A 55,274-nucleotide genomic window follows, 5' to 3' on the forward strand; every position below is an offset into this window, starting at 1 on the left:
TTCTTCATGGAGATGGGCTGGTGAACCGACGTGAGAGCGTGATCGAAGCCCGCGGCATCTGTAACCGCTTTGGCCGGCAAGTGGTGCATGAAAACCTCGACCTGGACCTGTACCGCGGCGAAATCCTTGCCGTGGTGGGCGGCTCTGGCAGCGGCAAGTCCGTGCTGCTGCGCAGTATCATCGGCCTGCGCCGCCCCAACGAAGGGCAGATCAAGGTGTTCGGCCAGGACCTGGCCGGCCTGCGCGAAACGCAGCGCTCATTGGTCGAACGGCGTTTTGGCGTACTGTTCCAGAAGGGCGCGCTGTTCTCTTCCCTGACTGTGACCGAGAACGTTGCCCTGCCACTGATCGAGCATGCCGGGTTATCCCGCGCCGATGCCGAGCACCTGGCCGGGGTAAAGCTGGCATTGGCCGGGCTGCCGATCTCGGCGGCCGACAAGTACCCTGCTTCTTTGTCGGGGGGCATGATCAAGCGCGCAGCGCTGGCCCGGGCCCTGGCCCTGGACCCGGACATACTGTTCCTCGACGAGCCGACCGCAGGCCTGGACCCGATCGGCGCTGCGGCCTTCGACCAGTTGATCCTCACCCTGCGCGATGCGCTCGGCCTGTCGGTGTTCCTGATCACCCACGACCTTGACACCCTGTACACCATCACCGACCGCATCGCCGTACTGTCGCAGAAAAAGGTCCTGGTGGCCGGCCCATTGGCCGAGGTCGAACAGACCAACGACGCCTGGATCCAAGAATACTTTCACGGCCCACGCGGGCGCGCAGCCGAGCAGGCCGCCACCCACACTGGCCAGGAGCGCTGAGCAATGGAAACCCGAGCCCATCACGTTCTTATCGGCCTGGTCACCGTCCTGGTGGTAGCCGGTGCCATGCTGTTCGGCCTGTGGCTGACCAAGTCCAGCGTCGACGATGCGTTCAAGGACTACGAAGTCGTGTTCAACGAGGCAGTTTCCGGCCTGTCTCGTGGCAGCCCGGTGCAGTACAACGGGATCAAGGTGGGTGACGTTTCCACCCTGCGCCTGGACCCTAAAGACCCGCGTCGGGTATTGGCACGGGTGCGCCTTAGCGGCGACACCCCAGTCAAAGAAGATACCCAGGCCAAGCTGACCCTGGCCGGGGTGACCGGCAACTCGTTCATCCAGCTCAGCGGCGGTACCCCACAGAGCCCCGAGCTGAAAGGCAAAGACGGCAAGCTGCCGGTGATCATCGCCTCGCCATCGCCCATCTCGCGCCTGCTCAATGACAGCAGCGACCTGGTGACCAACATCAACTTGCTGCTGCACAACGCCAACCAGATGTTCTCCGAGGGCAACATCGACCACCTCAGCAATACCTTGGCCAACCTCGACAAGACCACCGGCGCCTTCGCCGGGGAGCATGGCAGCATAAGCCAGGCTATCGAGCAACTGGTCCAGGTAGGCAAGCAGGCCAGCGCGACCCTGGCCGAAACCCAGGTGCTGATGCGCAATGCCAATGGCTTGCTGGGCACCGAGGGCAAGCAGGCCATCGGCAGCGCCGAGCAAGCCATGCAGTCGTTGGCGCAGAGCACTGCCACCATCAATAGCCTGCTGAAGGACAACAGCGAAGCCATCGGCGACGGCGCCCAGGGCCTGAACCAGCTGACCCCGGCCATCCGCGAACTGCGCGAAACCCTCAACGCACTCAAAGGCATTTCCCGGCAACTGGAAGCAGACCCCAGCGGCTACCTGCTCGGCCGCGACAACAACAAGGAGTTCCAGCCATGAAATCGTCGCTTCGCTTAGTGGCTTTGGCGGTCACGATTGGGCTGGCCAGCGCCTGCTCGATCCTGCCCACGAGCGAGCCTGTGGACCTGTATCGCTTGCCGGTCAACCAGGTCAGCCGCAGCGCGCCGCCGCTGGATTGGTCATTGCGCCTGAACAAACCGCTGGCCAGCGAGGTATTGGCCGGGCCACGGATTGCGGTCATCCCGCAGGGCAATGTAGTCAGCAGCTACAAGGGCGCGCGCTGGAGCGATCCGGCCCCGATGCTGCTGCGCAACCGGCTGCTCGACGGCTTTCAGCGCGACGGCCAGGTGCAGCGCCTGAGCGCCGACGACAGCAATTTGCAGGCTGACTACGAGCTGGCTGGCGAGTTGCAGGCGTTCCAGAGCGAATACCGCGCGGACGGCACCGTGGAGGTGGTTATCCGCTATGACGCACGGCTGGTGCAAGGCCGCACTCAGCGCATTCTCGCCAGCCAGCGCTTCGAAGTCCGCCAGCCGCTGGCAGACAAGCAAGTAGCCGGGGTAGTGGCCGGGTTTGGCCAAGCGTGCGACCTACTCACCGGGCAGGTGGTCGACTGGGCGATTGCCCAGGCTGGCAGCAGCTCAACCCGCTAGGGTTTACCCGCTGTTGCCGCCAAGCCACAAGGCCGCCGGCAGATCCGCCGACATGTGGCCATCACCGTGTAGGAGCGGGTTTACCCGCGAATACGGTGGCACATGCGACGGCGAATGCCCAAGAGACAGCGGCCAACAGGCCCGGCCTATTCGCGGGTGAACCCGCTCCTACGACGGGCAGTGTCGAGACGCCGATACGCGTTTACCCCCGGCGCCCTTGCAGCCTGATGCGGTGCAGGCCTGCAGATCGTTCAGGCAAAGAACCAGTAACACACGCAGATGGCTGCCACCACACCAGAGAACTCGGCCAGCAGCGCACACCCCACCGCATGCCGCACGCGCTGGATGCCCACCGCGCCGAAATACACCGCTAGCACATAGAAAGTCGTCTCGGTACTGCCCTGGATGGTTGCCGCCACCAGGGCAGGGAAGCTGTCCACCCCTTGGCTCTGCATGGTCTCGATCAGCATTGCCCGCGCCGCGCTCCCGGAGAACGGCTTGACCAACGCTGTCGGCAGGCCTTCGACGAAGCGCGTGTCCAGGCCCAGCCAGTTGACCGCATGGCGAATACCGTCCAACGCCAATTCCAGCGCGCCCGAGGCTCTCAGCACGCCCACAGCCACCAGCATGGCCACCAGGTAGGGCAGCAGGTTCTTGGCGACGTCAAAGCCCTCTTTGGCGCCCTCGACAAAGGCTTCGTACACCTTCACCTGCCGCAACGCACCGATCACCACGAACAGCAGGATCACGCCAAACAGCGTCAAGTTACCCAGGATCGACGACAAGCTGGCCAGTGCCGCTGCCGACAATGTGCCCAGGAAGGCCATGAAGCCACCCAGCAGCAGCGCACCGGGGATGAAGTAGGCAAGTACGACCGGGTCCCACAAACGCAGGCGTTGCATGACGGCCACCGACAACAGCCCGACCAGGGTCGAGACACTGGTGGCCAGCAGGATCGGCAGGAACACCATGGTCGGGTCGGGCGCGCCTTGCTGGGCGCGGTACATGAAGATGGTCACAGGCAGTAGGGTCAACGAAGAGGCGTTGAGCACCAGGAACAGGATCTGCGCGTTGCTCGCCGTGGTGCTGCTGGGGTTCAGCTCCTGCAACGCGCGCATGGCTTTGAGGCCAATCGGTGTGGCGGCGTTGTCCAGCCCCAGGCCGTTGGCCGCGAAGTTCATGGTGATCAGGCCCAGTGCCGGGTGGCCGGGTGGTACTTCCGGCATCAAGCGCGCAAACAACGGGCCCAGTACCTTGGCCAGCCACTCGACGATGCCGGCCTTTTCGGCAATTTTGAGAAAGCCCAGCCACAGGGTCAGAGTGCCAAACAGCAGCACCATCACCTCGACCGAGAGCTTGGCCATGGCAAAGATGCTCTCGACCATGGCCGCAAAAATGCCCGCGTTGCCGCCTATCAGCCATTGGGCCAGGGCGGACACCGCCGCCACCAGGAAAAAGCCGAGCCAAAGGCCATTGAGCATCCGTGTGTTCCCCCAGAAAAGTGCCCGAATGATAGCGTATCGGGGCGCAAGGCTGCAGACCGCGGCCGCGCAACATCACAGACAACAAAAAGCCCCGAGGGGTCGGGGCTTTTTGTCCAGCGGGGTATGAACTCAGCGCTTGGCCGCTTCGCCAACCACCGCAGTTTGCTGTTTGTCAGCCATGAGCGAGGCGTAGTACTGCTCGCCCTTGGCCGCATCGTACATGCCTTCCCAGCGCGAGATGACCAATGCCGCCAGGGCGTTGCCGATCACGTTCAGCGCGGTGCGGGCCATGTCCATGATGCGGTCGACGCCGGCGATGAAGGCCAGGCCTTCCAGCGGAATGCCCACGCTGCCGAGGGTGGCCAGCAGTACCACGAACGAAACGCCTGGCACACCAGCAATACCTTTGGACGTGACCATCAGGGTCAGCACCAGCAGCAGCTGCTGGCTCCACGACAGGTCGATACCGTACAGCTGGGCAATGAAGATCGCCGCAATGCTCTGGTACAGGGTAGAACCGTCGAGGTTGAAGGAGTAGCCGGTCGGTACCACGAACGAGCAGATCGACTTCGGTGCACCGTACTTCTCCATTTTCTCGATCACCCGTGGCAGCACGGTTTCCGAACTGGAAGTGGAGTAGGCCAGGATCAGCTCATCTTTCATGATGCGCATGATCTTGATCACCGAGAAGCCAAACAGGCGAGCCACCAGGCCCAGTACCATGAAGGCGAAGAAGGCAATGGCGAAGTATACCAGCAGCACCAGCTTGGCCAGCGGCAGCAGCGAGCTGAAGCCGAAGTTGGCGACAGTCACGGCGATCAGGGCGAACACACCGATCGGCGCGTAGTTCATGATCATGTGGGTGACCTTGAACATGGTTTCCGATACGGCCTGGAAGGTACGTACCAGCGGGTCGCGCAGCTCTGCCTGCAGGCTCGACAGCCCCAGCCCGAACATGACCGAGAAGAAGATGATCGGCAGCATTTCGCCGCGCATCAGCGCTGCGAAGATGTTCGACGGGATCAGGTTGAGCAGGGTCTCGATGAAGGCGTGCTCATGCTGCACTTCGGCCGCGGTCGCCTGATACTTGGAAATATCCACGGTACCCAGCGTGCTCATGTCGATACCGGCACCGGGGTGGAACAGGTTTGCCAGCACCAGGCCGACGACGATGGCGATCGTGGTCACCACCTCGAAGTAGATGATGGTCTTCAGGCCAATGCTGCCCAGTTTCTTCGCATCGCCAACCCCGGCGATACCCACGATCAGCGACGAAATCACGATCGGGACGACGATCATCTTGATCAGGCGAATGAAGATGTCACCGGCGGGCTGGAGGACGTTACTGATCCACCAGGCCTTTTCTGCACTGAAGTGGTTCAGCAGCGCGCCGATTGCAACACCCAGCACCAGACCGATGACGATCTGCCAGGCGAGGCTCAGTTTTGCCTTCTTCATGTCTTTACCCTTTGTTCTAGTGGTCATGACACCGGGTGGAAACAGGCGTGACAGAGCCCTTGGCCAAGTCACACGCAATAACGGTTTCCGTCCGGCGACGTTATGTAAGGACACCGCAGGCGAGCGACAGGGCGCCCTGGCCAGCGAAAAAGGCGGCAACTATTGCGATGGCAGGGGGGGAAATCTAATGCCGGAAACGCATACCCCATGCAGGTTATGCATACCGTTTTCGACCGACGAGGTAGGTTTGCAAGTCATTGATTTATAACGTTCGGAATCCCGAACAAGACGAGACAGCCATATTCAGGCGGATCTAGCACTCTCAAAAGAAGCGACAAATATGTCGTGTTCGACAATCCGAATGGCCGAAATGCCACTTGTGAGGGAGTCGATGCGGAGGGAAAAAATTTGATGTACGGTCGAGACAAAATGTGTCTCGGGGAAGGAAACGCGCAAGGAAAGAGGCGTTTCCTACGTGGCTCCTCGGAAGTCAGGTCGGCTTGGGTATCCCAGCGATACCGCCGACCTGAAGCTTCCGATTCCGCCGTTCCTGACCCGGCCCAACGCTGGAGGCACTCCCTGTACCCCTAGGCCACTCCGATCATGTCTCAACCAGAACAGCCCGGCCCCTTGGTCATGTGCAACCCCTCCTCGGGGCGGCGCATCATAGAAGGCTGAACGCTAGAAAGGTTCAGCTTCTATTTCGTGTCAGTGGGTGACCACTCACCAGCACTGGCAACCACGGCTCAGTACCAATTCGGGTCACGCTTGAGCTGCTCCTGCAGCATCGTCTTCATGCCGTCATCCGGCTTGCCCAGCCAGCGGTACTGCGCATGCCGGGTTGGCGACTTGTCCTTGGGCAAGCCTTCAGGCACCTCCACGAGCATGCCGTAGGCATCATCCTTGTCCCAGCTGAACGCAACGATCAGGCGCTTGTAGGTGCACTTGTCCTGGGCCTCGCACAGGGGGCCGACCAAGTACTTGTCGCCATCTTCCGTAACAGCAGACATTTGCTGCTCCGAGCTGCCAGTGAGGTTGACCACCCAATCGGGCAGGCGCTCCTCACCTTTGATCGTGTCCTGCCAGGTTTCCCGGTATTCCGGGTCCGAACCCAGCAGCTGGTTGGCACGGACCTGGCCATCATTGGCAGCCAGTGCCGCTGCACTGCTACCCATCAGCAGGGCAGCAGCCAGGGCAGTGTGTAGCTTCCTGCTCATTGTCAACCTCGACCGCGTCCAAAGAAGAAGGAGGCTACAAACAGGACCAGGAAGACAATGAACAAGATCTTCGCAATACCTGTAGCAGCGCCGGCGATACCACCGAAGCCCAAAACGGCAGCGACAATGGCGATGATGAGGAAAGTGATAGCCCAGCTCAGCATGGTGTTTCTCCTTTCTTTTTCAGAACTTCAAACGGTCCGCCTTAGAACACCCAGCGGTCTTGAGGCACGACATGTTCCAGAGTGGCCGGCGAAGCCGCCTTGCCCTGGGAGGGCAACGGGTCCGCCGCCTTGACGAAACTGTTGGCCCGGGTCGACTGGATCTGGCTCAGCAGCGCGGTCTGTGCAGCCACCTGGTCGGCCAGACGCGCTGTTTGCCAGCTGTAGTAGAAGAGGCCGGCAGCCAAGGTCAAAACCAGTGCGATCCCTACCGACACCAGGTGGCGCAGTGACAGGGTGGCGACTTGCGAGTGGTTGACGGACTGGCGATTCATGCCGGCTCCTCCTGCTGTAATTTTTGTTCAAACCTGAACAGGTAATTGCAGCCTGCATGCCAGCCTCATTAATAAATAAAAATCCTTTAAAAACAATAAGTTAACCATTTGGCCACAGGCGTGTCAGGACGTATCCTGCACGATGGCCATGCTGGGGTCGTGCGAATTGCACGATCAGCCTTCGACCTTGGTCGCGACCTTCAGCAGATCGGCATCCACCCCCCGCACGCCAATGATCTGCCGGGCTATTTCCACTGCGATGGTTTTTTGCTCCGCACTGACCACTTCACCGGACAACCGCACCATGCCCTCTTCACTGGCCACTTTAAGGTTCAGCCCATCAAGGTTGCGGCTGTAGCGGTAGCTACCCTGGATCTTGTCGATGATCCAGGGGTCACTTGGCTGCGGGCCGCTTGGTGTTCCCACAGCGGTTTCCCGCGCTTTGGCCATGGCAGCGCTGTCGAGGCTGACAAGATTGTTCACCAGATGCACGCCATCGGTTGTGCGCGCCACCACGCCCGCCAGCTCCTTGGCCTCGGCGCTGTCGACTTTACCCCGCAAGGTCACCACGCCCTCGCTGCTTTGCACTTCGATTGCAGCCTTCTCGGTGGTACGGCTCCACAGCAACCGCGCACGGATCACCGCTGCCAGGGTGGCGTCCTCCAGGCGCTGGGCATAGGCCCGCAGCTCGAGCGGGCGCTCGACCAGTTCAGCGTTGACCTGCAGCTGGTTATCGACCTGCTCGACACCTCGGGTAGCCAAGGCCACGTCTTCGGCCAACCGGCGCTCCACCTCGTTTTCTACCTCGCCGGAAAGCCGCGCCTGTTTGCCGTCTACCTCGACTTTGATACGGAACGGGTTGAGCATGCGGTTCAGCGACAACGCCGTTTGCAGCGCCCCTTCAAGCCGGGCGTCATGCACGGGGTCCGCGAGAGCGGGGGTGAACACGGGAAGCAAAGCGGCTGCTAACACAGCGCTGCGTAGGGCAAAGGTCATGGCGTTACCTCCTTCTGTAGGCAAAAGCTGAAAATCATCGCAACCAATGTGCCACCCTATGCCTCTAAGCAAGGCACCGGGAAATGGGGCCTGAAGGCGTCGTTTAGCCATTGGCTAGCATGCAAAGGACAGAATCCTTCAGAATTGACCATGCAACTTGCCCGATTTTTCCCACACTAAATAAAGATCTACCCTTAAGGAGCGCAGGAAATGGAATCAGCCCAGGACAACCAAGGCCGCATTCTGCTGGTGGATGACGAGTCCGCGATCCTGCGCACTTTCCGCTATTGCCTGGAGGACGAGGGCTACAGCGTGGCCACCGCCAATAGCGCCGCCCAGGCGGAGAGCCTGCTGCAGCGCCAGGTGTTCGACCTGTGCTTCCTCGATTTGCGCCTGGGTGAGGACAACGGGCTTGATGTACTGGCGCAGATGCGCATTCAGGCGCCCTGGATGCGCGTGGTGATCGTTACCGCGCACTCGGCAATCGACACGGCAGTGGACGCCATCCAGGCGGGTGCCGCCGACTATCTGGTCAAGCCTTGCAGCCCAGACCAACTGCGCCTGGCCACCGCCAAGCAACTGGAAGTGCGGCAACTCTCGGCTCGCCTCGAAGCGCTGGAAGGTGAGGTGCGCAAACCCAAGGACGGCCTCGACTCGCACAGCCCGGCGATGATGGCCGTGCTGGAAACCGCCCGCCAGGTCGCTACCACTGACGCCAACATCCTCATCCTCGGCGAGTCCGGCACCGGTAAAGGCGAGCTGGCCCGCGCCATTCATGGCTGGAGCAAGCGTGCACGCAAAGCCTGTGTGACCATCAACTGCCCGTCGCTGAATGCGGAGCTGATGGAGAGCGAGCTGTTCGGCCATACCCGCGGCGCCTTCACCGGCGCCAGTGAAAGCACGCTTGGGCGGGTGAGCCAGGCTGACGGCGGCACGCTGTTCCTCGACGAGATCGGCGACTTCCCACTGACCTTGCAGCCCAAGCTGCTGCGTTTCATTCAGGACAAGGAATACGAGCGCGTGGGTGACCCGGTTACCCGCCGGGCGGACGTGCGCATCCTGGCTGCCACCAACCTCAACCTAGAAGAGATGGTGCGCGAAAGCCGCTTCCGCGAAGACCTGCTCTACCGCCTGAACGTCATCACCCTGCACCTGCCGCCCCTGCGCGAGCGCAGCGAGGACATTCTGACCCTCGCCGACCGCTTCCTTGCCCGTTTCGTCAAGGAGTATTCCCGGCCAGCACGCGGCTTCAGTGAAGAAGCCCGCGCGGCGCTGCTCAACTACCGCTGGCCCGGCAACATTCGCGAATTGCGCAACGTAGTGGAAAGAGCCAGCATCATATGCCCGCAAGAGCGGGTAGAAATCAGCCACCTGGGCATGGGTGAGCAGCCGGCTGGCAACGCCCCACGCGTTGGCGCCGCGCTTAGCCTCGACGAGTTGGAGCGTGCGCACATAGGTGCCGTACTGGCCGCCAGCGACACCCTGGACCAGGCCGCGAAGACCTTGGGCATCGACGCCTCCACCCTGTACCGCAAACGCAAGCAATACAACTTATGAAATGGCCACCCATGAAGCTGCGCACGCGGCTTTTCCTCAGTATCTCGGCACTGGTCACCGTGGCGCTGCTCGGTCTGCTGCTGGGCCTGGTCAGTGTTCTGCAGATGGCCACGATGCAACAGCAACTGGTGCGCGACACCACCCACTCATTGGAGGTGGGGCTCAAGCTGCGGCAGAACCTTGGCGAGCAGTTGAACCTGATTCTGGATGACGACACCGCCCCGGAAAACCTGCGATCGCTGCAGGACAACTTCCAGTCCCTTCTGGCCAAGGGGCTGGAGCAAGGCGGCGAGCGCACCGGTTTCAGCAAAGCCAACAGCAACTATCAGGCCTTCCTCCAGGCTTACCGCGACAGCCCGGCCCCTGCCCGCAGCATGGGTGTGGACCAGCCGCTGGGCGCCGCATTCAATCAGGTCCGCACCGACCTGATCGACTCCCACAGGCAGGCCCTGGACCTGATTACCCGCAGCGAGGAGCGCAGCCGTGACCGCGCCTTGCTGGTCAGCGGTGTGCTGGGCTTGATGGGCCTGGTGGTGCTGGTACTCGGCTTTATCAGTGCGCACAACATCGCGCGGCGCTTCGGCCAGCCGATCGAGGCGCTGGCCACGGCCGCCGACCAGTTGGGCAAGGGCAATTTCGATGTCACCCTGCCAGTCACCCAGGCGGCCGAACTCAACCAGCTCACCCGCCGCTTCGGCTTGATGGCCGATGCCTTGCGCAAGCACCAGGCCACCAACGTCGACGAGCTGCTGGCCGGCCAGCAACGCTTGCAGGCGGTGCTGGACAGCATCGACGATGGCCTGTTGATCATCGACCGCCAGGGCCGGCTGGAACACCTCAACCCGGTAGCCCAGCGCCAGCTGGGCTGGAATGACAGCCGGGTAGGCAGCAGCCTTGCCGAAGCGTTGCAACGGCCAGAGCTGGAACAGCAGCTGCGCCAAGTGCTGCGGGGCGGCAGCCTGGACCGGCCACCAGACGATCTGAACATGGAGGTGGATGAAGAATCGCGCCTGCTTACCTACAGCCTGACCCCGGTCAGCCACCCGCAGGGGCCGATTCTTGGCGCAGTGATGGTGCTGCACGACGTAACCGAGCAGCGCGCCTTCGAACGTGTGCGCAGTGAATTCGTGCTGCGCGCCTCCCATGAGTTGCGTACGCCCGTTACCGGCATGCACATGGCCTTCGGCCTGTTGCGCGAGCGCGTCAAGTTCCCGCCAGAAGCGCGGGAGAATGACTTGCTGGAAACCATCGGCGAAGAAATGCAGCGCCTTACCCAACTGATCAACGACCTGCTCAACTTCTCGCGCTATCAAAGCGGGCTACAGAAACTGGAGCTGGCTCCCTGTGCCATCGACGAGCTGGTGGAGCGGGCACAACTGCGGGTTGCCGACCAGGCTGCGCACAAGCAGATCGAGTTGGTCAGCGACCTGGAGCAGCCACTGCCGCGCATCCAGGCCGACCCCGCGCAACTCGATCGGGTGCTGGACAACCTGCTGCACAACGCCATCCGCCATACCCCCAAGGGCGGGCGCATCCGCTTGCACGCCCGCCGCCATGCGGAGCGGGTGATCATCAGTGTCGAGGATAACGGCGAAGGCATCGCCTACGGCCAGCAAGGGCGCATTTTCGAGCCCTTCGTGCAGGTTGGCCGCAAAAAAGGTGGGGCGGGGCTGGGCCTGGCGCTGTGCAAGGAGATCGTGCAACTGCATGGCGGGCGCATGGGCGTGTTTTCGCGGCCGGGGCAGGGCACGCAGTTCTATATGGCATTGCCAGTCTGACGCACGCGCGCCTACACCCTACGCGGGTCGTCGCGGCTGATGCCCGCGTGTGACCATCTGGGCAAACTGCCTGGCCGTCAACGGCCGGGCAAATAGCCAGCCCTGGCCGTAGTTGACCCCTTCACCGCTCAACAGCGCCGCTTGGTCCTCACTCTCGATACCTTCGGCAATCACCCGCAGGTGGAGGTCGTGGGCCATGCGAATGATGTGGGGGGCAACGCCACTGCTGGCGGCATCATGGCCAAGAGCGTCTATGAACGCCTTGTCGATCTTCAGGCAGTCCACCGGCAACGTCTGCAGGTAAGCCAGGCTGCAATAGCCAGTACCAAAATCGTCGATCAGGACCTGATGCCCTGCGGCGCGCAGTGCCTGCAGATTTTCGCGGGCCACTACCACGTCGATCAAACCCCGCTCGGTCACCTCGAAGGCAATCTGGCTGGGCGCCACCCGGTGCAACGCCAGCAGGCGCGCCGATACTCGGCCGATGCGCGGCTCCATCACATCGCAAGCCGCCAGGTTGATCGAGATATAAAGGTTGGGGTGCGAGCGCAGCAACGGCCCCAGTTGTTCAAGCACACGTTGCAGCACGAAGTCCGTGATCTGGCGGATCTGCCCGGTGTCTTCCGCCAGCGGTATGAACAGGTCGGGGCTGGTCAAGGTACCGTCCGGGCGGCGCCAGCGCACCAGGGCCTCGGCGCCCACGCAACGCCGGCTGCCAAGCTCGATGATCGGTTGGTAGAGCACCTGCAGCTCGCCACGGCGCAGCGCACCCTGCAGCTCTGAGCTCATCGAGCGCCGCTGCAAGATCAGCTGCAACACCAGCCAGCCGATGAAGCAGGCGGCCAATACGCTACCCGGGAACAACAGCCAGAGCATGCCGTTCATGCGCAGGGGCAAGCTGACACGCGGGGCGATCAGCACCAGTTGGTAGTCAGGCGACTTGGTTGGCATGCGGTAGATCAGGCGGTCACTGAGTTCGAGCAGCGACTTGTGGCTATTCGACCAGGCCGAGGGCGGCGGCCATACCGGTGGCGGGCCCAGGACCGGAATGGCGCGGGCACCGTTGTCGAGTACTACCACCAGGCTGCCACCCGGTGGCAGGTCGACCACATCGGTCAGGTGCCCACGTGAGGTCGAGACCAGGAACCTGCCCCGGCCGAGCATCAGCGCGGCGAGGTTCTCGTTCGGCTCGGTGGTGGTGTTGAGCCAGTAGCTGTAGACCGGCCCCTTGATGTCCGGCGGCCGCAAGGGCACGAACGCGCGCTCGTTACCCCGGTTCGAGCAGGCGACATTGCCGTCCACGTAGGCCGCTTCGTAAATGAAGCGCGAACTCAAGCCCACCTGCTGCAAGGCCGCCAACATGGCCGGGCTGCATCCACGCAGCGGCTGTGCCTGCAACAGGTCGACACCCTCGCGCAGCTGGCCGAATACCTGCTCCAGGCGCTCGAGAAAACGCTCGCCCTGGGCGTTCATCTGCTCGGTTTCGCTCTGTTTCAGCTGCTGCAGGGCGATGCCGATGCTGGCAGAAAGCAACAGGGCGGCGCTGGCCAGTGCTGCCAGCGTGGCGAGCATCCAGGGACGGTAGAAAATTTGACGCAGCAAGCCAATGGCAGACGACATGGACGGCATCCAGTTGATAACTAAGGTATAGCAACTGAATCAATAATCACCTGCGCCGTTTAGCGCTTCGCTTGCCCATGCCAGGCCCCAGCCAGCACGGGCAACGCCCCTGTCACCGCGCGCGGCCTGGTGACAGTCAACGGGTCCGGTTGAGCACCTGCAGCATGGCCGCCGTCTGCGCATCGGGCATGCCGTCGAAACGTTGCGGGCGGAAGCGCATCTGGAAGGCAGCGATGACATGCCGGGTGGCTACATCGAGCACGCCTGTTTGCTCGATCTGATAACCAAACCGCGCCAGCTCCTGCTGATACCAGCCAACGCTGGGCGGGTTGACGTTGAAGTACGCTTGTTGCTGCGCCACGGCGTTGGCATCTGGCCAGACCCCCAACCCAGCATCGGCCAGGCGTTTCCACGGGAACAAAGGGCCCGGGTCAAGCTTGCGCAATGGGGCGATATCGCTGTGGCCAATGATATGCCGGGGCTCGATATTGTTACGTTTGACGATGTCCTTGAGCAACGCGATCAGCGCCTGGATCTGCGCCTCGCTATAGGGGTACCAGACCCGCCCGTTGGGTGTATCGGCAAAGCCTGGGTTGACGATTTCGATGCCGATGGACGACGAATTCAGCCATGTGCGCCCCTGCCACTGGCTGTCACCGGCATGCCAGGCGCGACGGCTCTCGTCCACCAACTGGTACACCGTCGCCGGGCCATCACCAATCAGGTAATGGCTACTGACCTCACCGTGGGTGAGCAATGCCAGCGAGCGTTCCAGCGAGGCATTGGTGTAATGCAAAACAACGAACTGGATACGGTTGTCCTGGTTCGCCGAAGGGTGGCTGCGGTCGATGCGCAGGCCCGTGGAGCAACCGGCGACGGTGAACAGCAGAAAGGTGATCAGGGTTTTTTTCAGCGTGGAAAGCACGTCGGAGGCCTCGGCGTAAGAGCGCTACAGTATAACGTGCTCGCCAGCAGCAATGTTTGCCGCGAGTCAGCGGCTGCCCATCAGTTTTGTTCCACGCGATTGCGCCCGAGTTCCTTGGCCCGGTACAACGCGGTGTCGGCGCGCTTGAGCACCTGGTCTGCGCGCTCGCCAGCGCGGAACGCCGCCAACCCGATGGAGGTGGTGATCACCACCCGTTCACCCTTGAAGTGGAACGGGCAGGCTTCGATGGTCGCCCGCAGCAGTTCAGCGGCTTGCGCAGCCGCCGGCGGGGCCGTCTGCGGCAGCAACAGGACAAACTCTTCGCCACCGAACCGGGCTATGAAGTCACGGCCGCGCAAGCACTTGCGCAACTGGTCGGCAACGATCTTCAGCACTTTGTCCCCGGCCAGGTGCCCATAGCTGTCATTGATGCGCTTGAAATGGTCCAGGTCGAGGATCGCCATTGCCAGATGGCCGCCCTGGGCCTGCCATTCGAGCATTTCCCGTTCCACACGCTCGCTCCAGGCCGCCCGGTTGGGCAGACCGGTGAGCGGGTCGAGCAGGGCCTTTTGCCGCTGCTCTTCCAGGTGTTCACGGTAACCGAGTGCCTCGTGCTCCATGCTTGCCACACGCTCCGACAAGCCCTGCAGGCGGTTGGCCAGTTCCTGCTCGCGGCGATCACGCTCGTGCTTGTGCTCGTCCATGGTCACTAACAAGCCTTCCAGGCGGTTCTCCAGGATATGCTTGAGGCTGTCGACATCGGCGGCACCTTGCACGCTGCTCTGCAACCCGTCTACGTGCTCGCGCAACTGGGTGTCCAGCGCGCGGGCGGCACTGCTGTTGTCGGCATGGCCGGCGCTGGCTTCATGCAGATGGCTCTGGAACCCTTCCAGGCGCTCGTTGAGCTGCTGCAAGTAGGTTTCAAATTCATGCTGCCCACTGTCGGTGATCGCCAGCATCAGCACTGCAAGGTCGTCCAGTACCGGGATCAGCTCATACCAGTTCAGGCCGCGGGCCACCCGCGCACGCATTTCCAGTGCCTGGGCCTTGTGCCGCTCGGGCAGGCTGAGGTCGTCGAGCAGGCCGAGCAAGGTTTGCTCGATGTGTGCAGCGACCTGACTGTACGGCGGCTCCACCGCGTCGGGGAGGGCATAAGGGCCGTCTTCGCCGAACGTTGGTTCAAGCTCCGCTAAGGGTGCAGGCGCCGGCAGCGGCTGGCTGACCCCGTGTTCGGCGGCCGGCCCTTCACCTGGCTGCGGCACTGGCGATGCGGGTACTTCGGCCGCTTCGATCAGCGCCGGGCCAGCTGCATCTGGCGCTGGCTCTGGCTCGGGCGCTGCGGGCAGCTCGGCGGCCGGTGCAGCAGGTGCTGGCAACGGTTGCAACGCATCGATATCAACATGCGGGTAGGCGTCGGGGCTGGGTGGCGCGGCGTGCGGTGGAGCCTGGGCATCCGGCACCGCTTCGGGCACAAGCGCCGGCTCCCCTTGGGCATCGTCATCGCGGCTGCCGAACAACCGCTGCAGAAAACCAGGGCGGGTTTCTTCACCCGGCTTGCCCAAGGCGGCCAGCGCACGCCCCTGCAAACCGCTCAGCTCACCCAGCAATGGCGGCAGGTCGCGTGACTGGGTAACGCCCCCATCGAGCTTCTTCGCCAGCTTTTTCAGCGGCCGGGCAATATCACCAGGCAGCGGCAGGTTCTGTAATTGGCCCACCAGTGCAGCCAGAGCATCGCCGACCTGATTCATGCGGTTTTCGCGGCGCTGTTCCGAATCCAGCACCGCCTTCTCCAGGCGCGGAATCAGCCCGGCAAGGCCAGCATCCATGTTGTCGCTGCGAATGACCTCGCGCATCTCTTTCATGCACGCGTCGACCACCTTGTCACTGCCTTCCGCAGCCAGGGTACTGCGCACCAGGCCACGGCGCAGCAAGTCGAGACGGGCGTCCCAACGACGTTCGAGCTTTTCTTGCTGCTCGATGGCTTTGAGGTATTTTTCTTTCCAGCGCTCGGCTTCTTCGGTCATGCCTGGATCCGCGACGGGTGATACATCTGGGGCTGTCTGATTACACGCTGTCGGCGCGCACGCCCAACACTTGAGGGCGTGCGACGCCTTGGCTGATTCAGCTCAAGGCCGGCAGCGTATCCACAGTCAATGCATCAGGCAATCGGATCTCTACCGCCACCGGAAGGTGGTCGGAAATAGGCTGGGCCAACACCTCGACACGCTCCAGTGTAAGGCTGGAACTGAGCAGAATGTGGTCCAGGCAACGCTGGGGTCGCCAACTGGGGAAGGTAGCTTCGACCTGCGGGGCCACCAGGCCCAGGTCACGCAGGGGCGAGTGCTCGAGCAGGTCGGTGGCGTGGGTGTTCATGTCGCCCATCAGCACCTGGTGGCGGTAGCCGCCAATCAGCTCGCGGATATAGCCCAACTGCAGGGCGCGGGTCTTGGCGCCGAGGGCCAGGTGCATCATCACCACGATCAGCGCATCCTCGCCTTCGCCGAACCGCACCAGAATTGCCCCGCGCCCGGCGGGGCCCGGTAACGGGTGGTCTTCGAGCAATTGCGGCTTCAGGCGGCTGAGCACGCCGTTGCTGTGCTGGGCAAAACGCCCAAGGTTGCGGTTGAGCTGTTGGTACCAGTAGGGGAAGGCACCCAACTGGGCCAGATGCTCGACCTGGTTCACGAACCCGGAACGCAGGCTGCCACCATCGGCCTCCTGCAGGGCCACCAGGTCGAAGTCGCTCAACAGCTTGCCGATCTTCTGCAAGTTGCCGGCGCGCCCATTATGCGGCAGCAGATGCTGCCAGCTACGGGTCAGGTAATGCCGATAACGTTCGGTGCTGATGCCGACCTGAATGTTGAAGCTGAGCAGCCGCAGGCGACCATCGTCCGGCAGGCCGGGTGCCTGCAGGTGATGCTCGTTGACCTGCGGCTGGTGCAGGCCAATGCCACGCGTAGCTCTGAAGCGGGGCATGGGATACGCCGCTTACTTAGCGGCGCGCTCCTTGGCGATCAGTTGGTCGGCGACCTCCAGCACGCCTTCGGGCCCACCTGCGGTACCCAGGTCGAAGCGGTACTTGCCGTCGACGACCATGCTCGGTACGCCAGTGATTTCGTACTTCTTCGCCAGTTCCTTGGCCTGGTTGATCTGGCCCTTGATGGCAAACGAGTTGAAGGTGGCGAGGAACTTGTCCTTGTCCACGCCCTGGGTGGCGAGGAAGTCCGCCATGTCTTGCGGGTCAGTCAGGCGCTTGCGCTGGTTCTGGATAGCATCGAACACCGCCGCGTGCACCTTCTGCTCAACGCCCATGGCTTCGAGGGTCAGGAACATCTGGCCGTGGGCATCCCATGGGCCACCGAACATGGCCGGTACGCGCTTGAAGTTGACATCCTTGGGCAGTTTTTCGACCCAGGGGTTGAGCGTCGGCTCGAAATGGTAGCAGTGAGGGCAGCCGTACCAGAACAGCTCAACCACTTCGATCTTGCCAGGCACGGAAACCGGAACAGGGTTGCTCAGCTCGATATATTGCTTGCCGGCAGTGGCGGGCTCTGCGGCCTGCACCGCAGTCATACCGAATACGCTGGCGGCGACCAGCGCAGCGCTGAGAATCAGTTTACGCATGCTTTACTCCTGAGCAATCATGGGTCGCCACTACGCGACCTGCCTTGAGACAGGCCGGGAAGGGCTTGAGTTCTGTAGTGTACCGGCTACGCACTGAAAAAAGGGTAGCCCAGCCACCCTTTCATCATTGGCCTGCAACATTAACTGAAAGTTAATGCGAAGCCCCTGAAGGCATGTGCAGCACCTGCAGGACCGCGCCGCCAGTCAGTGCAGGCCCTGGATATAGCTGGCCAATGCCTCGATATCGTGGTTGCTCAGCTTGCCGGCAATGGTGCGCATGGTCATGGCATCGCCGTCGTTGGTGCGGTTGCCTTCACGGAAGTCGGTCAACTGCTTGGTCACGTACTGGGCATGCTGCCCACTCAAGTGCGGGAAACCGGCCAGGGCGATACCCGCGCCATTGGGCGAGTGGCAGCCGGTGCAGGCGGGCATGCCTTTTTCCAGGTCGCCGCCGTTGAACAGCGCGCGGCCGCGCTCGACCAGTTTGGGGTCGGCAGCCCCCACGCTGCCTTTCTGGCTGGCGAAGTAGGCGGCGATATCGGCCAGGTCCTGGTCATTGAAAGCAGCCAGCATGCCGGTCATTTCCAGCACGGTACGTTTGCCCGACTTGATATCGTGCAGTTGTTTTTCCAGGTAGCGCTGGCCCTGGCCAGCCAGTTTCGGGAAGTTGGGTGCCAGGCTGTTGCCGTCGGGGTTGTGGCAGGCGCCACAGACGGCCGTCTTGGCCTGGCCGGCAGCGGCATCGCCTTTGATAGGTTGCGCAGCAGTGGCCGCACCTGCGACACCCAGGGTCAACAGCAGACTCACGACTAGTTTGTTCATCAGCTAATCCAACACGGCTAAGGGTGAAATGTTATGTATCGGGACTGCCACTCATCCAAAGGATGACCAAACGGTAGTCCTCGGCACTGCAGTCCATGCACAATCCACGCGGCGGCATAGCCTTGAAACCCTGGGTCACATGCCGGACGAGTACATCCATACCTTGCGCCAGCCTTGGCTCCCAGGCTGCCCGGTCACCCTGCCTGGGTGCCTGGGGCAATTGCCCGGTGTGGCAAGCCGCACACGTGCGGTTGTACAACACCTCGGCATCCTGTGTAGCCTGTGCGCTGAAATACGGCAGGAACATACCGACAGCTAGCAGCCATTTCGCCAGGCGAAACGACCTGACAGGGTTGGGGGACGCGCTGCGTTCTGATGCGCAAGCTATAGTTCGGCACCCCATGCCCGTTCCCCTTCGCTGGGAGAATGGGCACACAAAAACTGGGGCATTATATACTTCTGTCAGCCAAACGGAAACGACACCGCTTGCCGGCCTAGGCTTTGGCAACACCCACATCGGATATCCCATGCAAGTCAAGAACCCCATCCTCGGCCTCTGCCAGAAAGCCAAATTCGCCCTCAGCGCAGCCAAGGTCGAACAATGCCCGGACGATCAGGGCTACGAGGTGGCCTTTGCGGGCCGTTCCAACGCCGGCAAATCCAGCGCCCTCAACACCCTGACTCACGCCAGCCTGGCGCGCACCTCGAAAACCCCGGGGCGCACCCAGCTGTTGAATTTCTTCAGTCTGGACGATGAACGGCGTTTGGTCGACCTGCCAGGTTACGGTTATGCCAAGGTGCCGATTCCGCTCAAGCAGCACTGGCAGAAGCACCTGGAAGCTTATCTGGGCAGCCGTGAGTGCCTGCGCGGCATCATCCTGATGATGGACGTGCGCCACCCCATGACCGATTTCGACAAGATGATGCTCGACTGGGCCAAGGCCAGCGGCATGCCGATGCACATCCTGCTGACCAAGGCCGACAAGCTGACCCACGGCGCGGGCAAGAACACCTTGTTGAAGGTGCAATCGGAAATTCGCAAGGGCTGGGGCGACGGTGTCACCATCCAGCTGTTCTCGGCGCCCAAGCGCCTGGGCGTGGAAGAGGCCTATCGGGTGCTGGCGGGCTGGATGGAGCTGGAAGACAAGCCCGTGGCCTGAGGCCTGCAGCGCGGAGCATGGCCTGGGCTTCGCCCAGGCTCAGGCCAAATTGCGGGCAAAAAAAACCCCGGACTTCGTATGGGGAGGGGGAAGTTCGGGGTCCAAGTCCGGACCGCTAGGGCGGGGTCCAGATATCTGCCAACACTTAACACAACATAGGAGCATCGAAAGGCTTCAACAGCCATTCAGTTACTCTGAGTTCCGCTTCACTGGTTTAGTTCCGAAGCCCTGAAAACTATTTGCGATAGTTTCATGAAAGCCCAGCCCCGCGCGCGCCAGCGCTGCCAGGATCCGCGTCACCACGTCGCAGATCCTACACAGCTTTTACGGCTCAATCAGTGAGCTTCGTCCCAGTTCGCACCAATTCCTGCTTCTACCAGCAGCGGCACATCCAGCTGCGCCGCCTTGCTCATGTGCTGGCGAATTTCATCTTTGACCTGTTCAACCAGATCCTCGCGCACCTCAAGCACCAGTTCGTCGTGAACCTGCAGGATCACCCGCGCGTCCAGGCCGCTCTCGCTCAGCCAGTTATCCACGTTGACCATGGCGCGCTTGATGATGTCGGCGGCGGTACCCTGCATAGGCGCGTTGATGGCCGTACGCTCGGCGCCTTTGCGCAGGGCCGGGTTCTTGGCATTGATGTCTGGCAGGTAGAGGCGGCGGCCAAACAGGGTTTCGACGAAACCTTGCTCGGCAGCCTGGGTACGGGTGCGCTCCATGTAGGCCAGCACCCCGGGGTAGCGGGCGAAGTAGCGGTCGATATAGTCCTGCGACTGCTTGCGGTCGACGCCGATCTGCTTGGCCAGGCCAAATGCGCTCATGCCGTAGATCAGGCCGAAGTTGATGGCCTTGGCTTTGCGACGCTGATCGACGGTGACGTTTTCCAGGGCTACACCAAAGACCTCCGCCGCCGTGGCACGGTGCACGTCCAGGTCGTTGCGGAAGGCGTGCAGCAAGCCTTCGTCCTTGGCCAGGTGGGCCATGATGCGCAACTCGATCTGCGAGTAGTCGGCCGCCAGCAGCTTGTAGCCTGGGCTGGCGATGAACGCTTGGCGGATTCGGCGGCCCTCGGCGGTACGGATCGGGATGTTCTGCAGGTTCGGGTCGCTGGACGACAGCCGGCCAGTCGCCGCCACCGCTTGCTGGTAAGAGGTGTGAATACGCCCGGTACGCGGGTTGATCTGCCCCGGCAGCTTGTCGGTGTAAGTGCTCTTGAGCTTGCTCAGGCTGCGGTACTGCATCAGTACTTCAGGCAGTGGGTAACCCAGCTCCGCCAGCTCGTCGAGCACCGCTTCGGCCGTAGACGGCTGGCCTTTGGCGGTCTTGCTCAGCACCGGCATGCCCAGCTTGTCGTACAGGATCGCCCCCAGTTGCTTGGGCGAGCCCAGGTTGAACTCCTCGCCCGCCAGCTCGTAGGCGCGCCGTTCCAGTTCGGCCATTTTCTCACCCAGCTCACCGCTCTGGACGTGCAGCAGGGCTGCATCGACCAGTGCGCCCTGGCGTTCGATCTTGGCCAGTACCGGCACCAGCGGCATCTCGATGTCCATCAGCACCGGCTGCAGGCTTGGGGTCTGGGCCAGGCGGGCCTGCAACGCATGGTGCAGGCGCAGGGTGATGTCGGCGTCTTCGGCAGCGTAGGGGCCGGCCTTGTCCAGGTCGATCTGGTTGAACGTCAGCTGCTTGGCGCCCTTGCCGGCGATATCCTCGAAGGCGATGGTAGTGTGGTCCAGGTACCTTTGCGCCAGGCTGTCCATGTCATGCCGGGTGGCCGTGGAGTTCAGCACGTAGGACTCGAGCATGGTGTCATAGGCAACACCGCGCATGGCGATGGCGGGCGAGCCGTTGGCGAGGATGTTGATATCGTATTTGGCATTCTGCCCGACCTTGGCCTTGGCCGGGTCTTCCAGCAGGGGCTTCAAGGCCAGCAGCACGGCGTCGCGGTCCAGCTGGGCCGGCGCGCCCTCGTAGTCGTGGGCCAGCGGAACGTAGGCCGCTTCATGGGGCGCCACCGCGAACGACAGGCCGACCAATTGGGCCTTCTGGGCGTCCAGGCCGGTGGTTTCGGTGTCGAACGCGAACAGCGGCGCCTGGCGCAGCTTCTCCAGCCAGGCATCGAAGCGTGCCTGGTCGAGGATGGTTTCGTACTTCGGCTCGACCTTGGCCACCGGCTCCGCGACCGGCGCAACGTCATCACCCACCCTGGCAGCCTCCCGCTGCACGTCGGCAACCCAGCTCTTGAACTCCATCTCGGTGTACAGCGCCAGCAGCGCATCGCGGTCAGGCTCGCCGCATACCAGCGCCTCGACCTCGACATCCAGCGGCACGTCGACCTTGATGGTAGCCAGCTCATACGACAGGAAGGCCGCGTCGCGGTGCTCTTCCAGCTTGGCCGGCAGGGTCTTGGCACCGCGAATGGCCAGTGCCGGCACCTTGTCGAGGTTGGCGTACAGGTCGCTGAGGCCGCCACCAATACCGGTCAGCAGGCCCACGGCGGTTTTCTCGCCCACACCGGGCACACCGGGGATGTTGTCGACCTTGTCGCCCATCAGGGCCAGGAAGTCGATGATGTGCTCCGGGCCGACGCCAAACTTCTCATGCACGCCCGCCACGTCCAGCACGCTACCGGTCATGGTGTTGACCAAGGTAATGTGGCCATCCACCAGCTGCGCCATGTCCTTGTCACCGGTCGAAATGATGACCGGGCGGCCCAACGCGGCGCTGCTGCGCGCCAGGGTGCCGATCACGTCGTCGGCCTCGACCCCTTCGACGCACAGCAGCGGGTAGCCAAGGGCCTTGACGCTGGCGTGCAGCGGCTCGATCTGCACCCGCAGGTCGTCGGGCATGCTCGGCCGGTTGGCCTTGTATTCGGCGAACATGGCGTCACGGAACGTGCCACCCTTGGCGTCGAACACCACGGCAAAGAGGCTGTCCGGGTATTGCTTGCGCAGGCTCTTGAGCATGTTCAGCACACCCTTCACCGCACCGGTCGGCATGCCCTTGGACGTGGTCAGCGGCGGCAGCGCGTGAAAGGCGCGGTACAGGTAGGAGGAACCGTCCACCAGGACGAGGGGCGCTTGGCTCATGAGCAGAATCAACCTTTTCGACGGGTCCGGCGCTAGAATAGCCAGAATCATTGACGACAAAGGGACTAGGTTATCATGCGTACACTCAATCGCCTGTTACTGCTCGGCCTGTTGGCAACCACGCCGGTCGTCACCCTGGCGGCGGAAGACGCCCCCTCGGCCGATCCCGAGGTGACCATTCGCACGGAAGGCGACAAGACCATCCAGGAATACCGGCAGAACGGCTTCCTGTATGCGATCAAGATCACACCGAAAAACGGCAAGCCTTATTTCCTGGTACGCGCCGATGGCACCGATGCCAACTTCATTCGATCCGACCAGCCGGACATGCTGATTCCGTCCTGGAAGATCTTCGAGTGGTAATCTGACGCGCACCGTTCACATCAACCCGGCACTTCCCGGCGGAAGTGCCCGTATGGGCAATTTTTCATCATGTCAGTCTTCACCCCCGTGACCCGGCCTGAGCTGGAAACCTTTCTGGCACCGTACGCGCTGGGCCGCCTGCTCGACTTCCAGGGCATAGCCGCCGGCACCGAGAACAGCAATTTCTTCGTCAGCCTCGAACAGGGGGAGTTCGTGCTGACGTTGATCGAACGCGGGCCCAGCGAGGACATGCCGTTCTTCATCGAGCTGCTCGACACCCTGCACGCTGCCGACATGCCGGTGCCCTATGCCGTTCGTGACCGCGACGGCAACGGCCTGCGCGAGCTGTGCGGCAAGCCGGCGCTGCTGCAGCCAAGGCTGTCAGGCAAGCACATCAAGGCGCCCAACGCGCAGCACTGCGCCCAGGTGGGTGAGCTGCTGGCGCATATACACCTGGCTACCCGCGGCCGCATCATCGAGCGCCGCACCGACCGTGGCCTGGACTGGATGCTGGCTTCAGGCGCCGAGCTGCTGCCACGCCTGACTGCCGAGCAAGCCGCGCTGCTGCAACCGGCCCTGAACGAAATCAACGCGCACAAGGCGCAGATCCTGGCGCTGCCGCGGGCCAACCTGCATGCCGACCTGTTCCGCGACAACGTGATGTTCGAGGGCACCCACCTGACTGGCGTGATCGACTTCTACAACGCCTGCTCCGGGCCGATGCTGTATGACATCGCCATCACCGTGAACGATTGGTGCCTGGATGAGCAGGGCGCAATCGACATGCCGCGTGCCCAGGCGCTGCTGGCGGCCTATGCCGCACTGCGGCCGTTCACCGCTGCCGAGGCCGAGCTGTGGCCTGAGATGTTGCGGGTAGGCTGCGTGCGCTTCTGGCTGTCGCGGCTGATTGCGGCAGAATCGTTTGCCGGGATGGATGTGATGATCCATGACCCGAGCGAGTTCGAAGTGCGTTTGGCACAGCGCCAGCAGGTGGCTTTGCACCTGCCATTTGCCCTCTAGCCCTTTTCAGCCTCTTCGCGGGCACCTGTGGGAGCGGGCGTGCCCGCGAAGAGGCCGGAACAGGCTTACAACTGCTCCAGGCACCCAGCCAAGTCGGCACCCAGCTTCTCCAGCAAGCGCTCATAGCCCTTGCCATCCACAGGGTCAGTACCACCCAGCGCATCCAGCTCGGCCAGACGCACCGGCAGGCCGGCAGTCAGGGTCTCGGCCAGGCGCGGGCGCAGTGGCGGTTCGCTGAACACGCAGGTCTTGCCCACTTCCTGCAGGCGCTTGCGCATCGCCGCAACGTGCTGCGCTCCCGGCTGCACCTCCGAGGCCACGCTGAACACGCCAGTGTGCTTCAGGCCATATTCCGCCTCGAAGTAGTCGAACGCCTCGTGGAACACGAAGTACGGCTTGCCAGCGATACCCGCCACCCGCGCTTTGATTCGCTCATCCAGCGCATCCATACGGTCTGAAAAGACCTTCAGGTTGTGCTGGTAGCGCGCCGCGTTGGCGGGATCGGCCTGGGCCAGGTCCGCAGCCATTTTCCCCGCGATTACCCGCGCGTTGACCGACGATAGCCACAGGTGCGCATCCAGGCTACCTGGGCGGTGGTCATGGTCATGCTCATCGTGGTCCGCTTCCTCATGGGAATGGCTGTCTTCGCCAAAATGGCGCAGCTTCATGCCTGGCAGCGACTGCACGGCCACGGTTGCCTTGCTGCGACTGCCCAATACGCGTGGCAGGAAGCTCTCCATGTCCGGGCCGATCCAGTACAGCAGGTCGGCATCGCCCACCCGCCGTACGTCGGATGGGCGCAGGGCATAGTGGTGCGGCGAAGCACCTGGCGGCAGCAATACCTCAGGGCTGCCAACACCCTCCTGCACGGCAGCGGCAATCTGTTGCAGCGGCTTGATGCTGGTCAGCACACGGACATCGGCCTGGGCCGAACAGGCGATGAATGCGACAAAAAGGACTAGAAATCTGGACACGGTGAATACTCGAGTCGTGAGAAACGGGTAACATAATAACGTCTCCATACAGAATCGTCGCTGCCCATGTCCATCACGCCGCTGGCCAACCGTCCCCATGATCACTCCCATTGCGTGCATAGCGCACTGGCTGAAGCTGATGCCTTGTGCACCCGCCAGGGCCTGCGCCTGACCGCGCTGCGCCGCCGGGTGCTGGAGCTGGTATGGCAAAGCCACAAGCCGCTGGGTGCCTACGACATCCTTGCCGTGCTCAGCGAGCAGGACGGCCGCCGCGCTGCACCGCCCACGGTGTACCGCGCACTGGACTTCCTGCTGGAAAACGGCCTGGTGCACCGCATTGCCTCGCTCAACGCGTTCATCGGCTGCAGCCACCCCGAGCACGTGCATCAAGGCCAGTTCCTGATCTGCCGTGCATGCCACGTCGCCATCGAGTTGGAGCAACACAGCATCAGCGAGGCCATCATCGACAGCGCCAAGGGCGTGGGCTTCACGGTCGAGACCCAAACCGTGGAAGTGGTCGGCCTGTGCGGCAATTGCCGGAGCGCGGCATGAGCGATGCCCTGATCCGCCTGGAACAGGTGGGCGTCAGCTATGGCGGCGAGGCGGTGCTCGACAGCATCGACCTGTCGGTGGCGCCCCGCCAGATCGTCACCCTGATAGGCCCCAATGGCGCGGGCAAGACCACCTTGGTGCGCGCCGTGCTCGGGCTGCTCAAGCCGCACCGCGGCACGGTATGGCGCAAGCCCAGGCTGCGTATCGGCTACATGCCGCAAAAAATCCAGGTCGATGCCACCCTGCCGCTTTCCGTGCTGCGTTTCCTGCGCCTGGTGCCGGGGGTAGACCGGGCAGCAGCCGTATCGGCCCTTCAGGAAGTGGGCGCCGAACAGGTTATCGACAGCCCGATCCAGACCATCTCCGGTGGCGAGATGCAGCGTGTCCTGCTGGCGCGTGCCTTGTTGCGTGCGCCGCAGTTGCTGGTACTCGACGAGCCGGTGCAAGGGGTGGATGTGGTCGGCCAGACCGAGCTGTACAACCTCATCACCCGGCTGCGCGACCGCCATGGTTGCGGCGTGTTGATGGTGTCGCACGACCTGCACCTGGTCATGAGCGCCACCGACCAGGTGGTGTGCCTGAACCGCCATGTCTGCTGCTCGGGTCACCCGGAACAGGTCAGCAACGACCCAGCCTTTGTCGAACTGTTCGGGCAGAACGCACCTAGCCTGGCTGTTTATCACCACCATCACGACCACAGCCACGACCTGCATGGCTCGGTGGTCGCCCCCGGCCCCCACGTTCACGGAGAGCACTGCAAGCATGGCTGATTTTCTTCTTTACGCCTTGCTTGCAGGCCTGTCCCTGGCCGTTGTCGCGGGCCCGCTCGGCTCTTTCGTGGTATGGCGGCGCATGGCGTATTTCGGCGACACCCTGTCCCATGCCGCATTGCTGGGCGTGGCCATGGGTTTCGCCCTGGATGTAAGCCCGGCCCTGGCCGTCACCGTTGGCTGCCTGTTGCTGGCGGTGCTGCTGGTGACCTTGCAGCAACGCCAGCCGCTGGCCTCCGACACCCTGCTCGGCATCCTCGCCCCCAGCACCTTGTCACTGGGCCTGGTGGTGCTCAGCTTCATGCACGATGTGCGTATCGACCTGATGGCCTACCTGTTCGGCGACCTGCTGGCCATCAGCACCACCGACCTGGCCTGGATCCTCGGCGGCAGTGCGCTGGTGCTGCTGTTGCTGGGCGTGCTCTGGCGGCCGCTGTTGGCGGTTACCGTGCATGAGGAACTGGCCATGGTCGAAGGCCTCCCCGTAGCCGGCCTGCGCCTGGCGCTGATGCTGCTGATCGCAGTGGTGATCGCCGTGGCCATGAAGATCGTCGGCGTGCTGCTGATCACCTCGCTGTTGATCATCCCCGCTGCGGCGGCGCAGCGCCACGCCCGCTCGCCCGAGCAGATGGCGCTGGGTGCCAGCCTGCTGGGCATCACCGCGGTCTGCGGTGGCCTGGCCATGTCCTGGTTCAAGGACACCCCCGCCGGGCCGTCGATCGTGGTCTGTGCAGCGGTGCTATTCTTGCTGAGCCTGGCCCTGCCAAAGCGCTGATTACAAGGCGTGCTCAGGCACGCCTTGCAACCTTTTCCCGGGTAAAGGGTCTGTAAGACCTGTTTTCGAGCGTGCGCACCTGGGTGTAGACTTGCTCGCTTTTTGCGCAAATAGAGAATCGCAGGAATGAAGCCGTTCGCCTCCCGTTATCTGCTTGTTGCCGCGTTTTCACTGTTCCTGGCTGCCTGTTCCAGTGCGCCGGTGGAACAGGCCACCGCACCTGCCCAAGCCGATGCCTGGCAGCAGTTGCAACAAAACATCGCCAGCAACGAGCTGGCCACCGCCGAAGACCAGCTGGCTGCCCTGCAGGCCCAGGCGCCCGACGACGCACGCCTGGAGCAATACCAGCGCCAACTGGCCGAAGCCTACCTGCAGCGTAGCCAGATCGTGCTGCAAAAAGGCGACGTGAATGCCGCTGCAACGGCCTTGGCCCGTGCCCGGGCGCTGATGCCGCAAGCCCCTGCGGTGACCGGGGGCGACGCCGTGAGCCAGGCGCGCAAGGCCGAGCTGGCCAAAGCCGAAGCGGCGCTGAAGGCCGCCGAGGCCAAGCCCAAGGCGCTGATCATCGACCCGACCGCACCCAGCACCGTGGTGGCCCTGAAAACCACCGACAGCCGCGCCATGCGCCGCCAACTGGATGACATTGCGGCAGACGTGGTGAGCTACGACTGTGAAGTGGTGTTCCAGGTGCCGCGCACCCACGACGCGCCCTGGCTGAAAACCTTGCTGGAGAAGCGCGTGCGCAAGATCGACAGCGGGTTTGAGCTGAAGCAGAAGCATGAAATTCAGCGCTCGCTGCCGGCGCAGGTGGTTCTGGTGCCGCATCAGCGCTGAAAACGCTGGGGCGCTGGGGCTGCTTTGCAGCCCTTCGCGGGCACGCCCGCTCCCACAGGGGATCGCGCATTTCTTGAGTTCAGCGCCAAACGTGTGGGAGCGGGCGTGCCCGCGAAGGGCCGCAAAGCGGCCCCAAATTACTTAATGGGCTGGTATTAGGCCGGCACAGCCTCCGCAGCAGCCTCCCGCTCCCAAACCCGATGCCCTTCTACCGCCTTGACGAAGGCATCCATCACTTTCTGGTCATCCCCCACCAGCAGGCCCTTGTCCTCTTTAAGCCCCAGGCCGCTAACCAGGTCTTTGGTAAGCACCATAGCCTTGAGGTGCTTATAGCCTTCCAGCAGGAAGTGCTTGGCCAAGCCGCTGGCCGCCAGCGCATCGGTAGAGGCCTTGCCCGCCGGCACCACAACCCCGTCGAACATGACCGACGGCATACCTTCCATCGACGCATCCACCGGTAGCTGTTTGCCGTCGGCCGCCTTCACCGGCGCCGACGTCGGCCCCAGCAGCATGGGCCGTGCACTGTGGGCCTCCAGCGCTTTCACCAGCTTGTCGACACTGGCCGCGTCCACGCCATCGGCCACCAGCACTGCAATCTTGCGGCCTTTGATGCCTACCGAACCAGGGTGGTTCATTTGGCTCAACGCCTTGGATTGCGCCAGCTTGCTGCCTTTCACCTGGACCGTACCCTGCTTGGGTGCGGGCAGCCCCAGATTAGCCGCGACAGCCGCCGCCAGTTTCAGGTCGATATTGGCAAGAATCTCATTCACTTCCCGCTGGCGAATGCTTTCACGCTCCACCTTGCCCAGCTCGAAGCTGTAGGCCTTGATGATGTGCTGTTGCTCGGTAGGGCTCATGCTCTGGAAGAACAGCCGCGCCTGCGAGAAGTGGTCGCCAAACGAATCGCTGCGCTGGCGGATCTTGTGCGCATCGATGCGCTCTTGGTAGCTCTCGAAGCCGCCATCCTGCGCAGCAGGTGGGGTTTCCTTCGGCCAGCCGCCATCGATGGAGTTGGGCTCATACGAAGCACGGCCCTTGTCGATGGTCATGCGGTGCATGGCGTCGCGCTGGCCACTGTGATTGGGCGCCACCGGCCGGTTGATCGGGATTTCATGGAAATTCGGCCCACCCAGGCGGCTGATCTGCGTATCGGTGTACGAGAACAGCCGGCCCTGCAGCAGCGGATCGTTGGTGAAGTCGATACCGGGCACGATATGGCCCGGGCAGAACGCCACCTGCTCGGTTTCGGCGAAGAAGTTGTCCGGGTTGCGGTTGAGCACCATCTTGCCCAGCAGCGTCACGGGCACCAACTCTTCAGGGATGAGCTTGGTAGGGTCGAGCAGGTCGAAGTCGAACTTGTGCTCGTCTGCCTCGGGCACGATCTGCACGCCCAACTCCCACTCTGGGTAGTCACCGGTCTCGATAGCTTCCCACAGGTCGCGGCGGTGGTAGTCGGTGTCTTTGCCGGCCAGTTTCTGCGCTTCGTCCCACAGCACCGAATGCACGCCCTGGCGCGGTTTCCAGTGGAACTTGACGAAGCTGGCCACGCCTTCGGCGTTGATCAGGCGGAAGGTGTGTACACCAAAGCCTTCCATCATGCGCAGGCTACGGGGGATGGCGCGGTCGGACATCGCCCAGATCACCATGTGCGCCGATTCGGGCACCAGCGAAACGAAATCCCAGAACGTGTCATGGGCCGAGCCACCGGTCGGCATTTCGTTGTGCGGCTCAGGCTTCACGGCATGCACGAAATCCGGGAACTTGATCGCGTCCTGGATGAAGAAAACCGGCATGTTGTTGCCAACCAAGTCGAAATTGCCTTCATCGGTGTAGAACTTCACGGCAAAGCCGCGCACATCACGCACCGTGTCACCCGAGCCGCGTGGCCCCTGCACAGTGGAAAAGCGCACGAACACCGGGGTGATCTTTTCCGGGTCCTGCAGGAAACCCGCCTTGGTCAGTTCGGCATGGCAGCCATAGCTCTGAAAATACCCGTGCGCCCCGGTACCGCGGGCGTGCACGATACGCTCCGGGATACGCTCATGGTCGAAATGGGTGATCTTCTCGCGCATGATGAAGTCTTCAAGCAGCGAAGGCCCGCGGGCACCCGCCTTCAGGCTGTTCTGGTTGTCGGCGATCTTCACCCCTTGGTTGGTGCGCAACGCCTGGCCGGTAGCATCGCTACGGAACGGCTCCAGGCTCTGCAGCTTGGCATTGGTGTTGGCCCGGTCGGGGGTCTGGGTGCCGGCGGCCTCACTGTGCTTGGGCGCGTCCGTTTTCTTGCTGGGCATGGGTCGGCTCTCCTCGTCAGTCTTCAGGCATGCCCGTTCGGGCTTGTTCTGGTAGTGACTGGAGGGGAGCGGCGAGCGTTCAATCAGGTTTACCGATTGTCGCCATATACCCGAAGGATTGGTGCCTGACGAAATAAATGCTAAGAACAGCCAGGGGAAAAGGCTAAAATGCGCCACCCCAGCTAACCGCTGACCCAAATTCCATGCGCCCCACAAGGTTCGCTACGTGATCGAGTTCCAACAGGTACACAAGACCTACCGCGTTGCCGGTAGGGAAATCCCCGCATTGAATCCGACCAGCCTGACCATCGAAGATGGCCAGGTGTTCGGCCTTATCGGCCACTCCGGCGCCGGCAAGAGCACCATGCTGCGTTTGATCAACCGCCTTGAAGAGCCTTCCGGCGGCAAGATCATCGTCGATGGCGAAGACGTTACCGCGTTCAACGCCAGCCAGCTGCGCGGCTTCCGCCAGCAGGTCGGGATGATTTTCCAGCACTTCAACCTGCTGGCTTCCAAAACCGTCGCCGACAACGTGGCACTGCCACTGACCCTGGCCGGCGAGCTGTCGCGCAGCGAAATCGACAAGCGCGTCACCGAACTGCTGGCCCGCGTCGGGCTCTCGGACCACGCCAAAAAGTACCCGGCGCAGTTGTCGGGTGGCCAGAAGCAGCGCGTCGGTATCGCCCGCGCCCTGTCTACCAACCCCAAGATCCTGCTGTGCGACGAGGCCACCAGCGCCCTCGACCCGCAAACCACGGCTTCGGTCCTGCAATTGCTCGCCGAAATCAACCGTGAGCTGAAGCTGACCATCGTGCTGATCACCCACGAAATGGACGTGATCCGCCGGGTCTGCGACCGCGTGGCGGTGATGGATGCAGGGCAGATCGTCGAGCAGGGCTCGGTGGCCGAGGTATTCCTGCACCCGCAGCACGCCACCACCAAGCGCTTCGTCCAGGAAGACGAGCAGGTCGACGAAGGCGAGCAACGCGACGATTTCGCCCACGTCCCGGGCCGCATCGTGCGCCTGACCTTCCAGGGCGATGCCACCTACGCACCGCTGCTGGGCACCGTGGCCCGTGAAACCGGTGTGGACTACAGCATCCTTGCCGGGCGTATCGACCGCATCAAGGATATCCCCTATGGCCAGCTCACCCTCGCCCTGATCGGCGGTGACATGGAAGCGGCGTTCGCCCACTTCAAGGCAGCTGACGTACATATGGAGGTACTGCGTTGATGGACGCCCTGAATTTCTTTGCCAACGTCGACTGGGCCGAAATCTGGCTGGCCACCGTCGATACCATGATCATGCTGTTCGGCTCGCTGTTCTTCACCGTGCTGCTCGGCTTGCCCTTGGGCGTGCTGCTGTTCCTCTGCGGCCCGAAGCAGATGTTCGAACAGAAGGGCGTGTATGCGCTGCTGTCGCTGGTGGTGAACATTCTGCGCTCGCTGCCGTTCATCATCCTGCTGATCGTGATGATCCCGATCACGGTGCTGATCACCGGCACCTCGCTGGGTGTCGCCGGCGCCATTCCACCGTTGGTGGTGGGTGCCACGCCGTTCTTCGCGCGGCTGGTGGAAACTGCCCTGCGGGAAGTGGACCGCGGCATCATCGAGGCGACCCAGTCGATGGGCGCCACCACCCGCCAGATCATCACCAGCGCGCTGCTGCCTGAGGCCCGTCCGGGTATCTTCGCGGCCATCACCGTCACCGCCATCACCCTGGTTTCGTACACCGCCATGGCCGGTGTAGTCGGTGCCGGTGGCCTCGGCGACCTGGCGATCCGCTTCGGTTACCAGCGTTTCCAGACCGACGTGATGGTGGTCACCGTGGTACTGCTGCTGGTGCTGGTGCAAGTGCTGCAAAGCGTGGGCGACAAACTGGTCGTACATTTTTCCCGTAAGTAACCCCAATGGGGTCGGCCTGGCCGACCCGTTCGGGGGCCGTCGCGGCCCTCACAAGGAGTGATCAATGAAGAAGCTGCTTGCTGTTGTCGCCGCTGTCGCGGCCTTCTCGGCCAATGCTGCCGAAACCCTGACCGTCGCCGCTACCCCGGTGCCACACGCCGAAATCCTCAACTTCGTCAAACCGGCGCTGGCCAAAGAGGGCGTGGAACTGAAGGTCAAGGAGTTCACCGACTACATTCAGCCGAACGTGCAGGTGGCGGAAAAGCGCCTGGACGCCAACTTCTTCCAGCACCAGCCGTACCTGGATGAATTCAACAAGGCCAAGGGCACCGACCTGGTGAGCGTGGTAGGCGTGCACATCGAGCCGCTGGGCGTGTACTCGACCAAGATCAAGAAGCTGGACGAACTGCCTTCCGGGGCTACCGTGGTCATCCCGAATGATGCCACCAACGGCGGCCGCGCCCTGTTGCTGCTGGACAAGGCCGGCGTGATCAAGCTCAAGGACAACAAGAACATCCTGTCGACCGTGAAGGACGTTGCCGAGAACCCGAAGAACATCAAGTTCCGTGAACTGGAAGCCGCCACCATCCCGCGTGTGCTGACCCAGGTGGACGCGGCGCTGATCAACACCAACTACGCGCTGGAAGCCAAGCTGAACCCCGAGAAAGATGCCCTGGCCATCGAAGGCAGCGATTCGCCCTATGTGAACATCCTGGTTGCCCGCCCGGACAACAAGGACTCGGACGCGATGAAAAAGCTGGCAACGGCGCTGCACTCGCCTGAGGTGAAGCAGTTCATTACCGAGAAGTACAAAGGCGCTGTGGTTCCGGCTTTTTAAGCCTCGCAATCGCGCTGGCTTCTTCGCGGGCACGCCCGCTCCCACAGGGACATCGCTAGCCTCAGGCCTTGTGATATCCCTGTGGGAGCGGGCGTGCCCGCGAAGCTTTCAATGCCCCATCAATCCCGTTTGACCAACCCAGGCAACTGCGCCACCAGCTTCTGGTTGTTGAACGGCGCCCGAATGAACCCACGCTGACGCCCGTCCGGCCCGACCACCGCCAGGTTGCCGCTGTGGTCCACGGTGTAGCCCGGCTTGCTGGTATCTGCCGGAATGAATGGAATGCTCAGGGCATTGGCCAGCTTCTGGGTATCTTCGATCGACCCCGCCACCCCAATGAAGTCCTTGTCGAAATAAGCCAGGTACTGCTTCAGCTGGTTCGGCGTGTCGCGGTTCGGGTCGACGCTCACCAACACCACCTGCAACCGGTCGACAGCATCTTTGGGCAGCTCGCTCTTCACCTGGCGCAATTGGGCCAGGGTGGTCGGGCAGATGTCCGGGCAGTAGGTGTAGCCGAAGAACAGCAGCGACCACTTGCCTTTCAGTTCATCCAGGTGCACCGGCTGGCCATCCTGGTTGGTCATGGTCACATCTGCCACGGCGCGGCTTTGCGGCAACAGGATGATACCGGCATCGATCAGCTCGGCAGGGTTGGGCTGGTCGCGACCCTTGAGCACTTTGTTGACGGTGAGGCCCATGATCAGCGCGACCAGGGCAACGAGGACAAAGACGGTTTTCTGGGTTCGGGTCATAGGTTCAGCAACAGGTAGTGGTCGAGAAGCAACGCGATGAACAGCGCGAACAGGTACACGATAGAGTACTTGAAGGTGCCGATCGCTGCGTGCGGCCGGCTGCCACGGTACAACACCCAGGCCCATCGCAGGAAGCGCAGGCCCAGGGCCAGGGCACAGGCCAGGTACAGCGGGCCGCTCATGTGGATGGCGTAGGGCAACAGGCTCACCGCCAGCAATATCAGGGTGTACAGCAGGATGTGCAGCTTGGTGTAGCGCTCACCGTGGGTCACCGGCAGCATCGGAATGTCGGCCTTGGCGTATTCCTCCTTGCGGTGGATGGCCAGGGCCCAGAAGTGCGGTGGGGTCCAGGCGAAGATGATCAGCACCAGCAGCAACGGCTCGGCACTGACCTGGCCGCTGACTGCGACCCAGCCCAGAAGGGGTGGGGCAGCGCCGGCCAGGCCGCCAATCACGATATTCTGCGGCGTGGCACGCTTGAGAAAACCGGTGTAGAGCACTGCATAGCCAAGCAGCGAGGCCAGGGTCAGCCAGGCAGTGAGGGCATTGGTGAAAATCAGCAACAGGGCCATGCCCAGCAGCGCCAGCGCCAGGGCAAACAGCAACGCCGGCAAGGGCTCGACACGGCCTTGGGCCAGCGGCCGCTTGCGGGTACGCGCCATCAGCGCATCGATGCGCCGGTCGACCACATGGTTGACCACTGCCGCGCCACCCGCGCACAGGCCGATACCCAGGTTGCCGAACACCAACACACTCCAGCCCACCCCCGCACGGGTGGCAAGGAACATGCCCGCCAACGAGGTGATCAACATCAGCACGACCACCTTGGGCTTGGTCAACTCCAGGTAATCGCGCCAGCTGGCCCGCTGGGTGCTCAGAAGCGTCGCCACGACTCGTTCCTCATGTGATGGGAAATGCCAACGCCGGTCACTGGCCGCAAGCGCCAGCCTTGGCCGACACCCACGCGTACCTTGTCGACCACCCGAATGCGGTAGTTCACCAGCACCATGCACAGCAACAGCAAAGCCCCACCGGCGTTGTGCGCCACCGCTATGGCCAGCGGCAGGTGCAGCAGCACATTGCTGATGCCCAGGCCCACCTGCACGGCCAGCGCCAGCAACACCAGGCGCGCCAGGCCGCCAAGGCCACAGCGCTGCAGTTTCCAGCTGAGCATCAGCAGCACGCAGGTGACCACCAACGCACCCAGCCGGTGGCTGACATGGATGGCCGTGCGCGCATCACTGTCCAGCTGCCCCCCCAGGTAGTTGGGGCCAACGTGCTGGGTCAGGTGGAAACCATTGCTGAAGTCCGCCGCCGGCCACCACTGGCCATGGCAGGTGGGCAGGTCGATACAGGCAACCGCTGCGTAGTTGGCACTGACCCAGCCACCCAAGGCGATCTGCCCGATCACCACCAGCAAGGCCAGCGCAGCGACCCGCCGCAGGCTGAGCGGCAATTTGGGCAACGGCGCAAAGGCCCGCGAAAGCCGCAGGGTTAACAGGAACAGCAGGCTCAGCGTGGTAAAGCCGCCCAGCAAGTGGGCCGTGACGACCTGCGGCCAAAGCTTCAGGGTGACCGTCCACATGCCGAACGCCGCCTGGGCCAGCACCACACCCAGCAACAGCACAGGCAGGCGATAGGGTTGCCCGTCGCTGTGGTGCCGGCGCACTGCCTGCAAGGCGAGCAAGGCGATGACCACGGCAAGGCTGCCCGCGAAGTAACGATGAACCATTTCGGCCCAACCCTTGGCCGCCTCTACCGGGTGTTCGGGAAAGTGCAGTTCGGCATGGGCCAGCTGCGCTTCGCTTTTGGGCACGCTGATGAAACCGTAGCAACCGGGCCAGTCGGGGCAACCGAGGCCGGCGTGGGTCAGGCGGGTATAGGCACCGAGCAGGACGACCAGCAGTGCCAGCAGGGTGGCGCACACAGCAAGGCGGAATCCGGGTCTGGCCATGGCAGGCTCCTAGCCGATATTGGACAGCTTGAGCAGATGGCGCAGGTCATCCAGCACATGCTTGCCGTTGACCTTGGCGCCGTAGCGCAGCACCAGGTTGCCGTGCGGATCGACGATCCACAGCTGCGGGGCAACCTCGCCGACCTGCTTGAGGTAGCGCGGCGCATCCAGCGAGTAGCGTTGCAATTGCGGGTATTCGCGCCCGAGCAGGGCCTGGTAGTCGGCGCTCAGCGGCTGGGCGGCGGCCAGCGCATGGCTGGCCCGGCTGGCATCACGGCCCAGGCCGACCTGGATCTGCCGAGCCAGGTACACCAGCCGCTGGCATTCCTCGGCACAGGCCTGCGGCGCGCTGACCAGCAACTGCCAGCGCCCGTCCTCGCCGGCCACGCCCAGGTCGGCACGGCTCTCACCGTTGCCGATCATGGCGCCGTGGTAACTGCGGCCCTCCGGCACCCAGAAGTTGAGTTTGTACATGCTGGTGGCCAGGACCATCGGGCCCAGCACCACCAGAAGAATCAGCAACAGCTGCAAACGCCCGCGGGCTTTGGGTTTGCTACGTTCAGGCACGTCCAGTGGAGTGGCGGTGGCCATGGCTTTTCTCCTTGTTTTGGCGCCAGCCGAAATAGAGGTAGAGCAGCACCAGGGCGATCGCCAGGGCAAACCACTGCACGGCGTAACCCATGTGTTTTTCCGGCCCCATGGCCACGATGGGCCAGCCCAGGCGGTAGCTTGCCGGGCCAGGTTCCAGGCGCAGTTCGTGGGCGAACCCCTCACGCCCGAGCTGCGCCCACAGTTGCGCCGCGTCGATGGCGGTCAACAGGTGCGGCCACTGGCCGCCGACGGGGTCCGGGTGCAGCTGGAACGTGTTGCCGGGTACCACATACACCGAGGCGTCGAGGGCCAAGGCCTGGGCGGGGGTATCGAAGTGCACCGGTATGCGGCGGTCCGGCCAGGGAAGCCAGCCGCGATTGACCAGCAGCCACAGGCCGCTGGCCTGGTCGTGGAAGGGTTGCAGCAATTCGACACCGGCCTGACCGTCGCGCATGCGGTTGTCCAGCAGCACGCTGTGCTCGGCGTCGAAGCGGCCATACAGGTGCACGCGGCGCAAGGCGTTGTCTTCGTTGCCATTCAGCTGGCTGGTCGCCAGCGGCGCTTCGATACGTCGCTCGGCGTAGCTGGCCAGCAATGCGCGCTTTTCCTCGGCCCGGCCGAGTTGCCAGCAGCCAAGCGCGATCAGCCCCGGTAGCAGTGCAAGTACCACCAAGGTGGGTACCCAGCCTGGGCGAAACGGCCTCACGGGCGCCTCGCTATACTTATCCACATCACCGCATCCCCCGGGAGTAGCGCCATGCTCAAGGCCGCGATTGTCCTGATGCTGTTGGCCACGATCGCCAGTCTGTTCAGTGGCCTGGTGTTTCTGGTCAAAGATGATGAAAACTCGACCCGCCTGCTGAAAGCGCTGACGGTGCGGGTGACCCTGGCGGCGCTGACCATAGGGCTGGTCGCCTGGGGCTTCATCAGTGGTCAGCTCGTATCTCACGCCCCTTTCTGACGTTTTCACCTCGCCCTGTGGGAGCGGGCATGCCCGCGAATGCGATGTTGAATGCACCGGCGCATTCGCGGGCGCGCCCGCTCCCACAGGGTTCGCTAGTCACAGCACATACACAAAGATGAAAAGCCCCACCCACACCACATCCACGAAGTGCCAGTACCAGCTGGCCGCTTCGAAGCCGAAGTGTTTCTGCGGGTTGAAGTGGCCACGCAGAATACGCACGAACATCACAATGAGGATGATCGTGCCCAAGGTCACGTGCGCGCCGTGGAAACCCGTGAGCATGAAGAACGTAGCGCCATAGATGCCCGAGCCCAGCGTCAGCCCCAGCTTGGTATAGGCCTCGTGGTACTCGAAGGCCTGCAGCGCGATGAAGCTGATGCCCAACACGATGGTCAGCGCCATCCAGCCTTTCAGCGCCCCGCGGTGGTCGCGGCGCAACGCATGGTGGGCCAGGGTGATGGTCACGCTGGAGCTGACCAGCAACAGGGTATTGATCAGCGGCAGGTGCCACGGGTCGATCACTTCCTTGGGCGGCGGGAACAGCTTCGGGTCCGGCGTGTGCAACAGCGGCCAGGTGAACTCGAAGCCGGGCCAGAGCATATGGGCAACACCTTTGGCCCCTTCGCCACCCAGCCACGGCCCCGCCAGCACGCGCACGTAGAACAGCGCGCCGAAGAAGGCCAGGAAAAACATCACTTCCGAGAAGATGAACCAGCTCATGCCCCAGCGGAAAGAGCGGTCCAGCTGCGCGCTGTATAGCCCTGCACGGCTTTCCTTGACCACCGCCCCGAACCAGCCAAATAACATGTAGGCCAGAAACAGAGCACCCACGAAGAAAATCAACGGCCCGTGCGACTCCGGGTGCCCCGACTTCATGTCGTTGAACCAGGTACCCAGACCGAACACGCTGATGAACATGCCGAGGGTAGCGATGATCGGCCACTTGCTCTGCGCCGGAACATAGTAATGCTCATGACTTGCCATTGCTGTTCTCCTTCCCTTAACGGGCGCCCTGGACGGCCTGGGCCGCAACTTGAGCGACCGGCGGGTGGCGAGCGGTGATGTCGAACAAGGTGTAGGCCAGCGTCAGGTGCTTCACGCTGGCCGGCAGGTCGCGGTCGACGATGAAGCGCACCGGCATTTCGATGCGTTGGCCGGGTTGCAGCACCTGCTGCGTAAAGCAGAAGCACTCGGTCTTGTGGAAGTACGCCGCGGCTTCGGCGGGGGTAATGCTGGGTATCGCCTGGGCACTCATCGGCCGGTCGGTCGGGTTATGGGCAATGAAGATCATCTGGTTGACCGCACCGGGGTGGACCTCCAGCTGATCGGCGCTGGAGTAGAAGTCCCAGACCATGTCGCTGGCGTTGGTCGACATGAACTGCACCCGGACCGACCGCGAGGGGTCACTGACCTGGCTGCCCTCGTACTGCCCGCCGGTCTTGCCATTGATGCCGAAGGCCTTGCACATCACGTCGTAGATCGGCACCAGGGCAAAGCCGAAGGCGAACATCACCACCGTCAGCATCAGCAGGCGCGTTACCAGGCGCTTCAACGAAAGGCCTGTCATGGCGGCGCTCCTACTTCACTTCCGGCGGTGTCTGGAAGGTGTGGTAGGGCGCAGGCGAGGGGATGGACCACTCCAGGCCTTCAGCGCCGTCCCAGGGTTTGGCCGGCGCGGGGGCGCCGCCACGGATGCACTTGATGACGATGAACAGGAAGAAGATCTGCGTGGCACCGAACATGAACGCGCCGATCGAAGACACCATGTTGAAATCGGCGAACTGCAGGTTGTAATCAGGTATGCGCCGCGGCATACCGGCCAGCCCCACGAAATGCATGGGGAAGAAGGCCAGGTTCATGCCGACGAACGACAGCCAGAAATGCAGCCTGCCAAGGGTCTCGTCATACATGTGGCCGGTCCATTTCGGCAGCCAGTAGTAGGCCGAGGCGAAGATGCCAAAGATCGCCCCCGGCACCAGCACATAGTGGAAGTGCGCCACCACGAAGTAGGTGTCGTGGTACTGGAAGTCGGCCGGTGCAATCGCCAGCATCAGCCCACTGAAGCCGCCGATGGTAAACAGGATGACGAAGGCGATGGCGAACAGCATCGGGGTTTCGAAGGTCAACGAGCCTTCCCACATGGTGCTGACCCAGTTGAACACTTTCACGCCGGTGGGCACCGCAATCAGCATGGTGGCGTACATGAAGAACAGCTCGCCGACCACCGGAATACCGACCACGAACATGTGGTGCGCCCAAACGATGAACGACAGGAAGGCGATGGCCCCGGTGGCGTACACCATCGAGGTGTAGCCAAACAGGGGCTTGCGCGAAAATGCCGGGATGATCGAGCTGACCGCGCCAAAGGCGGGCAGGATCATGATGTACACCTCGGGGTGGCCGAAGAACCAGAACACATGCTGGAACAGCACCGGGTCACCACCGCCAGCCGCACTGAAGAAACTGGTGCCGAAGTGGATGTCCATCAACATCATGGTCACCACCCCTGCCAGCACCGGCATCACTGCAATCAGCAGGAACGCAGTGATCAACCAGGTCCAGACGAACAGTGGCATTTTCATCAAGGTCATGCCGGGGGCACGCAGGTTCAGGATGGTCGCGATCACGTTGATCGCCCCCATGATCGAGCTGACACCCATCAGGTGAATGGCGAAAATGAAGAAGGTGACGCTGGCCGGTGCATAGGTCGTCGACAGCGGGGCGTAGAAGGTCCAGCCGAAATTCGGCCCGCCACCGGGGCTGAACAAGGTTGAAACCAGCAGCAGGAACGCCGCCGGCAACAACCAGAAGCTGAAGTTGTTCATGCGCGGCAGGGCCATGTCCGGCGCGCCGATCATCAGCGGGATCATCCAGTTGGCCAAGCCGACGAAGGCCGGCATCACGGCGCCGAAGACCATGATCAACCCGTGCATGGTGGTCATCTGGTTGAAAAACGCCGGTTCTACGATCTGCAGCCCCGGCTGGAACAGCTCGGCGCGGATCACCATGGCGAACGAGCCACCCAACAGGAACATGAGGAAGGCGAACCACAGGTACAGGGTGCCGATATCCTTGTGGTTGGTGGTCAGCACCCAGCGCATCAGGCCCTTGGCCGGGCCGTGCGCATGGTCATGGCCGTGGGCGTGGTCGTCGATCACTGCACTCATGTCCTGTCTCCTGCAATCCACTGATTGCCGCGAGTAACCCGGTTCACTTGGCTTCTGCCTGCTTCAGCGCCAGCACGTCCTTCGGCGTGACCATGTCGCCCTTGTTGTTGCCCCAGGCGTTGCGTTCGTAGGTCACCACGGCAGCGATATCCACCTCCGACAGTTGCTTGCCGAAGGCGGCCATGGCGGTACCGGGTTTGCCGTGAAAAACGATGCTCAAGTGACCTTCCTTCGGCCCGGTAGCGATCTTCGAGCCTTTCAGCGCCGGGAACATCGGCGGCAGGCCCTGGCCTTCGGCCTGGTGACAGGCCACGCAGGTGGTGTGGTAGACCTTGTCGCCGCGCGCCACCAACTCGTCCAGGGTCCATTCCTTGCTGGTCAGCTCCTTGAGCTTGGCCGCCTCTGCCTTGCGCTCGCCAAGCCAGGTGTCGTAGTCGGCCTGGGACTTGACCTCGACTACAACGGGCATGAAACCGTGGTCCTTGCCGCACAACTCGGTACACTGGCCGCGGTAGATGCCTGGCTTCTCGATGCGCGTCCAGGCTTCGTTGACGAAGCCGGGAATGGCGTCGCGCTTGACCGCGAAGGCGGGCACCCACCATGAGTGAATTACATCGGCCGCCGTCACCAGGAAGCGCACCTTGGCACCCACCGGCAACACCAGCGGTTGGTCGACTTCCAGCAGGTAGTGCTCGTCTTTGGGCGCCTGGTTGTGAATCTGCTCGGCGGGGGTGGCCAGGTTGCTGAAGAACTCCACGTCCTGGCCCAGGTATTTGTAATGCCACTTCCACTGGTAGCCGGTGACCTGGATGTCGATATCCGACTCGCTGGCGTCATAGATGTCGATCAGGGTCTTGGTGGCCGGTATGGCCATGGCCACAAGGATCAGGAACGGGACCACGGTCCAGAGGATTTCCACCCAGGTATGCTCGTGGAAATGCGCGGCCTGCTGGCCGGTGGAGCGGCGGTGGATGACCATGGACCAGAACATCGCGCCGAACACCACGATGCCGATGACCACGCAGATCCAGAAGATGGTCATGTGCAGATCGAAGACGGCGTTGGAGACTTCCGTCGCCCCCGGGTGCATGTTCACGGTCCAGGCAGCGTTGGCCTGACCCAGAACCGACCACAACAGCAGGCCCATCCAGACAGGTGGATGTCGCATCATTGCGGGTTCCCCTTCTCGTTCTTGTTTTCCCGGAGGCGTGGCCTGCGGCAAGAGGGAACGGCGGTCAAGACTGCCTGGCTTCAACGACCGAGCCCCTGCTAAAAGCAGTCGGGCCTCATCAACGAATCACGTTCACCGGGAGTATAGACAGCGACCAATGCCGCGCAACGAAGGCAATGAAATGAACTTCACGAAACAGCTATATCCCCTGAAAACCGCAGGCTTGAGGGGGTATGGCCAAATAGTGGCCATGCTATATTCCAGGTAACGCAGAATGTGAAATCATCTATAACAAATTCGTCTTAGGTATGCCGTATACCGAGCTAATTTAGTGTCTTCCGTTTGAAACGTAATGTCCCTGGAGTTGTCATGAACATCGCTGCTGTACGCGAGCAGGTAAGCCAAGCCCATCAACATGAAGGCCAGACTGGCCAATTGAAACAGCGTCTCGAGCTGCAACTGCCCCACCTGCACCCCTCGATCCAACTGCCTGAGCAGGACGCACAGGGTACTTTGGCGCGCTTCGTCAGCGCCTACATCGAACAGGTTCCGGAACTGCTGGAGGCGGCCCATGAAGTCGCCCTTGAGGCCGGCATCGAGTCGCAGATCAAGCCTGTATTGAAAATTGCCGAGGCTTACTTCCTGCAGCCACCCGAGGTCATGAACGGGCATGTGGGGCTGGACTGCCTGCTAGATGAGGCGTACCTGGCGCACCGCCTGGTGGAGGAGGTGAATGACTTGTACATCCGTCACTTCCAGCAGCCGCTGATCCCGGTCGACACCACCGTCGCCAACCTGATTGCCCACCAGTTGATCGGCGAAGAATTTGCCAACCAGCTGGATGAAGTGGTGCACCACTCGGTGGATGAGATGCTCAATGACGCAAGCTTTGCGGCTGAGTCGGTGGAAGCCTACCGCGAGACGCTGACTAGCCCGGCAACCGGTGCGGCGTGGAAGCGCTGGCCGTGCCTGTCGCGTCAGCTGGGTGTCGAGCTGGGTCAGCCGACCTGATACTCCTGTGCCGGCCTCTTCGCGGGTTCACCCGCGAAAAGGCCAGTTCAGGCACTACAGAACTTCAACTTCAGGCCCCCACACCCGCCGTAGTCCGTAACCGCCCCTCGATTCGCCGCTTCAACCGCCGCTGTTCGATCAGCAACCGCGAGCCATTGGCAGCATTGCTGCGCCCCCAGTCCTCCAGCAATTCAAGGCACGAGTGGTCGATATAGCTCAGGTTACCCAGTGGCACATGCAACGTGGTGCCCACCGGCACGCCATCGAGCACCTGGGTCAATGCCGGTACCTTGAGGAAGGTCGCGGCGCCACTGAGCCGCAATTCCATGTGCCCAGGCTTTGCCAGATCGACCAGGTTGATCTTCAACCGTGCCGCCCTGAATGCCAGCTTCAGCAAGGTCAGGGCAAAGCCGAGCAACACGCCGGTCAGCAGGTCGGTAAAGATGATCGCCAGCGCCGTCGCCGCATAGGTGAACATCGGCATGCGGCCATAACGGCCCAACCCACGGAACGCCTTGAAGTCGACCAGCTTGATCCCCGTGAACACCAGCACACCTGCCAGGCTGGCTACCGGTATCTGCTGCAGCACACTGCTCAACGCCACCACGAAAGCCAGCAGCCACAAGCCATGGAAAATGGCCGAAGCGCGTGTTTGCGCACCTGCCTGCACGTTGGCCGAGCTACGTACGATCACCCCGGTCATCGGCAGTGCACCCAGCACCCCGCAGAGCATGTTGCCAATGCCCTGTGCGGACAGCTCACGGTCGAAGTCCGAACGCTGGCCACTGTGCATGCGGTCGACCGCAGCCGCTGACAGCAAAGTTTCGGCACTGGCAATGAATGCCAGGGCAAAGGCGGCGACGAGCAGGGCAGGGTCGGCCAATTGCATCAAGTCACCGGGGCGGAGCCAGTCGATGGCTTCGGACAAGTCAGCCGGTACTTCCACGCGGTTCACGGGCAAGGCCAACCACATGCTGATGATGGTCATGCTCGCCACACCCAGCAGGGCGCCTGGCACAAAGCGCAGGCGCTGCGGCCGCAAACGTTCCCAGCCCCACATGATGGCGATGGTGCCCAGGCCCAGCGCACCGGCTATCCAGCCAGCGCCGGCGCTTTCGTGCGGCATGGCCGCAGCGAGGGTCGCCGGGAACTGCACAAGGTTCTGCATACCCGATGGCTGCGGTGCGGTGTCGAACATCACATGCACCTGCGACAGCACGATCAACACGCCAATGCCTGCCAGCATGCCGTAGACCACCGCCGGCGCGGTGACGCGGAACCAGCAGCCCAGGCGCAGGCGCCCGGCCAGCAATTGCAGCAAACCGGCCAATAACAGGATCGGCCCGAGCATGGCCATGCCGTGCTGGCGTACCAGCTCGAAGACCAGCACCGCAAGGCCCGCCGCCGGACCACTGACTTGCAACGGCGAACCGGCAAGGAAGCCGACCACGACCCCGCCGATAATGCCGGTAATCAGGCCCTTGGCCGGCGGCATGCCCGAGGCGATGGCAATGCCCATGCACAAGGGCAGGGCCACCAGAAAGACCACCACCGAAGCCAGCAACTCACGCGGCAGGGCCGCTTTCAGCTGTGTAATGTTCACCATGTTTCTCCTTTCTCTAGTCGCACGGCCATTCCCCTGGCCATGGGCACGTTGGGTCCCCGACAAGCGCGCAGGCGCGGGCCGCCAGCGGGCTCGCCGGCAGGGCAGTCAGGGTATTCAGGGCAGCCGAAGGCCGCGCCACACCCCTACAGGGTGCAGCCGGCTATCAAGGTTCTAACGGCGGACGGGTCGCTTAGTAGCGGCCTCTCGGAGTGGCGCAAGGCACCGGTTGGCCTGCGGCCAGGGGCATGAAGCTGTCGCTGGCAGCGTCGTAGGCTTCGATCCTGCTGGTCTCGATGTCGTAGATCCAGCCATGGATGTACAGCTGACCCGCTGCAAGCCCCGAAGCCACCGAAGGGTGGGTGCGCAAGTGGTGCAGCTGGGCAATGACGTTCTCTTTGGTCAGCACTTGCATGCTTTCATGTTCGCTGCCGCACGAGCAGTTGTTCTCGACCACGGTGCGGGCCACTTCGGCGTGGCGCAGCCAGGCGCCAACGGTTGGCATCTTGGTCAGCGATTGCGGGTTGAGTACCGCACGCATCGCGCCACAGTCGGAGTGGCCGCAGATGATGATGTGGTGCACTTTAAGTGCCATCACCGCGTACTCGATAGCGCTGGAAACGCCACCGTTCATCTGGCCATAAGGCGGTACTACGTTACCTACGTTACGGGTCACGAACAGGTCGCCTGGCGAACTTTGCGTGATCAGTTCGGGCACGATGCGCGAGTCGGCGCAGGTAATGAACATGGCGCGCGGTGTTTGCGCAGTGGCGAGCTTCTTGAACAGCTCTTGCTGTTCAGGGAAGACGTCATGGTGAAAGCGCAGGAAACCGTCGACGATGTGCTTCAGGGCAGCATCGGCGCTTTCAGCGGGGACCTGGGGTACGACCTTGGATGGGTCCTTGACGGGCATGATTCATCCTCTTGACGGTGTGTAGGTAAATCCATTTTACCGGTTAAAGATTCTGGCTATGCAGGGTTTTAGATGACACGCACAGCCCATAGATCACAGTCGGTGTGGATTGGTTGCCTACGCTAACCGGGAAAACTTAACTGAAACTTAATTCGAGGGCTCTAGAACGGGCGTTCCAGATATAAAAGGCGGGATCTGAATAATAGCAAAAAAACATCAACTGCCAATATGTATTAGCGTAATTATTGGCTGACATTAGTGAGGCTTTCTGTAGGGCGTGTTTACCTTGGCTATCAGAACAGTGCCATCTGCTCGCCCGGCGGGGAAAAGGCCGAGCAATCCAGCACCTGTGACTCGCGCCCTTCGAACGCCAGGCGTTTCATCGCCTTGGCGAAACGCTGCGCCAGCAACTCGGCAAATACCCCCTCACCCCGCATGCGTGTGCCAAAGCGGCTGTCGTACAGCTCGCCATCGCGGCTCTGGCGGATCAGGCTCAGCACATGCGCAGCGCGCTGTGGGTAATGGTCGTGCAACCACTGCTCGAACAGCGACGCCACCTCCAGCGGCAGGCGCAGCAGCATGTACGCCGCGCTCTGCGCCCCGGCCGCCTTGGCCGCTTCCAACAGGCGCTCCAGTTCGCTGTCGTTGATCATCGGTATCATCGGCGAGCACAACACGCCGACCGGCACGCCTGCTTCGCGCAGCACACGAATGGCCCGCAACCTTGCCCCTGGCGCTGCCGCCCGGGGCTCGAGCACCCGCTTGAGGTCATCGTCCAGCGTAGTCAGGCTGATCATCACCCGCACCAGGCGCTGGCGGGCCATGTCGGCGAGCAGGTCGAGGTCGCGCAGCACCAGGGCCCCTTTGGTGACGATGGTCACCGGGTGGCGAAAACGCAGCAGTACCTCAAGCAGGCGCCGAGTCAGCAGTTGCTCGCGCTCGATGGGCTGGTAAGGGTCAGTGTTGGAGCCCAGGTTGATCGGTGCACACTTATACCCAGGTTTGCTCAACTGCTGCACCAGTACCTCGGCGGCGTTGGTCTTGGCGATCAGCTTGGTTTCGAAGTCCAGGCCTGGGGACAGATCCCAGTAGGCATGGGACGGGCGGGCATAGCAGTAGATACAGCCATGCTCGCAACCGCGGTAGGGGTTGATCGAGCGGTCGAAGGGCAGGTCAGGGGAAGTATTGCGCGCGATGATGGTCTTGGCGGTTTCAGCCCTGACCTCGGTGCCTTGGGTAACGGGCACCTCCTGATTCCAGCCATCGTCTTCGAGCACCGACTGGCGTGGTGCAAAACGATTGTGTGGGTTATGGCGGGTACCACGACCGCGAACAGGATCCATGCTGTTAGCCCCTTACTGGTTATGCATACAGTATATTACCAGCAGCGCCTTCACCCTTGTTGTCAGGGAGACAAGTGGCGCCTTGCATACGGCTCCAGCGACATGGGCCTGCCGGCAAATGCGTTGAACGACGCCGTCATCCGGCGCATTCCGCCCTTGGCCAGGATTTCGTCGCGCAGGCGGCGGCCCAGCGCCCGATGATCGGCGTCGGCCGCCTCGAATGCGCTGAAGGCGTCAATGGCATGGACCTGCGCCCACTTGTAGCAGTAATAACCCGCTTCATAACCCGTGACCATGTAATCGAACCCTTCGGCAAACCTGTCCTGGGCGAAGGCTTGCGGCAAGCCGACCTGCTGGGTTGCGGCAACCGCCAGCTGGCGAAGGTCGTGGCGGGCGCGATCGTCGCAATGCGCGACGAGATCGAACCAGCACAGCCGCAGTTGCTCGGCTTCCGCCACCGCCTGGAAACGACGTTTGCCAGCGAGCCACTGCTGCATCTGTGGCAATGACACTGGCGGCGCACCCGTTTCCGGCTGCGGCAACGCCAACAGTGCCGGGGCAGACCAGCATCACTGTTCGAGCAAGGTGCCGACGAATTCGCAGGCATCGGCGCCCAGCGCGGAAGTGGCGGTGCGATTGAGGCGCCGGTGCTGGTTGGTGACCAGCAACTGATGCAGGGCATGGCCCGCCTCGTGGAACAGCTTGCACAGGTCTGCGTGGTCCAAGTTGGGGGTGACTTGCCCAGGCTGCAGCTCGAAACAGCAGGAAAGCAGAACGGCGGGCAACGTCACCACACCGTCGGCCTCCACATGGCGCTGGCGCATGGGATAACTGTACGGCCAGGGCAGCTTGCCTGGGCGTTGGTAGGCATCCAGGTAGATATGCCCCAGGCGGGCATGCCCGTCCATTACCTCCAGTACCTTCACATCGGGGTGCCAACCTGCCACATCGCACGCCACGATACGCACGCCAAGCACCTGTTCATGCAGTTGCCACAGCCCCTGCAGGACGCTGCCCAGGGGGAAACGCTCGGGCAGGCTGGCGTCGATCGCCTCGTTGCCTTGCAGCCGCAGCTTTCGGCCAAGGTATGCCACGTCCCACGGGGCAAGCGCCTCGATACCCAATTCGCTACCCAGCACCTGCATCGCCTTCAGCTCCTCCTGCAGGCGCGCGCTGTTCTGCTGGATCAAGGCGTTGATGAAGGCCTCGACCTGCGAGGTGTCACGCGAGTCCTTGGCTTCAAGGCTCAACTGCGCCGCGTTGGCCAGGCCCAACAGCCGCGCACGCTCATGACGCAGCCGCAACAGCGCCTGCAGCACCGGGCCATTGTCCAGGGCGTAGTTGCCACTAAGGTCGCAAGCCAGCTGCCGTGAGGCCTGATAAACCTCTTTACGCAAATCACGCGCGTCGGCCCACTCAAGGACCACTTGCACCGTGCGCTCGTCAAGGTCGAGCAGCCAACCCGCCTGGCCCTGCGCCGCAGCCTTGACTGCCAGCCGATCACGCTCAACGCCTGGCAGGCCGGCCAGGCGCGCCTCGTGCGGCACCAGGCAAGTCCAGGCCTCACGTGCCTGGATCAGGTTACTCATGAATTGCTGCTCAAGCCCGACGATCGCCTGCTCGGTGGTGTGCAGTTGCTCGCGCGCGCCAGCGCCCAAACCATGGCCGGCGTGGCGGAACGCCCTGAGGATCAGTTTGAGCACAGCCTGGCGCTCGTCATCCAGCTGCGCGGGATCGAGGCGCTGGTAGGCTTCATACAACCTTGAGTGCTCGTGCTTGTATCGCGCCCAGTCGAGCAGCAATTGATTACAAGCATCGACCTCCACAGCCCATGCCTGGCTTTCGTACACCAACGGCACGAGCATGTGCAGCAGGTCTTCCAGCCGCTGGTCAAGCTGCTCGACGGCCAGCACCAAGCTATCCCAACCTGGCGCCGGGCCGCTGTGTTCGATGATCTGTTCGAGCGCCGCGACATTGGCGTCGCGAATGGACAAGATGGCGGGTTGAAGCTGCTCGGGCCGTAGCGACGGGTAGTCGAGCAAGCCATGGGCAATTCGAGCAAGGCCGTGATTCACGAAGCACCTCAGGGGCAAGTCAGGGGCCGACACTGTAGCCAGCCCCCTGTTACCCCGCAGAAGCTCTATGTAACGCCCTGTACCCTTACTCTGCGGGTTTCTTCAACTTCGGATTAGGGAAGAACTGCACCGTCTGTACCTTGGCCGCAGGGGTTTTCGGCTCGAGGTGGTTGACCCGTGTCCCGAGCTCCTTGGGCACCGACAAGCCCTGTTCGTTGAGCGTATCGGTAAAGCCGCAGGCCACGCACTCGCGGTGCGGTACGTCGTCTTCGCTCCACATCATCAGTTTGTCGGGCTGGCTGCATGCCGGGCATACAGCCCCGGCAATAAAGCGCTTCTTGGTCTTGTTCACGGCTACCTCACTCATGCCGCAGCGGCCTCGGCCAAGCCACTGTGGCGCAGCAATGCATCAATGGAAGGCTCACGGCCACGGAAGTCGACGAACAGTTCCATGGGCTCGCGCGAGCCGCCGCGCGCCAGGATCGCTTCGCGGAAGGCGCGGCCGGTTTCGGCATTCAGCACGCCTTCTTCCTCGAAGCGCGAGAAAGCGTCGGCCGACAGCACTTCAGCCCACTTGTAGCTGTAGTAACCCGCTGCGTAACCGCCGGCAAAGATGTGCGCAAAGCTGTTGGGGAAACGGTTGTACGCCGGCGGGCGCATGACCGAGACCTCATCGCGTACGCCTTCGAGCACCTGCAGCACGCTACGCCCGTCACCATGGCTGGCATGCAGTTCGAAGTCGAACAGCGAGAACTCCAGTTGGCGCACCATCATCATGCCCGACTGGAAGTTCTTCGCCGCCAGCATCTTGTCCAGCAGGTCCTGTGGCAGGGCCGCACCGGTTTCATAATGCCCCGAAATAAGCGCCAGGCCTTCCGGCTCCCAGCACCAGTTTTCCATGAACTGGCTAGGCAGCTCGACGGCATCCCAAGCCACGCCATTGATGCCGGAAACCCCGGCATGCTCGATGCGCGTCAGCATGTGGTGCAGGCCGTGGCCAAATTCGTGGAACAGCGTGGTGACCTCATCATGGGTCAGCAGCGCCGGCTTGCCAGGCGCAGCCGGGGTGAAGTTGCACACAAGGTTGGCCACCGGGCTTTGCAACTGGCCGCTGGCGGTGCGGCGCCGGTCACGCGCGCCGTCCATCCAGGCACCCCCGCGCTTGTTGGCACGGGCATACAGGTCGAAGAAGAAGCGCCCGACGTGCTGGCCGTTTTCCTTGATTTCGAACAGGCGGACATCCGGGTGCCAGCTGTCGAAGCCCTTCAACTCGGCGATTTCGATGCCATACAGGCGCTGCACGATGCTGAACAGGCCGCTAAGTACCTTGTCGATCGGGAAGTAGGCGCGCAGGGCCTCCTGCGACACGCTGTAGCGCTGTTCGCGCAGCTTCTCGCCATAGTACCCGGCGTCCCAACTGGCCAGCTCTGGGCAGCCTTGCTCGGCGGCATAGGCCTTGAGCTGCTGCAGGTCCTGGGCGGCGAACGGCTTGGAGCGTTGAGCCAGGTCGCGCAGGAAGCTCAGTACCTGGTCGCTGGACTCGGCCATCTTGGTCGCCAGGCTCAGCTCGGCGTAGTTCTTGTAGCCCAGCAGCTCGGCCAGTTCCTGACGCAGGTCGAGGATTTGCTCCATCACCGGCCCGTTGTCGTTCTGGCCAGCGTTCGGGCCCTGGTCCGAGGCGCGGGTGCAGTAGGCCGCGTACACCTCTTCGCGCAGGGCGCGGTCGCTGGCGTAGGTCATCACGGCGTAGTAGCTGGGGAATTCCAGGGTGATCAGCCAGCCGTCGAGGCCCTTGGCCTGCGCTGCAGCGGCCATTTGCGCCTTGGCCGAATCGGTCAGGCCGGCCAGTGCGGCCTCGTCGGTCACATGCTTGGTCCAGGCCTGGGTGGCGTCCAGCAACTGGTTGGAGAAGCGGCTGCCCAGCTCACTGAGCTTGCTTTGCACATCGGCATAGCGCTGCTGCTTGTCCGCTGGCAGGTCGATACCCGACAGACGGAAGTCACGCAGGGCATGTTCGAGTATGGTTTTTTGCGCCACATCGAAACCGGCGGCCTCCGGGCCGCTGATCAGCGCCTGGTAGGCTTCGAACAACGCACGGTTCTGGCCCAGTTCGGTAGAGTAGGCGCTGAGCGCTGGCAGGCACGACTCGTAAGCCTCGCGCAATTCGGCGCTGTTGCACACCGCGTTGAGGTGGCTGACCGGGCTCCAGGCCGCACCCAGGCGGTCGTTCAGTTCGTCCATGGCCAGCACCAGGCCGGCCCAGGTGGGGTTGCTGCCCTGCTTTTCGAGGATCTCGGCAATGGCTTTACGGTTGTCGGCCAGGATCGCTTCGATCGCCGGCAACACGTGTTCGGCACGGATTTGCGAGAAGGGCGGCAGATCGTAGGACTGCAGAAGCGGGTTGTTCGCACTCACGGTTCGGATACCTTGGCAGAAGAAACACTGCCCCATCTTAATTACAATCGACGCCGACCGCAGCAGGCAGCCTGCCTATCGACACAGATGAGAGACGCTATCATGGCCATTCGCAGCTTCCAGCAACACACTCCGAAAGTGGGGCCCAGGGCATTCGTCGACCGTTCGGCGGTGGTGCTGGGCGACGTTGAAATCGGCGAAGACAGCTCGGTCTGGCCACTGACCGTGGTGCGCGGCGACGTGCACCGCATCCGGATTGGTGCGCGCACCAGCGTGCAGGACGGCAGCGTGCTGCATATCACCCACGCCGGCCCGTTCAACCCGGACGGCTTCGCGCTGATCATCGGCGACGAAGTGACCATCGGTCACAAGGTGATGCTGCATGGCTGCACGTTGGGTAACCGCATTCTGGTCGGCATGGGCAGCACGGTCATGGACGGTGCGATCGTGGAGGATGAAGTGATAATTGGCGCCGGCAGCCTGGTGCCGCCAGGCAAACGCCTGGTCAGCGGCTACCTGTACATGGGCAGCCCGGTGAAACAGGCGCGGCTGCTCAATGACCAGGAGCGGGCGTTTTTCGCCTACAGCGCCAGCAACTATGTGAAGCTCAAGGACCAGCACCTGGCCGAAGGCTTCGATCAACCTGAATGAGCGCATTCGCGTGGAACCTTGTACATGCACCAGCAAAACATCCTGTTCGACCTCGACGGCACCCTGACCGACCCACGCCTGGGCATCACCCGTTCGATCCAGTATGCCTTGGCAAAGCTGGGCATCGATGAGCCAGACCTGGCCCGCCTCGAGCACTTCATCGGCCCACCTTTGTTGCAGGCGTTCATGCAGTTCTATGGTTTCGACGAAGCCAAGGCGTGGGAGGCGGTCAATTTCTACCGCGAGCGCTTCCGCGTGACCGGGCTGTACGAAAACCTGGTGTTCGCCGGCGTGCCGGAGCTGCTCCAAGCCCTGAACAGCCAGGGCCGCACGCTGTATATCGCCACTTCCAAACCGTGGGAGTTTGCCCGCGAAATTGCCCGGCACTTCGCCTTCGACCACCACTTCAAGGTGATCTACGGCAGCGAACTGGACGGCACGCGCACCAACAAGGTTGAGCTGATTCGCCATTTGCTGGACGAAGAAGGGCTGGACCCGGCGCAGACGCTGATGATCGGTGACCGCAAGCATGACCTGATCGGCGCGCGCAGCAATGGTTTGCAGGCCGTGGCGGTGGGCTATGGGTTTGGTAGCCGGGAAGAGTTGATGGCCGAAGCACCGGCTTTCCACTTCGCCACGCTGGCCGAGATGCATCAGGCATTTACCAAGGCCTGAGGGCCTTCAGGGCTGCTTTGCAGCCCATGCGGTCACTGTGGGAGTTGGCTTGCCGACGATGGGCCGCAAAGCGGCCCCAAAGGCTCACCGGCCAGCCATCAACTTCTGCAGCGCCGCCTTCCTTTCAGCGATGGGCAACCTCCCCAACTGCTCAACCCGTTCATAGAACCGCCCCCAATCCCCGCCAACCGCGCGAAACACCGCCGCAAACGCCGGCACCCACTGGTCATACAGCCCGAACGGCAACAGCTTGGCATTGTTCATGGGCCCGTACACCCAGGCGTCAAAGCGCTTGTCGCCGCCCCACTGGCTGTCCCGCACCTGCTGGTAGTCACGCCTGAGCCGCGCGAACTCCGCCCGCTTGGCCTGGCGCTTGTGCGCATCATCCAGCGGCCCGGCGTAAATCGTCTGCAACCGCTCGCGGCTGGCCAGCACCAGTTGGATAAACTGCTCCCGCTGCTGCCCCTGATCGCCACTCACCGCAGCCAGCCCGCGCGCCGCGCGCCATTGCCGGGTGCCTTCCTGTTCGACGAACGAGGCAAAGGACTCGTTGAACTCGGTGTCGTCCTGCACATAAAAGCGCTGGTGCGCCAGCTCGTGAAAGATCAAGGTCGCCAGGCGTTCGTCACCCCAGCCCACCATCGACGACAGAATAGGGTCGTCGAACCAGCCCAAGGTGGAATAGGCCTCCACCCCGCCCACGTACACATCCAGCCCTTCCTCACGCATCAACGCTGCCGCGCCACGCGCTGCACCTTGCTGGTAGTAGCCGCGGTACGCCACGCAACCCGCTATCGGAAAACAGTGGGTCACCGGTTGCAGTGAGAGCTCTGGCGTGGCGAAAACATTCCAAACCACATAGGGGCGCCCAAGGTCGGCGTATACCCGGTAGCTGCGGTTATCCGGCAGCTTCAGCTGCTGGCTGGCAAACGCCCGCGCCTGTTCCGCCCGTTGCAGGCGCGCCCGTAACAGGGGAGGGGTAGCAGGGTCGGCGACCACCTGTTCCACCGGTTGCCGCGCGCGCAGCAGTTGCCACTGGCCTTGCGCAAGCTGGCCGTAATAGGCCGCACTGCTGCAACCGCTCAGCAGAAGCACCGCCAGCAGCGGAACCAAACGGGTGAAAACGCGGTCGAGTGGCCCAGGGCCTGAGCGCTGCATAAGAAAAAGTCGAAGCATCGGGACTGTCTGACTCGCTCAAGGCCGATTCGCTCCAAGACTATCTCGCCACGGGGGAGTTTCGCCATGCGTGCATTGTGGGTCGCCGGTTCACTGTTGCTGTTATCTGCCTGTTCAACGCTGCCAGACCCAGACCCGAACCAGGCCTGGATCGACCTCACGCCCTACGACAACACCTCGTTGCACGCGGTGCAGGTCGATGAGCGCGATTGGGCCGACAACCGGTACTTCGAAGTGCAGCCTGGCAGCCACGAGTTGACCGTGCGCTACCAGTTTCCGGTCAACCCCAGCAACATCGGCCCGGTCGACCAACCCCTGTGGCGAGATTGCCAGGTAAAGCTGGCGTTCAAAGACTTCAACGCCGGACAACGCTATCAGCTGCAGGCCGGGAGCATCGGCTTCCGCCCGTGGGTGAAGTTGTATGACCAGCAACAAAAACTGCTGGGCCAGGGCCTGCCAGCGGGCTGCCAGCATACGTAACCACGCAAACGGCGCTATGCTGTTAACGTGCCAATCGCAAGTGGGAGCTTTGCCATGCGCCAGCCCATGATGCTGATCGCCCTCAGTGCACTGGGGGCTTGCGCCAGCCCCTTGCCGCCGGTCGACCCTAAGCAAGCCTGGGTCGACTTGTACACCATGACCCCCGGCCGGGTAATCATGGCCGACCGCCTTGACGGGAAGCGCCTGGACGACGGCCGATACTTTCAGGTAACCCCCGGCAAGCATGAGCTGGTCGTGCGCTTCGATTACGAGATCTACTCTGGCGGGATGCTGACCGACCCCAGGGACCGTACCTGTTACCTGACTGTGCGCTTCGATGACTTCAAGGCTGGGGAACGTTATCGCCTGGAGGCGCGGGCGCCGGTAATGGAGCCGCAGGTATTGCTGTATGACGCCAGCCGCACGGTGCTGGTGAATGAGCCTAGCGATGTGTTCTGTATTCCGTAGGCGGGGGTGCGGCGGGTAGGGGGGGCTGCGAGTCAGGGGCTGCTGCGCAGCCCATCGCGACGCAAGGCCGCTCCTACAAGGGTCTGTGGAAGCGGGCTTTTGTCGCAAATGGGCCGCGAAGCGGCCACTCATGCTCGAGCGCTAGCGATCATTCTTCTGGTAAATGATCTTCTTGGTCCCGCCATCGCACGTCCCGACCACCATATTCGGGTCCTGGACCTCACTGTTAGGCACGATCTCCAGGGTGTACGAAGCCACCCCTTGGGCCTGGATCTTGGCCTCGATCTCGGCTTTCAGTTCCTCGCACGGCTTGACCGCCGCCAGCGCAGACGTGGCGACCAGCGAAGCGAACACGGCGATTGCTACGCGAATCATGGAACGGCTCCTGAAAAGGCAGTATTGCTGCCGACGTTGGTTAGACTACAGCAAACTGCCATCGTTGCGCCGCTTCAGCCCACCAACGCCGCATCCAGGCTGATCTTGGCGTTGAGCACCTTCGACACCGGGCAGCCTGCTTTGGCCTTGTTGGCAATTTCCAGGAACTGCGCCTCGCTGGCGCCTGGCACCTTGGCTCGCAACACCAGGTGTACAGCGGTAATGGCAAAACCATCAGGCTGCTTGTCGAGGGTGACTTCCGCCGCCGTGTCGATCCGGTCCGGGGTGAGCCCGGCCTCGCCGAGCATCATCGACAGCGCCATCGAGAAGCAGCCCGCATGCGCCGCACCGATCAGTTCCTCTGGGTTGGTACCCGGCGTGTCCTCGAAACGGGTGTTGAAGCCATAAGGGTTCTGCTTGAGGGCGCCGCTTTCGGTTGAAAGCAGGCCTTTGCCGTCCTTCAAACCACCTTGCCAGATCGCCGATGCTGTCTTCTTCATGATGCCTCCTTGTCACTCGGTTACGTGCCTATGGGTTCAGAGGTCAGATACGCCCGGCAAGTTCAGAGCAATTGCGCACC

General features: G+C 62.6%; 54 protein-coding genes and 1 pseudogene. 21 read left to right on the forward strand and 34 right to left on the reverse strand.

Going from position 1 to position 55,274, the window contains the following annotated elements; all coding sequences use genetic code 11:
- Positions 1–20 precede the first annotated feature (20 nt).
- From APH30_RS00980 to APH30_RS00990, 3 genes are read left to right on the forward strand one after another with little or no spacing between them, the layout of a single operon-like run.
- Entirely contained in the window at positions 21–812 is a 792-nt protein-coding gene (locus tag APH30_RS00980; protein WP_054911487.1) for an ABC transporter ATP-binding protein, read from the forward strand.
- 3 nt (positions 813–815) lie between these two features.
- Positions 816–1,754: an MlaD family protein gene (locus APH30_RS00985; RefSeq protein ID WP_009683571.1), complete on the forward strand. Its 939-nt coding sequence runs from the start codon at positions 816–818 to the stop codon at positions 1,752–1,754.
- The gene (locus APH30_RS00990; RefSeq protein WP_054911442.1) at positions 1,751–2,368 is read left to right on the forward strand and encodes an ABC-type transport auxiliary lipoprotein family protein; all 618 of its coding nucleotides are present in this window, start codon (positions 1,751–1,753) and stop codon (positions 2,366–2,368) included. Before APH30_RS00985 ends, APH30_RS00990 begins: the two co-directional genes overlap by 4 nt.
- Before the next feature lie 251 nt (positions 2,369–2,619).
- On the opposite strand, the gene APH30_RS00995 is transcribed toward APH30_RS00990, so the two are convergent.
- From APH30_RS00995 to APH30_RS01015, 6 genes are all read right to left on the reverse strand, one after another.
- Positions 2,620–3,849, reverse strand: coding sequence for a nucleoside recognition domain-containing protein (locus APH30_RS00995; protein WP_054911443.1), 1,230 nt, complete (start codon positions 3,847–3,849; stop codon positions 2,620–2,622).
- Positions 3,850–3,981: 132 nt separating this feature from the next.
- Positions 3,982–5,310, reverse strand: a complete 1,329-nt coding sequence (gene gltP, locus APH30_RS01000) for a glutamate/aspartate:proton symporter GltP (RefSeq protein ID WP_009683574.1) — start codon at positions 5,308–5,310, stop codon at positions 3,982–3,984.
- A gap of 746 nt (positions 5,311–6,056) precedes the next feature.
- Complete coding sequence (locus tag APH30_RS01005; RefSeq protein ID WP_029885353.1) at positions 6,057–6,527, reverse strand: inhibitor of vertebrate lysozyme family protein; 471 nt, start codon at positions 6,525–6,527, stop codon at positions 6,057–6,059.
- Positions 6,528–6,529: 2 nt separating this feature from the next.
- Positions 6,530–6,691 (reverse strand): DUF1328 domain-containing protein, encoded by a 162-nt coding sequence (locus tag APH30_RS27420; protein WP_003252966.1) that lies wholly within the window; start codon positions 6,689–6,691, stop codon positions 6,530–6,532.
- A 41-nt stretch (positions 6,692–6,732) separates the two neighbouring features.
- The gene (locus tag APH30_RS01010) at positions 6,733–7,023 is read right to left on the reverse strand and encodes a hypothetical protein (RefSeq protein WP_029885352.1); all 291 of its coding nucleotides are present in this window, start codon (positions 7,021–7,023) and stop codon (positions 6,733–6,735) included.
- 174 nt (positions 7,024–7,197) lie between these two features.
- Positions 7,198–8,019 (reverse strand): BON domain-containing protein, encoded by an 822-nt coding sequence (locus APH30_RS01015; protein ID WP_054911444.1) that lies wholly within the window; start codon positions 8,017–8,019, stop codon positions 7,198–7,200.
- Positions 8,020–8,229: 210 nt separating this feature from the next.
- On the opposite strand from APH30_RS01015, the gene algB reads away from it, so the two are divergent.
- Together algB and APH30_RS01025 are read left to right on the forward strand one after the other, a co-directional pair.
- Positions 8,230–9,576, forward strand: a complete 1,347-nt coding sequence (gene algB, locus APH30_RS01020) for a sigma-54-dependent response regulator transcription factor AlgB (RefSeq protein ID WP_029885350.1) — start codon at positions 8,230–8,232, stop codon at positions 9,574–9,576.
- Entirely contained in the window at positions 9,573–11,354 is a 1,782-nt protein-coding gene (locus APH30_RS01025; RefSeq protein ID WP_009683579.1) for a KinB sensor domain-containing domain, read from the forward strand. The genes algB and APH30_RS01025 overlap by 4 nt, the downstream gene beginning before the upstream one ends.
- A gap of 18 nt (positions 11,355–11,372) precedes the next feature.
- Here the strand turns inward: APH30_RS01025 and APH30_RS01030 are convergent, their stop codons facing one another.
- From APH30_RS01030 to APH30_RS01060, 7 genes are all read right to left on the reverse strand, one after another.
- Positions 11,373–12,974: an EAL domain-containing protein gene (locus tag APH30_RS01030; RefSeq protein WP_054911445.1), complete on the reverse strand. Its 1,602-nt coding sequence runs from the start codon at positions 12,972–12,974 to the stop codon at positions 11,373–11,375.
- 136 nt (positions 12,975–13,110) lie between these two features.
- Positions 13,111–13,899: an N-acetylmuramoyl-L-alanine amidase gene (locus APH30_RS01035; protein ID WP_029886308.1), complete on the reverse strand. Its 789-nt coding sequence runs from the start codon at positions 13,897–13,899 to the stop codon at positions 13,111–13,113.
- Between the two features lie 80 nt (positions 13,900–13,979).
- Entirely contained in the window at positions 13,980–15,923 is a 1,944-nt protein-coding gene (locus tag APH30_RS01040) for a GGDEF domain-containing protein (RefSeq protein WP_054911446.1), read from the reverse strand.
- A gap of 97 nt (positions 15,924–16,020) precedes the next feature.
- Positions 16,021–16,875 carry an endonuclease/exonuclease/phosphatase family protein gene (locus tag APH30_RS01045; protein WP_054904504.1) on the reverse strand — a complete coding sequence of 285 codons (855 nt, stop codon included), beginning with the start codon at positions 16,873–16,875 and terminating at the stop codon, positions 16,021–16,023.
- A 12-nt stretch (positions 16,876–16,887) separates the two neighbouring features.
- Positions 16,888–17,523, reverse strand: coding sequence for a thiol:disulfide interchange protein DsbA (dsbA, locus tag APH30_RS01050; protein ID WP_054911447.1), 636 nt, complete (start codon positions 17,521–17,523; stop codon positions 16,888–16,890).
- Between the two features lie 204 nt (positions 17,524–17,727).
- Positions 17,728–18,345: a cytochrome c gene (locus APH30_RS01055; protein ID WP_009683585.1), complete on the reverse strand. Its 618-nt coding sequence runs from the start codon at positions 18,343–18,345 to the stop codon at positions 17,728–17,730.
- A gap of 31 nt (positions 18,346–18,376) precedes the next feature.
- Positions 18,377–18,679 carry a cytochrome c5 family protein gene (locus tag APH30_RS01060; RefSeq protein WP_029886304.1) on the reverse strand — a complete coding sequence of 101 codons (303 nt, stop codon included), beginning with the start codon at positions 18,677–18,679 and terminating at the stop codon, positions 18,377–18,379.
- Positions 18,680–18,872: 193 nt separating this feature from the next.
- Here APH30_RS01060 and yihA point away from each other — a divergent pair, with 193 nt between their 5' ends.
- Positions 18,873–19,505 carry a ribosome biogenesis GTP-binding protein YihA/YsxC gene (gene yihA, locus APH30_RS01065; RefSeq protein ID WP_009683587.1) on the forward strand — a complete coding sequence of 211 codons (633 nt, stop codon included), beginning with the start codon at positions 18,873–18,875 and terminating at the stop codon, positions 19,503–19,505.
- A 335-nt stretch (positions 19,506–19,840) separates the two neighbouring features.
- Here the strand turns inward: yihA and polA are convergent, their stop codons facing one another.
- Positions 19,841–22,588 (reverse strand): DNA polymerase I, encoded by a 2,748-nt coding sequence (gene polA, locus APH30_RS01070; protein WP_054911448.1) that lies wholly within the window; start codon positions 22,586–22,588, stop codon positions 19,841–19,843.
- Positions 22,589–22,663: 75 nt separating this feature from the next.
- On the opposite strand from polA, the gene APH30_RS01075 reads away from it, so the two are divergent.
- Positions 22,664–22,951 (forward strand): DUF2782 domain-containing protein, encoded by a 288-nt coding sequence (locus tag APH30_RS01075; protein ID WP_009683589.1) that lies wholly within the window; start codon positions 22,664–22,666, stop codon positions 22,949–22,951.
- A gap of 69 nt (positions 22,952–23,020) precedes the next feature.
- Positions 23,021–23,971 (forward strand): homoserine kinase, encoded by a 951-nt coding sequence (locus APH30_RS01080; RefSeq protein WP_009683590.1) that lies wholly within the window; start codon positions 23,021–23,023, stop codon positions 23,969–23,971.
- 65 nt (positions 23,972–24,036) lie between these two features.
- Here APH30_RS01080 and APH30_RS01085 read toward each other — a convergent pair whose 3' ends face one another.
- Positions 24,037–24,993 carry a zinc ABC transporter substrate-binding protein gene (locus APH30_RS01085; protein ID WP_082414592.1) on the reverse strand — a complete coding sequence of 319 codons (957 nt, stop codon included), beginning with the start codon at positions 24,991–24,993 and terminating at the stop codon, positions 24,037–24,039.
- 18 nt (positions 24,994–25,011) lie between these two features.
- On the opposite strand from APH30_RS01085, the gene zur reads away from it, so the two are divergent.
- The 4 genes from zur to APH30_RS01105 all read left to right on the forward strand — a co-directional run bounded on the left by zur (position 25,012) and on the right by APH30_RS01105 (position 27,876).
- Positions 25,012–25,497, forward strand: a complete 486-nt coding sequence (gene zur, locus APH30_RS01090) for a zinc uptake transcriptional repressor Zur (protein WP_054911449.1) — start codon at positions 25,012–25,014, stop codon at positions 25,495–25,497.
- Positions 25,494–26,267: a zinc ABC transporter ATP-binding protein ZnuC gene (gene znuC, locus APH30_RS01095; protein WP_009683593.1), complete on the forward strand. Its 774-nt coding sequence runs from the start codon at positions 25,494–25,496 to the stop codon at positions 26,265–26,267. Before zur ends, znuC begins: the two co-directional genes overlap by 4 nt.
- The gene (znuB, locus tag APH30_RS01100; RefSeq protein ID WP_009683594.1) at positions 26,260–27,042 is read left to right on the forward strand and encodes a zinc ABC transporter permease subunit ZnuB; all 783 of its coding nucleotides are present in this window, start codon (positions 26,260–26,262) and stop codon (positions 27,040–27,042) included. The genes znuC and znuB overlap by 8 nt, the downstream gene beginning before the upstream one ends.
- A gap of 126 nt (positions 27,043–27,168) precedes the next feature.
- Positions 27,169–27,876: a PA5502 family lipoprotein gene (locus tag APH30_RS01105; protein ID WP_054904498.1), complete on the forward strand. Its 708-nt coding sequence runs from the start codon at positions 27,169–27,171 to the stop codon at positions 27,874–27,876.
- Between the two features lie 155 nt (positions 27,877–28,031).
- Here APH30_RS01105 and katE read toward each other — a convergent pair whose 3' ends face one another.
- The gene (katE, locus tag APH30_RS01110; RefSeq protein WP_255326923.1) at positions 28,032–30,344 is read right to left on the reverse strand and encodes a catalase HPII; all 2,313 of its coding nucleotides are present in this window, start codon (positions 30,342–30,344) and stop codon (positions 28,032–28,034) included.
- A 49-nt stretch (positions 30,345–30,393) separates the two neighbouring features.
- Here katE and APH30_RS01115 point away from each other — a divergent pair, with 49 nt between their 5' ends.
- The 3 genes from APH30_RS01115 (at position 30,394) to APH30_RS01125 (ending at position 32,910) form a co-directional block, all read left to right on the forward strand.
- Entirely contained in the window at positions 30,394–31,401 is a 1,008-nt protein-coding gene (locus APH30_RS01115) for a methionine ABC transporter ATP-binding protein (protein WP_054911451.1), read from the forward strand.
- Positions 31,401–32,072 carry a methionine ABC transporter permease gene (locus APH30_RS01120; protein WP_009683598.1) on the forward strand — a complete coding sequence of 224 codons (672 nt, stop codon included), beginning with the start codon at positions 31,401–31,403 and terminating at the stop codon, positions 32,070–32,072. The genes APH30_RS01115 and APH30_RS01120 overlap by 1 nt, the downstream gene beginning before the upstream one ends.
- 64 nt (positions 32,073–32,136) lie before the next feature.
- Complete coding sequence (locus APH30_RS01125) at positions 32,137–32,910, forward strand: MetQ/NlpA family ABC transporter substrate-binding protein (RefSeq protein ID WP_009683599.1); 774 nt, start codon at positions 32,137–32,139, stop codon at positions 32,908–32,910.
- A gap of 119 nt (positions 32,911–33,029) precedes the next feature.
- Here the strand turns inward: APH30_RS01125 and APH30_RS01130 are convergent, their stop codons facing one another.
- From APH30_RS01130 to APH30_RS01150, 5 genes are read right to left on the reverse strand one after another with little or no spacing between them, the layout of a single operon-like run.
- The gene (locus tag APH30_RS01130) at positions 33,030–33,662 is read right to left on the reverse strand and encodes an SCO family protein (RefSeq protein WP_054911452.1); all 633 of its coding nucleotides are present in this window, start codon (positions 33,660–33,662) and stop codon (positions 33,030–33,032) included.
- Positions 33,659–34,552, reverse strand: a complete 894-nt coding sequence (gene cyoE / locus APH30_RS01135) for a heme o synthase (protein WP_009683601.1) — start codon at positions 34,550–34,552, stop codon at positions 33,659–33,661. The genes APH30_RS01130 and cyoE overlap by 4 nt, the downstream gene beginning before the upstream one ends.
- A complete protein-coding gene (locus tag APH30_RS01140) occupies positions 34,537–35,616 on the reverse strand; it encodes a heme A synthase (protein WP_009683602.1) in 1,080 nt (359 codons plus the stop codon). The genes cyoE and APH30_RS01140 overlap by 16 nt, the downstream gene beginning before the upstream one ends.
- Before the next feature lie 9 nt (positions 35,617–35,625).
- Complete coding sequence (locus APH30_RS01145; RefSeq protein ID WP_054911453.1) at positions 35,626–36,207, reverse strand: hypothetical protein; 582 nt, start codon at positions 36,205–36,207, stop codon at positions 35,626–35,628.
- Complete coding sequence (locus tag APH30_RS01150; RefSeq protein WP_054911454.1) at positions 36,176–36,913, reverse strand: SURF1 family protein; 738 nt, start codon at positions 36,911–36,913, stop codon at positions 36,176–36,178. Before APH30_RS01150 ends, APH30_RS01145 begins: the two co-directional genes overlap by 32 nt.
- A 51-nt stretch (positions 36,914–36,964) precedes the next feature.
- Here APH30_RS01150 and APH30_RS01155 point away from each other — a divergent pair, with 51 nt between their 5' ends.
- The gene (locus APH30_RS01155) at positions 36,965–37,168 is read left to right on the forward strand and encodes a twin transmembrane helix small protein (RefSeq protein WP_003258925.1); all 204 of its coding nucleotides are present in this window, start codon (positions 36,965–36,967) and stop codon (positions 37,166–37,168) included.
- A gap of 99 nt (positions 37,169–37,267) precedes the next feature.
- Here APH30_RS01155 and APH30_RS01160 read toward each other — a convergent pair whose 3' ends face one another.
- The 4 genes from APH30_RS01160 to coxB are packed head-to-tail and all read right to left on the reverse strand — an operon-like array spanning position 37,268 to position 41,509.
- Complete coding sequence (locus APH30_RS01160) at positions 37,268–38,155, reverse strand: cytochrome c oxidase subunit 3 (RefSeq protein WP_054911455.1); 888 nt, start codon at positions 38,153–38,155, stop codon at positions 37,268–37,270.
- 16 nt (positions 38,156–38,171) lie between these two features.
- A complete protein-coding gene (locus APH30_RS01165; protein WP_029886291.1) occupies positions 38,172–38,738 on the reverse strand; it encodes a cytochrome c oxidase assembly protein in 567 nt (188 codons plus the stop codon).
- 10 nt (positions 38,739–38,748) lie between these two features.
- The gene (gene ctaD / locus APH30_RS01170; protein WP_054911456.1) at positions 38,749–40,338 is read right to left on the reverse strand and encodes a cytochrome c oxidase subunit I; all 1,590 of its coding nucleotides are present in this window, start codon (positions 40,336–40,338) and stop codon (positions 38,749–38,751) included.
- A 43-nt stretch (positions 40,339–40,381) separates the two neighbouring features.
- A complete protein-coding gene (coxB, locus tag APH30_RS01175) occupies positions 40,382–41,509 on the reverse strand; it encodes a cytochrome c oxidase subunit II (protein ID WP_054911457.1) in 1,128 nt (375 codons plus the stop codon).
- A 369-nt stretch (positions 41,510–41,878) separates the two neighbouring features.
- Between coxB and APH30_RS01180 the strand changes: the two genes are divergently transcribed.
- On the forward strand, positions 41,879–42,520 hold the full coding sequence (locus APH30_RS01180) for a hypothetical protein (protein WP_054911458.1): 642 nt from the start codon (positions 41,879–41,881) through the stop codon (positions 42,518–42,520).
- A 70-nt stretch (positions 42,521–42,590) separates the two neighbouring features.
- Here the strand turns inward: APH30_RS01180 and APH30_RS01185 are convergent, their stop codons facing one another.
- From APH30_RS01185 to prlC, 6 genes and pseudogenes are all read right to left on the reverse strand, one after another.
- On the reverse strand, positions 42,591–44,126 hold the full coding sequence (locus APH30_RS01185) for a SulP family inorganic anion transporter (protein WP_220460455.1): 1,536 nt from the start codon (positions 44,124–44,126) through the stop codon (positions 42,591–42,593).
- A gap of 190 nt (positions 44,127–44,316) precedes the next feature.
- Complete coding sequence (locus APH30_RS01190; protein ID WP_009683612.1) at positions 44,317–45,036, reverse strand: carbonic anhydrase; 720 nt, start codon at positions 45,034–45,036, stop codon at positions 44,317–44,319.
- A gap of 293 nt (positions 45,037–45,329) precedes the next feature.
- Entirely contained in the window at positions 45,330–46,379 is a 1,050-nt protein-coding gene (locus APH30_RS01195) for a PA0069 family radical SAM protein (protein ID WP_054911459.1), read from the reverse strand.
- Between the two features lie 62 nt (positions 46,380–46,441).
- A pseudogene (locus APH30_RS01200) lies at positions 46,442–48,244 on the reverse strand (M3 family metallopeptidase).
- Between the two features lie 295 nt (positions 48,245–48,539).
- Positions 48,540–48,821 (reverse strand): YheV family putative zinc ribbon protein, encoded by a 282-nt coding sequence (locus APH30_RS01205; RefSeq protein WP_009683615.1) that lies wholly within the window; start codon positions 48,819–48,821, stop codon positions 48,540–48,542.
- Positions 48,818–50,869, reverse strand: coding sequence for an oligopeptidase A (prlC, locus tag APH30_RS01210; RefSeq protein WP_054911460.1), 2,052 nt, complete (start codon positions 50,867–50,869; stop codon positions 48,818–48,820). The genes APH30_RS01205 and prlC overlap by 4 nt, the downstream gene beginning before the upstream one ends.
- Positions 50,870–50,971: 102 nt before the next feature.
- Here prlC and APH30_RS01215 point away from each other — a divergent pair, with 102 nt between their 5' ends.
- Both APH30_RS01215 and APH30_RS01220 read left to right on the forward strand, forming a co-directional pair.
- Positions 50,972–51,520 (forward strand): gamma carbonic anhydrase family protein, encoded by a 549-nt coding sequence (locus APH30_RS01215; RefSeq protein ID WP_054911461.1) that lies wholly within the window; start codon positions 50,972–50,974, stop codon positions 51,518–51,520.
- Between the two features lie 24 nt (positions 51,521–51,544).
- Positions 51,545–52,195, forward strand: coding sequence for an HAD family hydrolase (locus tag APH30_RS01220; protein WP_009683618.1), 651 nt, complete (start codon positions 51,545–51,547; stop codon positions 52,193–52,195).
- Between the two features lie 84 nt (positions 52,196–52,279).
- Here the strand turns inward: APH30_RS01220 and APH30_RS01225 are convergent, their stop codons facing one another.
- On the reverse strand, positions 52,280–53,353 hold the full coding sequence (locus APH30_RS01225) for an aminopeptidase (protein WP_054911462.1): 1,074 nt from the start codon (positions 53,351–53,353) through the stop codon (positions 52,280–52,282).
- 84 nt (positions 53,354–53,437) lie between these two features.
- On the opposite strand from APH30_RS01225, the gene APH30_RS01230 reads away from it, so the two are divergent.
- Together APH30_RS01230 and APH30_RS01235 are read left to right on the forward strand one after the other, a co-directional pair.
- The gene (locus APH30_RS01230) at positions 53,438–53,851 is read left to right on the forward strand and encodes a hypothetical protein (RefSeq protein WP_029887968.1); all 414 of its coding nucleotides are present in this window, start codon (positions 53,438–53,440) and stop codon (positions 53,849–53,851) included.
- A gap of 54 nt (positions 53,852–53,905) precedes the next feature.
- Positions 53,906–54,319: a hypothetical protein gene (locus tag APH30_RS01235; RefSeq protein WP_009682185.1), complete on the forward strand. Its 414-nt coding sequence runs from the start codon at positions 53,906–53,908 to the stop codon at positions 54,317–54,319.
- A gap of 141 nt (positions 54,320–54,460) precedes the next feature.
- Here the strand turns inward: APH30_RS01235 and APH30_RS01240 are convergent, their stop codons facing one another.
- On the reverse strand, positions 54,461–54,694 hold the full coding sequence (locus APH30_RS01240) for a DUF1161 domain-containing protein (RefSeq protein ID WP_009682184.1): 234 nt from the start codon (positions 54,692–54,694) through the stop codon (positions 54,461–54,463).
- A 74-nt stretch (positions 54,695–54,768) separates the two neighbouring features.
- The gene (locus APH30_RS01245; protein ID WP_054911463.1) at positions 54,769–55,194 is read right to left on the reverse strand and encodes an OsmC family protein; all 426 of its coding nucleotides are present in this window, start codon (positions 55,192–55,194) and stop codon (positions 54,769–54,771) included.
- Positions 55,195–55,274 lie beyond the last annotated feature (80 nt).

It is taken from the genome of Pseudomonas sp. NBRC 111127, assembly GCF_001320345.1.
GTDB lineage: Bacteria > Pseudomonadota > Gammaproteobacteria > Pseudomonadales > Pseudomonadaceae > Aquipseudomonas > Aquipseudomonas juntendi.

What these genes read in the sequence shown, in the direction of transcription:
- APH30_RS01005 (WP_029885353.1), bottom strand. Translation starts at nt 6,527, where the DNA reads ATGAGCAGGAAGCTACACACTGCCCTGGCTGCTGCCCTGCTGATGGGT.
- APH30_RS01140 (WP_009683602.1), bottom strand. Translation starts at nt 35,616, where the DNA reads ATGGCCAGACCCGGATTCCGCCTTGCTGTGTGCGCCACCCTGCTGGCA.
- APH30_RS00990 (WP_054911442.1), top strand. Translation starts at nt 1,751, where the DNA reads ATGAAATCGTCGCTTCGCTTAGTGGCTTTGGCGGTCACGATTGGGCTG.
- polA (WP_054911448.1), bottom strand. Translation starts at nt 22,588, where the DNA reads ATGAGCCAAGCGCCCCTCGTCCTGGTGGACGGTTCCTCCTACCTGTAC.
- znuB (WP_009683594.1), top strand. Translation starts at nt 26,260, where the DNA reads ATGGCTGATTTTCTTCTTTACGCCTTGCTTGCAGGCCTGTCCCTGGCC.
- APH30_RS01195 (WP_054911459.1), bottom strand. Translation starts at nt 46,379, where the DNA reads ATGGATCCTGTTCGCGGTCGTGGTACCCGCCATAACCCACACAATCGT.
- APH30_RS01155 (WP_003258925.1), top strand. Translation starts at nt 36,965, where the DNA reads ATGCTCAAGGCCGCGATTGTCCTGATGCTGTTGGCCACGATCGCCAGT.
- APH30_RS01145 (WP_054911453.1), bottom strand. Translation starts at nt 36,207, where the DNA reads ATGGCCACCGCCACTCCACTGGACGTGCCTGAACGTAGCAAACCCAAA.
- algB (WP_029885350.1), top strand. Translation starts at nt 8,230, where the DNA reads ATGGAATCAGCCCAGGACAACCAAGGCCGCATTCTGCTGGTGGATGAC.
- APH30_RS01045 (WP_054904504.1), bottom strand. Translation starts at nt 16,875, where the DNA reads ATGCCCCGCTTCAGAGCTACGCGTGGCATTGGCCTGCACCAGCCGCAG.
- ctaD (WP_054911456.1), bottom strand. Translation starts at nt 40,338, where the DNA reads ATGAGTGCAGTGATCGACGACCACGCCCACGGCCATGACCATGCGCAC.
- APH30_RS00995 (WP_054911443.1), bottom strand. Translation starts at nt 3,849, where the DNA reads ATGCTCAATGGCCTTTGGCTCGGCTTTTTCCTGGTGGCGGCGGTGTCC.
- APH30_RS01040 (WP_054911446.1), bottom strand. Translation starts at nt 15,923, where the DNA reads ATGACCGAAGAAGCCGAGCGCTGGAAAGAAAAATACCTCAAAGCCATC.
- znuC (WP_009683593.1), top strand. Translation starts at nt 25,494, where the DNA reads ATGAGCGATGCCCTGATCCGCCTGGAACAGGTGGGCGTCAGCTATGGC.
- APH30_RS01215 (WP_054911461.1), top strand. Translation starts at nt 50,972, where the DNA reads ATGGCCATTCGCAGCTTCCAGCAACACACTCCGAAAGTGGGGCCCAGG.
- APH30_RS01030 (WP_054911445.1), bottom strand. Translation starts at nt 12,974, where the DNA reads ATGTCGTCTGCCATTGGCTTGCTGCGTCAAATTTTCTACCGTCCCTGG.
- APH30_RS01220 (WP_009683618.1), top strand. Translation starts at nt 51,545, where the DNA reads ATGCACCAGCAAAACATCCTGTTCGACCTCGACGGCACCCTGACCGAC.
- zur (WP_054911449.1), top strand. Translation starts at nt 25,012, where the DNA reads ATGTCCATCACGCCGCTGGCCAACCGTCCCCATGATCACTCCCATTGC.
- APH30_RS01240 (WP_009682184.1), bottom strand. Translation starts at nt 54,694, where the DNA reads ATGATTCGCGTAGCAATCGCCGTGTTCGCTTCGCTGGTCGCCACGTCT.
- APH30_RS01130 (WP_054911452.1), bottom strand. Translation starts at nt 33,662, where the DNA reads ATGACCCGAACCCAGAAAACCGTCTTTGTCCTCGTTGCCCTGGTCGCG.
- APH30_RS01160 (WP_054911455.1), bottom strand. Translation starts at nt 38,155, where the DNA reads ATGGCAAGTCATGAGCATTACTATGTTCCGGCGCAGAGCAAGTGGCCG.
- APH30_RS01085 (WP_082414592.1), bottom strand. Translation starts at nt 24,993, where the DNA reads ATGGAGACGTTATTATGTTACCCGTTTCTCACGACTCGAGTATTCACC.
- APH30_RS01105 (WP_054904498.1), top strand. Translation starts at nt 27,169, where the DNA reads ATGAAGCCGTTCGCCTCCCGTTATCTGCTTGTTGCCGCGTTTTCACTG.
- APH30_RS01120 (WP_009683598.1), top strand. Translation starts at nt 31,401, where the DNA reads ATGGACGCCCTGAATTTCTTTGCCAACGTCGACTGGGCCGAAATCTGG.
- APH30_RS01010 (WP_029885352.1), bottom strand. Translation starts at nt 7,023, where the DNA reads ATGAATCGCCAGTCCGTCAACCACTCGCAAGTCGCCACCCTGTCACTG.
- APH30_RS01125 (WP_009683599.1), top strand. Translation starts at nt 32,137, where the DNA reads ATGAAGAAGCTGCTTGCTGTTGTCGCCGCTGTCGCGGCCTTCTCGGCC.
- yihA (WP_009683587.1), top strand. Translation starts at nt 18,873, where the DNA reads ATGCAAGTCAAGAACCCCATCCTCGGCCTCTGCCAGAAAGCCAAATTC.
- coxB (WP_054911457.1), bottom strand. Translation starts at nt 41,509, where the DNA reads ATGATGCGACATCCACCTGTCTGGATGGGCCTGCTGTTGTGGTCGGTT.
- APH30_RS01225 (WP_054911462.1), bottom strand. Translation starts at nt 53,353, where the DNA reads ATGCAGCGCTCAGGCCCTGGGCCACTCGACCGCGTTTTCACCCGTTTG.
- dsbA (WP_054911447.1), bottom strand. Translation starts at nt 17,523, where the DNA reads ATGCGTAAACTGATTCTCAGCGCTGCGCTGGTCGCCGCCAGCGTATTC.
- APH30_RS01055 (WP_009683585.1), bottom strand. Translation starts at nt 18,345, where the DNA reads ATGAACAAACTAGTCGTGAGTCTGCTGTTGACCCTGGGTGTCGCAGGT.
- APH30_RS01165 (WP_029886291.1), bottom strand. Translation starts at nt 38,738, where the DNA reads ATGACAGGCCTTTCGTTGAAGCGCCTGGTAACGCGCCTGCTGATGCTG.
- APH30_RS01235 (WP_009682185.1), top strand. Translation starts at nt 53,906, where the DNA reads ATGCGCCAGCCCATGATGCTGATCGCCCTCAGTGCACTGGGGGCTTGC.
- APH30_RS01230 (WP_029887968.1), top strand. Translation starts at nt 53,438, where the DNA reads ATGCGTGCATTGTGGGTCGCCGGTTCACTGTTGCTGTTATCTGCCTGT.
- APH30_RS01185 (WP_220460455.1), bottom strand. Translation starts at nt 44,126, where the DNA reads ATGGTGAACATTACACAGCTGAAAGCGGCCCTGCCGCGTGAGTTGCTG.
- APH30_RS01190 (WP_009683612.1), bottom strand. Translation starts at nt 45,036, where the DNA reads ATGCCCGTCAAGGACCCATCCAAGGTCGTACCCCAGGTCCCCGCTGAA.
- APH30_RS00985 (WP_009683571.1), top strand. Translation starts at nt 816, where the DNA reads ATGGAAACCCGAGCCCATCACGTTCTTATCGGCCTGGTCACCGTCCTG.
- APH30_RS01180 (WP_054911458.1), top strand. Translation starts at nt 41,879, where the DNA reads ATGAACATCGCTGCTGTACGCGAGCAGGTAAGCCAAGCCCATCAACAT.
- APH30_RS01025 (WP_009683579.1), top strand. Translation starts at nt 9,573, where the DNA reads ATGAAATGGCCACCCATGAAGCTGCGCACGCGGCTTTTCCTCAGTATC.
- APH30_RS01205 (WP_009683615.1), bottom strand. Translation starts at nt 48,821, where the DNA reads ATGAGTGAGGTAGCCGTGAACAAGACCAAGAAGCGCTTTATTGCCGGG.
- APH30_RS01245 (WP_054911463.1), bottom strand. Translation starts at nt 55,194, where the DNA reads ATGAAGAAGACAGCATCGGCGATCTGGCAAGGTGGTTTGAAGGACGGC.
- APH30_RS01075 (WP_009683589.1), top strand. Translation starts at nt 22,664, where the DNA reads ATGCGTACACTCAATCGCCTGTTACTGCTCGGCCTGTTGGCAACCACG.
- APH30_RS01080 (WP_009683590.1), top strand. Translation starts at nt 23,021, where the DNA reads ATGTCAGTCTTCACCCCCGTGACCCGGCCTGAGCTGGAAACCTTTCTG.
- APH30_RS01015 (WP_054911444.1), bottom strand. Translation starts at nt 8,019, where the DNA reads ATGACCTTTGCCCTACGCAGCGCTGTGTTAGCAGCCGCTTTGCTTCCC.
- APH30_RS27420 (WP_003252966.1), bottom strand. Translation starts at nt 6,691, where the DNA reads ATGCTGAGCTGGGCTATCACTTTCCTCATCATCGCCATTGTCGCTGCC.
- gltP (WP_009683574.1), bottom strand. Translation starts at nt 5,310, where the DNA reads ATGAAGAAGGCAAAACTGAGCCTCGCCTGGCAGATCGTCATCGGTCTG.